This window comes from Burkholderia sp. SIMBA_051 (assembly GCF_046534915.1).
GTDB lineage: Bacteria > Pseudomonadota > Gammaproteobacteria > Burkholderiales > Burkholderiaceae > Burkholderia > Burkholderia ambifaria.
On sequence record NZ_JAWRXS010000002.1, the window covers coordinates 397442 to 454022 of the forward strand.

53 protein-coding genes (2 of these 53 cut by a window edge) are annotated in these 56581 nt (G+C 68.2%); 22 read left to right on the top strand and 31 right to left on the bottom strand.

Annotation, left to right across the window (positions count from 1 at the left end; genetic code table 11):
• From SB771_RS05805 to SB771_RS05840, 8 genes are all read right to left on the bottom strand, one after another.
• Positions 1–56, bottom strand: the 5' end (the start) of a protein-coding gene (locus SB771_RS05805) for an ABC transporter ATP-binding protein (protein WP_175660332.1). 1054 nt of this gene lie to the left of the window's left edge; only the first 56 of its 1110 coding nucleotides appear in the window; its start codon is at positions 54–56; its stop codon lies beyond the left edge, outside the window.
• Between the two features lie 74 nt (positions 57–130).
• Complete coding sequence (locus tag SB771_RS05810) at positions 131–844, bottom strand: HAD family hydrolase (protein WP_175660333.1); 714 nt, start codon at positions 842–844, stop codon at positions 131–133.
• The gene (locus SB771_RS05815) at positions 841–1692 is read right to left on the bottom strand and encodes a carbohydrate ABC transporter permease (protein ID WP_175660334.1); all 852 of its coding nucleotides are present in this window, start codon (positions 1690–1692) and stop codon (positions 841–843) included. Before SB771_RS05815 ends, SB771_RS05810 begins: the two co-directional genes overlap by 4 nt.
• A complete protein-coding gene (locus SB771_RS05820; protein ID WP_006759345.1) occupies positions 1689–2636 on the bottom strand; it encodes a carbohydrate ABC transporter permease in 948 nt (315 codons plus the stop codon). Before SB771_RS05820 ends, SB771_RS05815 begins: the two co-directional genes overlap by 4 nt.
• Positions 2637–2738: 102 nt before the next feature.
• On the bottom strand, positions 2739–4064 hold the full coding sequence (locus SB771_RS05825) for an ABC transporter substrate-binding protein (RefSeq protein WP_011657786.1): 1326 nt from the start codon (positions 4062–4064) through the stop codon (positions 2739–2741).
• A gap of 111 nt (positions 4065–4175) precedes the next feature.
• Complete coding sequence (locus SB771_RS05830) at positions 4176–5534, bottom strand: D-tagatose-bisphosphate aldolase, class II, non-catalytic subunit (RefSeq protein WP_175660335.1); 1359 nt, start codon at positions 5532–5534, stop codon at positions 4176–4178.
• Positions 5522–6478 (bottom strand): sugar kinase, encoded by a 957-nt coding sequence (locus SB771_RS05835; RefSeq protein ID WP_175660437.1) that lies wholly within the window; start codon positions 6476–6478, stop codon positions 5522–5524. Before SB771_RS05835 ends, SB771_RS05830 begins: the two co-directional genes overlap by 13 nt.
• A 72-nt stretch (positions 6479–6550) precedes the next feature.
• Positions 6551–7327 (bottom strand): L-iditol 2-dehydrogenase, encoded by a 777-nt coding sequence (locus SB771_RS05840; protein WP_012364583.1) that lies wholly within the window; start codon positions 7325–7327, stop codon positions 6551–6553.
• 329 nt (positions 7328–7656) lie between these two features.
• Between SB771_RS05840 and SB771_RS05845 the strand changes: the two genes are divergently transcribed.
• From SB771_RS05845 to SB771_RS05860, 4 genes are read left to right on the top strand one after another with little or no spacing between them, the layout of a single operon-like run.
• Positions 7657–8118 carry a Fur family transcriptional regulator gene (locus tag SB771_RS05845; protein ID WP_011657790.1) on the top strand — a complete coding sequence of 154 codons (462 nt, stop codon included), beginning with the start codon at positions 7657–7659 and terminating at the stop codon, positions 8116–8118.
• A gap of 49 nt (positions 8119–8167) precedes the next feature.
• Positions 8168–9082 (top strand): metal ABC transporter solute-binding protein, Zn/Mn family, encoded by a 915-nt coding sequence (locus SB771_RS05850; RefSeq protein ID WP_410721767.1) that lies wholly within the window; start codon positions 8168–8170, stop codon positions 9080–9082.
• A 13-nt stretch (positions 9083–9095) separates the two neighbouring features.
• The gene (locus SB771_RS05855) at positions 9096–9986 is read left to right on the top strand and encodes an ABC transporter ATP-binding protein (protein WP_012364586.1); all 891 of its coding nucleotides are present in this window, start codon (positions 9096–9098) and stop codon (positions 9984–9986) included.
• Positions 9979–10761: a metal ABC transporter permease gene (locus tag SB771_RS05860; RefSeq protein ID WP_175660337.1), complete on the top strand. Its 783-nt coding sequence runs from the start codon at positions 9979–9981 to the stop codon at positions 10759–10761. The genes SB771_RS05855 and SB771_RS05860 overlap by 8 nt, the downstream gene beginning before the upstream one ends.
• A gap of 100 nt (positions 10762–10861) precedes the next feature.
• On the opposite strand, the gene fghA is transcribed toward SB771_RS05860, so the two are convergent.
• The 3 genes from fghA to SB771_RS05875 are packed head-to-tail and all read right to left on the bottom strand — an operon-like array spanning position 10862 to position 13418.
• Positions 10862–11710 (bottom strand): S-formylglutathione hydrolase, encoded by an 849-nt coding sequence (fghA, locus tag SB771_RS05865; RefSeq protein ID WP_175660338.1) that lies wholly within the window; start codon positions 11708–11710, stop codon positions 10862–10864.
• A gap of 15 nt (positions 11711–11725) precedes the next feature.
• The gene (locus SB771_RS05870; protein WP_175660339.1) at positions 11726–11941 is read right to left on the bottom strand and encodes a hypothetical protein; all 216 of its coding nucleotides are present in this window, start codon (positions 11939–11941) and stop codon (positions 11726–11728) included.
• 10 nt (positions 11942–11951) lie between these two features.
• Positions 11952–13418, bottom strand: a complete 1467-nt coding sequence (locus SB771_RS05875; protein ID WP_175660340.1) for a xylulokinase — start codon at positions 13416–13418, stop codon at positions 11952–11954.
• Between the two features lie 449 nt (positions 13419–13867).
• Between SB771_RS05875 and SB771_RS05880 the strand changes: the two genes are divergently transcribed.
• Positions 13868–15244, top strand: a complete 1377-nt coding sequence (locus tag SB771_RS05880) for a nucleobase:cation symporter-2 family protein (protein WP_175660341.1) — start codon at positions 13868–13870, stop codon at positions 15242–15244.
• 229 nt (positions 15245–15473) lie between these two features.
• On the opposite strand, the gene SB771_RS05885 is transcribed toward SB771_RS05880, so the two are convergent.
• Genes SB771_RS05885 through SB771_RS05895 form a run of 3 tightly spaced genes read right to left on the bottom strand, consistent with a single transcriptional unit; the run spans position 15474 to position 21514 of the window.
• On the bottom strand, positions 15474–16997 hold the full coding sequence (locus SB771_RS05885) for an efflux transporter outer membrane subunit (protein WP_105786283.1): 1524 nt from the start codon (positions 16995–16997) through the stop codon (positions 15474–15476).
• Entirely contained in the window at positions 16997–20197 is a 3201-nt protein-coding gene (bpeB, locus tag SB771_RS05890) for an efflux RND transporter permease BpeB (RefSeq protein WP_175656366.1), read from the bottom strand. Before bpeB ends, SB771_RS05885 begins: the two co-directional genes overlap by 1 nt.
• Before the next feature lie 15 nt (positions 20198–20212).
• Positions 20213–21514, bottom strand: coding sequence for an efflux RND transporter periplasmic adaptor subunit (locus SB771_RS05895; RefSeq protein ID WP_175660342.1), 1302 nt, complete (start codon positions 21512–21514; stop codon positions 20213–20215).
• Between the two features lie 397 nt (positions 21515–21911).
• Here SB771_RS05895 and SB771_RS05900 point away from each other — a divergent pair, with 397 nt between their 5' ends.
• Positions 21912–22553: a TetR family transcriptional regulator gene (locus tag SB771_RS05900; RefSeq protein ID WP_011657800.1), complete on the top strand. Its 642-nt coding sequence runs from the start codon at positions 21912–21914 to the stop codon at positions 22551–22553.
• Between the two features lie 120 nt (positions 22554–22673).
• Here SB771_RS05900 and SB771_RS05905 read toward each other — a convergent pair whose 3' ends face one another.
• Entirely contained in the window at positions 22674–23327 is a 654-nt protein-coding gene (locus tag SB771_RS05905) for a cysteine hydrolase family protein (protein WP_175660343.1), read from the bottom strand.
• Positions 23328–23479: 152 nt separating this feature from the next.
• Between SB771_RS05905 and SB771_RS05910 the strand changes: the two genes are divergently transcribed.
• The gene (locus SB771_RS05910) at positions 23480–24481 is read left to right on the top strand and encodes a helix-turn-helix domain-containing protein (protein ID WP_175660344.1); all 1002 of its coding nucleotides are present in this window, start codon (positions 23480–23482) and stop codon (positions 24479–24481) included.
• 54 nt (positions 24482–24535) lie between these two features.
• Here the strand turns inward: SB771_RS05910 and SB771_RS05915 are convergent, their stop codons facing one another.
• The 6 genes from SB771_RS05915 to SB771_RS05940 all read right to left on the bottom strand — a co-directional run bounded on the left by SB771_RS05915 (position 24536) and on the right by SB771_RS05940 (position 29941).
• Positions 24536–25243 (bottom strand): CoxG family protein, encoded by a 708-nt coding sequence (locus SB771_RS05915; RefSeq protein ID WP_175660345.1) that lies wholly within the window; start codon positions 25241–25243, stop codon positions 24536–24538.
• A gap of 29 nt (positions 25244–25272) precedes the next feature.
• On the bottom strand, positions 25273–25632 hold the full coding sequence (locus SB771_RS05920; protein ID WP_175660346.1) for a DUF427 domain-containing protein: 360 nt from the start codon (positions 25630–25632) through the stop codon (positions 25273–25275).
• A 136-nt stretch (positions 25633–25768) separates the two neighbouring features.
• The gene (locus tag SB771_RS05925) at positions 25769–26215 is read right to left on the bottom strand and encodes a carboxypeptidase-like regulatory domain-containing protein (RefSeq protein WP_175660347.1); all 447 of its coding nucleotides are present in this window, start codon (positions 26213–26215) and stop codon (positions 25769–25771) included.
• Positions 26216–26309: 94 nt separating this feature from the next.
• The gene (locus SB771_RS05930) at positions 26310–27794 is read right to left on the bottom strand and encodes a DegQ family serine endoprotease (RefSeq protein WP_011657805.1); all 1485 of its coding nucleotides are present in this window, start codon (positions 27792–27794) and stop codon (positions 26310–26312) included.
• Between the two features lie 143 nt (positions 27795–27937).
• Positions 27938–29275 carry an ATP-binding protein gene (locus SB771_RS05935; RefSeq protein ID WP_138847224.1) on the bottom strand — a complete coding sequence of 446 codons (1338 nt, stop codon included), beginning with the start codon at positions 29273–29275 and terminating at the stop codon, positions 27938–27940.
• A gap of 3 nt (positions 29276–29278) precedes the next feature.
• Entirely contained in the window at positions 29279–29941 is a 663-nt protein-coding gene (locus SB771_RS05940; RefSeq protein ID WP_034177105.1) for a response regulator, read from the bottom strand.
• 181 nt (positions 29942–30122) lie between these two features.
• On the opposite strand from SB771_RS05940, the gene dacB reads away from it, so the two are divergent.
• From dacB to SB771_RS05955, 3 genes are all read left to right on the top strand, one after another.
• Positions 30123–31655 carry a D-alanyl-D-alanine carboxypeptidase/D-alanyl-D-alanine-endopeptidase gene (dacB, locus tag SB771_RS05945; RefSeq protein ID WP_175660348.1) on the top strand — a complete coding sequence of 511 codons (1533 nt, stop codon included), beginning with the start codon at positions 30123–30125 and terminating at the stop codon, positions 31653–31655.
• A 246-nt stretch (positions 31656–31901) separates the two neighbouring features.
• Positions 31902–32816 (top strand): sterol desaturase family protein, encoded by a 915-nt coding sequence (locus SB771_RS05950; RefSeq protein WP_175660349.1) that lies wholly within the window; start codon positions 31902–31904, stop codon positions 32814–32816.
• 95 nt (positions 32817–32911) lie between these two features.
• Entirely contained in the window at positions 32912–34048 is a 1137-nt protein-coding gene (locus SB771_RS05955; protein WP_175705150.1) for an SGNH/GDSL hydrolase family protein, read from the top strand.
• Positions 34049–34137: 89 nt separating this feature from the next.
• Here the strand turns inward: SB771_RS05955 and SB771_RS05960 are convergent, their stop codons facing one another.
• The 6 genes from SB771_RS05960 to pyk form a co-directional block, all read right to left on the bottom strand.
• Complete coding sequence (locus SB771_RS05960; protein ID WP_175660351.1) at positions 34138–35166, bottom strand: L-threonylcarbamoyladenylate synthase; 1029 nt, start codon at positions 35164–35166, stop codon at positions 34138–34140.
• Between the two features lie 11 nt (positions 35167–35177).
• Positions 35178–36374 (bottom strand): 5-(carboxyamino)imidazole ribonucleotide synthase, encoded by a 1197-nt coding sequence (locus tag SB771_RS05965; protein ID WP_011657811.1) that lies wholly within the window; start codon positions 36372–36374, stop codon positions 35178–35180.
• A gap of 88 nt (positions 36375–36462) precedes the next feature.
• A complete protein-coding gene (purE, locus tag SB771_RS05970; RefSeq protein ID WP_011657812.1) occupies positions 36463–36984 on the bottom strand; it encodes a 5-(carboxyamino)imidazole ribonucleotide mutase in 522 nt (173 codons plus the stop codon).
• A 66-nt stretch (positions 36985–37050) separates the two neighbouring features.
• On the bottom strand, positions 37051–37941 hold the full coding sequence (locus tag SB771_RS05975; RefSeq protein WP_006749977.1) for a phosphoribosylaminoimidazolesuccinocarboxamide synthase: 891 nt from the start codon (positions 37939–37941) through the stop codon (positions 37051–37053).
• A 222-nt stretch (positions 37942–38163) separates the two neighbouring features.
• Positions 38164–39228 carry a class II fructose-bisphosphate aldolase gene (gene fba / locus SB771_RS05980; RefSeq protein ID WP_011657813.1) on the bottom strand — a complete coding sequence of 355 codons (1065 nt, stop codon included), beginning with the start codon at positions 39226–39228 and terminating at the stop codon, positions 38164–38166.
• Positions 39229–39500: 272 nt separating this feature from the next.
• Positions 39501–40937, bottom strand: a complete 1437-nt coding sequence (gene pyk, locus SB771_RS05985) for a pyruvate kinase (RefSeq protein WP_006749975.1) — start codon at positions 40935–40937, stop codon at positions 39501–39503.
• Here pyk and SB771_RS05990 point away from each other — a divergent pair.
• On the top strand, positions 40936–41064 hold the full coding sequence (locus tag SB771_RS05990) for a hypothetical protein (protein WP_279607333.1): 129 nt from the start codon (positions 40936–40938) through the stop codon (positions 41062–41064). The two genes, pyk and SB771_RS05990, sit on opposite strands and share 2 nt — an antisense overlap.
• 157 nt (positions 41065–41221) lie before the next feature.
• Here the strand turns inward: SB771_RS05990 and SB771_RS05995 are convergent, their stop codons facing one another.
• From SB771_RS05995 to SB771_RS06005, 3 genes are all read right to left on the bottom strand, one after another.
• Positions 41222–42418, bottom strand: a complete 1197-nt coding sequence (locus SB771_RS05995) for a phosphoglycerate kinase (RefSeq protein WP_105832455.1) — start codon at positions 42416–42418, stop codon at positions 41222–41224.
• Positions 42419–42698: 280 nt separating this feature from the next.
• Complete coding sequence (locus SB771_RS06000) at positions 42699–43022, bottom strand: AzlD domain-containing protein (protein ID WP_175660352.1); 324 nt, start codon at positions 43020–43022, stop codon at positions 42699–42701.
• A complete protein-coding gene (locus SB771_RS06005; protein WP_105786297.1) occupies positions 43019–43774 on the bottom strand; it encodes an AzlC family ABC transporter permease in 756 nt (251 codons plus the stop codon). Before SB771_RS06005 ends, SB771_RS06000 begins: the two co-directional genes overlap by 4 nt.
• A gap of 207 nt (positions 43775–43981) precedes the next feature.
• On the opposite strand from SB771_RS06005, the gene SB771_RS06010 reads away from it, so the two are divergent.
• The 6 genes from SB771_RS06010 (at position 43982) to SB771_RS06035 (ending at position 48567) form a co-directional block, all read left to right on the top strand.
• Positions 43982–44905, top strand: a complete 924-nt coding sequence (locus SB771_RS06010; RefSeq protein ID WP_006749971.1) for a branched-chain amino acid transaminase — start codon at positions 43982–43984, stop codon at positions 44903–44905.
• Positions 44906–44955: 50 nt separating this feature from the next.
• On the top strand, positions 44956–45150 hold the full coding sequence (locus SB771_RS06015) for a zinc-finger domain-containing protein (RefSeq protein WP_006749970.1): 195 nt from the start codon (positions 44956–44958) through the stop codon (positions 45148–45150).
• 136 nt (positions 45151–45286) lie between these two features.
• The gene (gene waaF, locus SB771_RS06020; RefSeq protein WP_041491262.1) at positions 45287–46324 is read left to right on the top strand and encodes a lipopolysaccharide heptosyltransferase II; all 1038 of its coding nucleotides are present in this window, start codon (positions 45287–45289) and stop codon (positions 46322–46324) included.
• Positions 46325–46439: 115 nt separating this feature from the next.
• Positions 46440–46886 (top strand): nuclear transport factor 2 family protein, encoded by a 447-nt coding sequence (locus SB771_RS06025; protein ID WP_006749968.1) that lies wholly within the window; start codon positions 46440–46442, stop codon positions 46884–46886.
• A 33-nt stretch (positions 46887–46919) separates the two neighbouring features.
• Complete coding sequence (locus SB771_RS06030; protein ID WP_126228433.1) at positions 46920–47957, top strand: hydrolase; 1038 nt, start codon at positions 46920–46922, stop codon at positions 47955–47957.
• The gene (locus tag SB771_RS06035) at positions 47950–48567 is read left to right on the top strand and encodes a DUF2946 family protein (protein ID WP_175660353.1); all 618 of its coding nucleotides are present in this window, start codon (positions 47950–47952) and stop codon (positions 48565–48567) included. The genes SB771_RS06030 and SB771_RS06035 overlap by 8 nt, the downstream gene beginning before the upstream one ends.
• Before the next feature lie 30 nt (positions 48568–48597).
• Here the strand turns inward: SB771_RS06035 and SB771_RS06040 are convergent, their stop codons facing one another.
• Entirely contained in the window at positions 48598–50292 is a 1695-nt protein-coding gene (locus tag SB771_RS06040; protein ID WP_175660354.1) for a M48 family metalloprotease, read from the bottom strand.
• A 240-nt stretch (positions 50293–50532) separates the two neighbouring features.
• Here SB771_RS06040 and moaC point away from each other — a divergent pair, with 240 nt between their 5' ends.
• The 5 genes from moaC to SB771_RS06065 all read left to right on the top strand — a co-directional run.
• Positions 50533–51021 carry a cyclic pyranopterin monophosphate synthase MoaC gene (gene moaC, locus SB771_RS06045; protein WP_011657821.1) on the top strand — a complete coding sequence of 163 codons (489 nt, stop codon included), beginning with the start codon at positions 50533–50535 and terminating at the stop codon, positions 51019–51021.
• A gap of 115 nt (positions 51022–51136) precedes the next feature.
• Positions 51137–53824, top strand: a complete 2688-nt coding sequence (locus SB771_RS06050; protein WP_175660355.1) for a type VI secretion system Vgr family protein — start codon at positions 51137–51139, stop codon at positions 53822–53824.
• The gene (locus SB771_RS06055; protein ID WP_175660356.1) at positions 53817–54764 is read left to right on the top strand and encodes a hypothetical protein; all 948 of its coding nucleotides are present in this window, start codon (positions 53817–53819) and stop codon (positions 54762–54764) included. The genes SB771_RS06050 and SB771_RS06055 overlap by 8 nt, the downstream gene beginning before the upstream one ends.
• A gap of 79 nt (positions 54765–54843) precedes the next feature.
• Positions 54844–56019, top strand: coding sequence for a WD40/YVTN/BNR-like repeat-containing protein (locus SB771_RS06060; RefSeq protein WP_175660438.1), 1176 nt, complete (start codon positions 54844–54846; stop codon positions 56017–56019).
• Positions 56020–56228: 209 nt separating this feature from the next.
• A protein-coding gene (locus SB771_RS06065; protein WP_175660357.1) for a hypothetical protein crosses the window boundary here: on the top strand, positions 56229–56581 show its start. Its footprint extends 874 nt past the window's final position; only the first 353 of its 1227 coding nucleotides appear in the window; it begins with the start codon at positions 56229–56231; its stop codon lies beyond the right edge, outside the window.

A 56581-nucleotide genomic window follows, 5' to 3' on the forward strand; every position in this document is an offset into this window, starting at 1 on the left:
AGCACTTCGGTGTCGTCGTAGCGCTTCGCGATGTTGCGCAGGAGCACGCTTGCCATGGTCTGTCTCCGTTCGTTCGTGATGCGCCGCGTTCGACGCGGCGCGCAATCGTTCGTGGTGAGGGTCTGTTGCGCTAGCCCGGCAGCACCGCGCCCGTCGCCTGCCAGCGCGCGACGTAGCCGGGCAGCTCGTGCATGTCGTCGAATACGTGACGCGCGCCGATCCCGCGCAGCGCGTCGATCTGCGCGGCCGACGCATGCCCGCCGCCGACGAAGCCGAGCACGGTCATGCCGGCCGCGGCGGCCGCGGTGATGCCCGTCACGCTGTCCTCGACGACGAGGCATTGCGCGGGCACCGCGCCGAGCGCGCGCGCGGCCGCGAGATACACGTCGGGCGCGGGCTTCGGCCGTGCGACGGCGTCCGCGCAGAACAGCCGGTCGCCGAAGAAGCGCGCGAGGCCGGTGCGCGCGAGCGCCGTCTCGACATACGCGCGGTAGCTGTTGCTCGCGCACGCCGTCGGCAGGCTGATCGCCGCGAGTGCCGCCTCGATGCCGTCGACCATCGGCGCGTTGACGGCCGCCGCCTCGACCGCACGACGGATCGCGTCGACGTCGTCGGCCGACAGCGTGCGCCCGACGGCCTCGCTCGCGCCCGCCAGCACGCGCTCGATGCGCAGCCCCAGCAGCGGCATCACGGCCGGCCGCGCGTCGACGCCCGGCCAGCGCGCGTCGAGCTCGCGCACGATCACGTCGGCGGCGACGGCCTCGCTGTCGATCAGCACGCCGTCGCAATCGCAGATCAGCACGTTCAACCCGTGGCCGACCACGCCTTCGCCGGCCGCCGTCATTTGACCGCCCCGAACGTGAGCCCGCGCACGAGCTGCTTCTGCGACAGCCAGCCGACGATCAGGATCGGCGCGACCGCGAGCAGGGAGGCGGCGGACAGCTTCGCCCAGAACAAGCCCTCCGGGCTCGAGTACGACGCGATGAACACGGTGAGCGGCGCGGCGTTCGAGCTCGACAGGTTGATGCTCCAGAACGCCTCGTTCCACGACAGGATCACGAGCAGCAGCGCCGTGGACGCGAGGCCCGGCAGCGCCATCGGCATCAGCAGGTAGACGATCTCCTGCCACGTCGACGCGCCGTCGATGCGCCCCGCTTCGAGGATGTCCTTCGGAATCTCGTTGAAGTACGTGAAGGTCATCCATACCGCGATCGGCAGGTTGATCAGCGTGTACACGATCACGAGGCCCGACACGGTATCGAGCAGCCCCGCGTTCTTCCACAGCAGGTAGATCGGCACGAGCACGCCGACCGACGGCATCATCTTGGTCGACAGCATCCACAGCAGCACCTTCTGCGTGCGGCGGTTCGGGAAGAACGCCATCGCGTAGGCCGCCGGCACCGCGAGCAGCAGCGAGATCAGCGTGACGCCCGCCGAGATCAGCACCGAGTTCCACGCGAAGCCGAAGTAGTTGCTGCGCGCGAACACCTCGCGGAAGCTGTCGAACGTCGGCACGAAGAACAGCGTCGACGCGTAGGCCTGCTGCTCGGTCTTGAACGCGGTGATCGCCATCCAGAAGATCGGGAAGAACAGCAGCAGCGCGATCAGCCACGCCAGCGCGCCGGGCAGCGCGCGCCGCACGAGGTCGAACGGGGCCGGCGCGCGCCGGCCTTCCAGAGTCAGGTCGCTCATTTCTCGTACTCTCCCTTCAGGTTGCGCGCGAGCATCCGCACCAGGAAGAACGACACGACGTTCGCGACCACGACGGCGATGATCCCGCCCGCGGACGCGAGGCCGACGTCGAACTGCTGCAGGCCGAGCGCGTAGATCAGGTACGACAGGTTGGTCGTCGCATTGCCCGGGCCGCCGCCCGTCGTCGTGTAGATCTCCGCGAAGATCGACAGCAGGAAGATCGTCTCCATCATCACGACCACGGCGATCGCGCGCTTCAGGTGCGGCAGCGTGATGTAGAAGAACATCGCGATCGGGCCCGCGCCGTCGATGCGGGCGGCTTCCTTCTGCTCCTGGTCGAGCGACTGGATCGCAGTGAACAGGATTAGGAACGCGAACGGCAGCCACTGCCACGCGACGATCATGATCACGGCGGTGAGCGGGTAGTCGGCGAACCAGTCGACCGGCGTCATCCCGAGCGCGCGCATCGCGTTCGCGACGAGCCCGTACACCGGATGCAGGATCATGTTCTTCCAGATCAGCGCGGCGACCGTCGGCATCACGAAGAACGGCGCGATCGCGAGCAGCCGCGCGATGCCCTGCCCGTAGAACTTGCGGTCGAACAGCACGGCCATCAGCACGCCGCCGACCACCGTGATCGCGAGCACCGCGCCGATCAGCACGAGCGTGTGCCAGATCGCGGGCAGGAACGACGGATCGGTCGCGAGGAAGCGGTAGTTGTCGAGCCCCGCGAAGCCCTTCACGTCCGGGTTCAGCAGGTTGTAGCGCGAGAACGAATACCAGATCGTCATCGCGAGCGGGATCGACATCCACAGCAGCAGCACGGCGACGGACGGCGACACGAGCCAGCTCGGGCCGCCGCGCGCGCGGCGCGGCGCGCCCGGCGGCGACGACGCATCGCCGACCGACGGCGCGTGGCTCAGGGGAAGACGCAAATGACGCATGATCGGAGTCCCTCCGGTTGAGGCGCGGGCGCGAACGGCCGGCCCGCGTTGGTGCTTCGGCCACGTGCACCGTGCGCGGCGGCGCGCACGGTGTGGGCCGCGTTACTTCTTGTAGCCGGCCTGCCGGACCGCGCGGTCGGCGGCGGCCTGCCCGGCGGCGAGCGCCTGGTCGACCGTCGTCTGGCCGGCGACCGCCCCCGCGATCGCCTGGCCGACCACCGTGCCGAACGACTGGAATTCAGGAATCCCGACGTACTGCACGCCCGTGTACGGCACCTTCTTCAGCGACGGATCGTTCGGATCGGCCGTCTCGATTGCCTTCAGCACGAAATCCGAGAACGGCGCGGCGGCCTTGTACTCGGGACGCTGGTAGGTCGACGTGCGCGTGCCCGGCGGCACCGATGCCCAGCCTTCGTCCTTGCCGGCCATCTCGATGTACTGCTTCGACGTCGCCCACGCGATGAACTTGCGCGCGGCGTCCTGCTGCTTCGATGTCTTCGGCACGGCCAGCGCCCACGCCCACAGCCAATGCGAGCCCTTCGGCGTGGCGGCCACAGGCGCGGCCGCGAAACCGATCTTGTCGGCGACCTGCGACTGCTGTTTGTTATAGAGCATCCCCGCCGCGACCGTCGCGTCGATCCACATCGCGCACTTGCCCGATGCGGTCAGCGTCAGGTTCTCGTTGAAGCCGTTCGAGCTCGCTCCCGGCGGGCCGTCCTTCTTCAGCAGGTTCACGTAGAAGCCGATCGCCTTCTTCCATTCCGGTGACGTCAGCTGCGCGTTCCAGTTCTCGTCGAACCAGCGCCCGCCGAACGTGTTCACGACCGTCGACACGTACGCCATGTTCTCGCCCCACCCGGCCTTGCCGCGCAGGCAGATCCCGTAGGTGCCCTTCGCCTTGTCGGTGAGCTTGTCCGCGAATTCGGCGATCTGGTCGTAGGTCGGCTGGTCGGGCATCTTGAGCCCCTTCGCCGCGAACAGGTCCTTGCGGTAGAACGTCATCGAGCTCTCGACATAGAACGGCAGCGCGTACAGCTGGCCGTTGTACGACAGGCTGTCGCGCGCGGTCTTCACGATGTCGTTCAGGTCGTAGTCGGCGGGCAGCCCCGTCATCGGCGCGAGCCAGCCGCGCTTGCCCCACTGCGGCGTCTCGTAGGTGCCGATCGCCATCACGTCGAACTGGCCGCTGCCGGTCGTGATGTCGGTGGTCGCGCGCTGGCGCAGCACGTTCTCCTCGAGGATCACCCAGTTCAGCTTGATGTCGGGGTTCGCCTTTTCGAACGCCGGCGACAGCTTCTTCAACTCGATCATGTCCGGGTTGTTCAGCGTCGCGATCGTCAGCGTGCCGGCGGACGCCGCGCACGCGGCCGTCGCGAGCGCGGCTCCGGCGAAGCAGCGTGCGGCGGCATCGAGCATCTTTCGTTGCATGGCATGTCTCCTGTGATTGTTCGAACTGTCGTCGGTGTTGCGTATTGTGTTGCGTGCGTATTACTGATTACGTATTGCGTGTGTCGCGTTGCTGCGTTCCCTTCTCGCCCGTTACGCCGGCCGCTGCATGCCGCACGCGCGCGCATAGTGCGCGATCACCTCGCGGATCCGGTGGCGCACCCACGCGCGCGGTTCCTTCGCGAGGCCGCCCGCGCGGCACGCCGCGTACACGTCAGGCAGCCACTGCGCGACGAGCGTCTCCGGCACCGGCTGCCGCGCGAGGTTGTCGAACAGCTGCTCGACCGCCGCCGCGACGGCCGGCTGCAGCCAGTAGTAGCGGATCCGGTCGCTGTAGCTGAACTGGCGCGCGAGCCGCTGCTCGGTTTCGTCGCCGCGGTAGTACGGCGCCCAGTGCTCGGGCTGCGCGCGCATCGCGGCGTCGACCACGTCGCGCAGGCGCGAGCGCTGCGCGACGTCGCCGATCAGCGCGTCCTCGATGAAGGTGAGCGCGAACAGCGCCTCGCGCAGCGCGAAGGTCAGCGCGGGGCCGACCTTCAGCACCGCGAAGTGGTCGCGCACGAGCGCGGCGAGCGCGTCTTCTGTCTGGTAGTCGGTCGAATGCGCTTCGAACACGAGGCGCGGCGTGCGCAGGATGCTCGCGCCGAGCGACGCGGCCTTCGCGCTGTCGTAGTCGAGCACGTGGCGATCGTCGAAGTCGACGCCCGGCTGCGCGACGATCGCGACCACGCGGGTCCACGCATCGTCGAGCCCCGCCGCCGCGAATGCGCGGCGGTGCGCATCGAGCGTCGCGGCGATGCTGTCGCTGCGGGTGACCGCGATCCGCGCGATCGCATCGCCATCGCCATCGGCATCGCCGGCCACTTCGCCGCCCGGCGTCGGCACTTCGGTGCCGATCACGTAGACGGGCGCGACGCCGGCACGCGCCGCCGCGTCTTCGGCCGCGCGGCACAGCTCGGCCGCGCGCGCGGCGATCGTCCGGTCGTCGAGCCGCGGCGGATCGTCCGCGCACGCCATGCTCGCATCGAGGTGGATCTTCTCGAACCCGGCTTCGACATACGCGGCGACCATCGCGGCCGCTTCGCGCATCGCGTCGGCCGCGCGGCGGTGCCGCCACGGGTTCGGGCCGAGGTGGTCGCCGCCGAGCACGAGCGCCGATGGCGCAAGCCCGCAGCGCTGCGCGATCGCATCGACGTCGCGCCGGAAATCGGCCGGCGTCATGCCCGTATAGCCGCCGAGATGGTTCACCTGGTTGCAGGTCGCCTCGATCAGCAGCGGCGACCCGTCCGCGCGCGCGGCTTCGCACGCGGCCTCCAGCACGAGCCGGTGCGCGCTGCAGATCGAATAGATGCCGCGCTGCGCATCCGCGCGATTCGCGTCGAAGATCATCCGCAGCACGGCGTCGGCGTGCGCGTGGCGCGGGCGTTCGGCGGTGGAGGTCAGGCCGGACATGCGACACCTCGTTCGGTCAGGAAGCCATCGATCTCGGCCGCGCTGCTGTTGCCCTCCATCGGACCGCGCCGCGTGACGGCGATCGCACCGGCCGCATTCGCGCGGCGCAGCGCGACGTCGATCGGCAGGCCCGCGACGAGGCTCGCGACCAGCGTGCCGCCGAAGCAGTCGCCGGCGCCCGTGGGATCGAGTTCGTCGACCGGCCAGGCCGGCGCATCGACGCGGCTCGCACGATCGAATGCGGCGCTGCCGGCCGCGCCGCGCTTGAGCACGACGCGCTCGAGCAGCGGATGCGTCGCGAGCAGCCCCGCGATCGCACGCTCGGCCGGCTGCGGCCCGCAGAAGAACGGCAGGTCGGCCTCGCTCGGCAGGAACAGGTGACAGGCGGCGAGCATCGCGTCGAGTGCCGCGCGCATCGGCCGGAAGCTCAGCATCTCCGGCCGAACGTTCGGGTCGAACGACACCTTCGCGCCGACGCGCGCCGCTTCGATCACGCCGCGCTGCACCGCCGCGATCGCCGATTCGCTCGTCAGCGACGAGCCCATCACGTGGAAGTAGCGGCAGCCGTCGAATATCGCGGTGTCGACGTCGGATGCGTCGACGCACGCGGCCGCGCTGGTGGACAGGCTGAAGACGAAGCTGCGCGAGCCGTCGTCGCGATACGCGACGAACGCGGTGCCGGTCGGACGGGCGACGCGACGGATGCGCGCGACGTCGACGCCGTCGCGCTCGAGCCTCGCGACGATCGCGTCGCCGAACGCATCGCGGCCGACGCAGCCCGCATACGCGACGCGCGCGCCGAGCCGCGCGGCCTGGTCGGCGAAGATCGCCGGCGCGCCGCTCGGAAACGGGCCCGCGAACAAACCCGGCGTGTCGAAACCCTGGCCGCGCTCGGCGGCGACGAATTCGGCCAGCAGTTCGCCGGCGACCACGATCTCGGCCATCATGCGGGCCCTCGTGCCGCGGCGGCCGCGTTTAGCGACCCCGCCTGAGTTGCGCGTGCGAGCATCGCCACGTCAGCTCATCCAGTTGCCGCCGTCGACGTTCAGCGTCTGGGCGGTGATGTAGTCGGCGTCGGCCGACGCGAGGAACAGCGCGGCGCCCGTCAGGTCGCCCGGCACGCCCATCCGGCCGAGCGGCACGGCCTCGCCGACGAGCCGCTTCTTCTCGCCGGGCGGGCGATGCTCGTAGCGCGCGAACAGCGCATCGACCTGCTCCCACATCGGCGTGTCGACCACGCCCGGCGCGATGCCGTTCACGTTGATCCGGTGCGGCGCGAGCGCGAGCGCGGCCGACTGCGTGTAGCTGATCACCGCGGCCTTGGTCGCGCAGTAGTGCGAAACGAGCGCCTCGCCGCGACGCCCCGCCTGCGACGACATGTTGACGATCTTGCCGCCGCGGCCCTGCTCGACCATCCGCTGCGCCACGGCCTGCATCAGGAAGAACAGCCCTTTCACGTTGACCGCGAACAGCCGGTCGAACACGTCCCAAGATTCGTCGAGGAGCGGGCGCATGTCGAACAGCGCCGCGTTGTTGAACAGGATGTCGACGCCGCCGAAGCGCTCGACCGCGGTGGCGACGATCCGCTCGATGTCGTCGCGGCGCGTGACGTCCGCAGTGACGGCCACCGCGCGGCCGGGGCTCGCCTCGATCAGCCGTGCGAGCGAGCCGCTCGCCGGCTTCACGTCGACCAGCACGCAGCGCGCGCCTTCGTCCAGATAGCGTTGCGCGACCGCCTCGCCGATGCCGCTTGCCGCGCCCGTCAGGATCGCGACCTTCTGTTCCAGTCTCACTGGTTGTCTCCGGTTCGTTCTGCTGCTCGAAGGCCGCGAGGTGAGCGAACGCTCGCTGACCGATCAATTGCTCTGTTAGTGATCGAATGATCGGATACGCGATTCGCGCTGTCAAGGCGACGCGGCGGCTTTCGATGATGCGCTGCGGCAAGGCGCAGCGCGGCGCCGGCTTGTGACCCGCGTCCCGCAAGGCGCCGCGCACCGGGTGCGGCGCGGCTGAAACGGCGATGAAGGGGACGGAGCGTGTGCGCGGGACGGAATTCGGGCTGCACGCCAGGGAGATACGTTATATCATCGCCATACTTCGTTTTTCATGCCTGCTTCACGCCATGGCCACCTCATCGCCCATCGACGCCCGGCTGTCCCGGGCCGACGCATTCGCCGCCGAGCACGGGCTCGCGTGGACGCCGCTGCGCCGCCAGGTCTACGAACGCGTGCTGGCCGCGCAGCGCCCGATCGGTGCGTACGACCTGCTCGCCGAGCTCGAGCCGCAGCGCGGCCGCGTGCCGCCCACGACCGTCTATCGCGCGCTGGATTTCCTCGTCGAGCACGGCTTCATCCACCGGATCGAATCGAAGAACGCGTTCTTCGCGTGCTGCGAGATCGGCGTGCCGCACGAAGGCCAGTTCCTGATCTGCGATTCGTGCGGCGAGACCGTCGAGATCCCGGGCAGCGACCTCGCGAAGCAGCTGTCCGCGAGCGCGCCCGCGCACGGGTTCGAAGTCCACCACCAGGTCGTCGAGCTGAACGGCCTGTGCGGGCACTGCAAGGGCAAGCCCGCGCACCGCTGACGCCGCACCGCGCGGCGCTCGCCGCCGCCCCCTTCCAACGAGGAGTTCCATGTCCATTGCCCTGAAGCGCGCGCCACGACGCGCCCTGCCGCTTGTTCGCCTGCTGGCCGCATCGGCTGCCGCGCTGTCGATCGCGGCGCCCGCCTTCGCGCAGGCCGCGACCGCCAACGTCGTCGCCGCCGAGAATTTCTATGGCGACGTCGCGTCGCAGATCGGCGGCCGCCATGTCGCGGTGACCAGCATCCTCAGCAATCCCGACCAGGATCCGCACCTGTTCGAAGCCAGCCCGAAGACCGCGCGCGCGCTGCAGCATGCGCAGGTCGTGATCTACAACGGCGCGAACTACGATCCGTGGATGAGCAAGCTGCTCGGCGCGTCGAAGCAGGCGAAGCGCGCGACGATCGTCGTCGCGGATCTCGTCGGCAAGAAGGCCGGCGACAATCCGCACGTCTGGTACGACCCGGCGACCATGCCGGCCGCCGCGCGCGCGATCGCGGCCGAGCTGGGCCGTGCCGATCCGGCGAACAAGGCCGACTACGACGCGAACCTGCAGAAGTTCGTCGCGTCGCTGAAACCCGTCGACGACAAGGTCGCCGCGCTGCGCGCGCAGTACAAGGGCGTGCCGGTGACGGCCACGGAACCTGTGTTCGGCTACATGTCCGACGCGATCGGGCTCGACATGCGCAACCAGCGCTTCCAGCTCGCGACGATGAACGACACGGAAGCCAGCGCGCAGGATGTCGCCGCGTTCGAGAACGACCTGCGCAAGAAGCAGGTGCGCGTGCTGATCTACAACAGCCAGGCCGAAGCGCCGATGACCAAGCGCCTGCTGAAGGTCGCGCGCGACGGCGGCGTGCCGAGCGTGAGCGTCACCGAGACGCAGCCGGCCAGCAAGACCTTCCAGCAATGGATGACCGGCCAGCTCGACGCGCTCGCGGCCGCGCTTTCCGCCAGCAAGAAATGATCGACGCAACGACATGAGCCCCACTCCCCACGCACTCGCACTCGATCGCGTCACGCTCGAACTGGGCGGCCGCACGATCCTGCGCGACGTCAGCTTCTCGATCGAACCCGGCGAATTCGTCGGCGTGCTCGGACCGAACGGCGCGGGCAAGACGACGCTGATGCGCGCGGTGCTCGGCCTCGTGCCCGTCTCCGGCGGCACGCTGTCGGTCGGCGGCGTGCCGGTCGTGCGCGGCAACGCGTCGATCGGCTACATGCCGCAGATCCGAAGCGGCCTCGCGAATCGCCGGATGCGCGGCTATGACTTCGTCGCGATGGCCGCCGACGGCCATCGCTGGGGGCTGCCGCACCCGAACGCGGCGACGCGGCGCGACGTCGAGCGCGTGCTCGAGCTCGTCGGCGGCGCGGCGCTCGCGCGCCGGCCGCTGTCGGAACTGTCCGGCGGCGAGCGGCAGCGGCTGCTGCTCGCGCAGTGCCTGCTCGGCAGCCCGAAGCTGCTGCTGCTCGACGAGCCGCTGATCAGCCTCGACCCGAACCATCAGCGCGGCGTCGTCGAGCTCGTGCGCAACGTGCAGCGCGAGCTCGGCATCACCGTGCTGTTTTCCGCGCACGAACTGAACCCGCTGTTGAACGCGCTCGATCGCGTGCTGTATCTCGGCAACGGCGTCGCCGCGCTCGGTACCGTCGACGAGGTGATCACCAAGCCGGTGCTGTCGCGACTCTACGGTTCGCCGATCGACGTGATGCGCGTGAACGGCAAGATCTTCGTGATGTCGGGCGACGTCGAAGTCGAGAAGCACGATCACGAACACGAGGACGACGACGGCCACTCGCACGGCGGTGGCGGCGGCCACGGCCATCACCACCACGGACACGCTCATCCCGGGCATTCGCACGATGTTTGAATACGACTTCATGATCAACGCGTTCGCCGCGTCGGGGATCGTCGCGGTGCTCGCGGGCATCGTCGGCTACTTCCTGGTGCTGCGCGGACAAACCTTCGCCGGCCACGCGCTGTCGCACGTCGGCTTCACCGGCGCGACCGGCGCGGTGCTGCTCGGCATCTCGCCGATGTGGGGGATGGTCGGCTTCACGCTCGCGGCCGGAATCGGGATGGGCGCGCTCGGCGAACGGCTCGCGGGCCGCGACGTCGCGATCGGCGTGGTGCTGTCCGGCGCGCTCGGCTTCGGGCTGCTGTTCCTGCACTTCTACACGTCGTTCGCGACGCAGGTCACCGCGCTGCTGTTCGGCAACGTGCTCGCGGTCAGCCGCGACACGCTCGCGGTGCTGGCCGGCATCGGCGCGGTGAGCCTCGTCGCGCTCGCACTGATCGCGCGGCCGCTGCTGTTTGCGTCGCTGCAGCCCGAACTGGCCGAAGCCAAGGGCGTGTCGCTGCGCACGGTGTCGATGCTGTTCCTCGCGGTATGCGCGCTCGCGGTGGCCGCGGCGACGCAGATCGTCGGCGTGCTGCTGGTGTTCACGCTGCTGGTCGGGCCGGCCGCGGCCGCGCAGAACGTGTCGACGCGGCTGTCGACCGGCGTGCTGCTCGCCGCGTTGTTCGCGCTGTTCGAAGCGTGGCTCGGGATCACGCTCGCGTATCACACCGACTGGCCGACGAGCTTCTGGATTACCGCGCTGTCCGCGCTTGTGTACGGCGCGAGCCTGTTGCGGCGCCATTGAGCGTCGGGTGGCACAAATGAAAAAACGCCGGCTCAGCCGGCGTTTTTTCATGCTTCACGCGAGCGCGCCGCGCGCGGCGATTACAGGTTTCGTGCGCGGTTCATCGCGCCAGCACGCGCGCATGATGCGCGATGTGATCGGCGATGAACGTCGAGATGAAGTAGTAGCCGTGGTCGTAGCCCGCGTGTCGGCGCAGCGTCAGCGGCTGGCCGGCCTTCGCGCATGCGGCTTCGAACACGTCGGGGTTCAGCTGGTTCGCGAGAAACTGGTCGGCGAGGCCCTGGTCGACGAGGATGCCGTCCGCGAACTTCGGCGCATCCGCACGCGCGACGAGTTCGCTCGCGTCGTGCTCCTTCCACGCGTCTCGATCAGCGCCGAGGTAGCCCGAGAATGCCTTCTCGCCCCACGGGCAGCGCGTCGGCGCGGCGATCGGCGCGAACGCCGACACCGAGCGGTACAGGTCGGGATGGCGCAGCGCGAGCGTCAGCGCACCATGCCCGCCCATCGAGTGGCCGAAGATCCCGAGCCGCGCGCCGTCGATCGGCAGCTCGGCCGCGACGAGTTCGCGCAGCTCGCCCGTCACGTACGATTCCATCCGGTAATGCGTCGACCACGGCGCTTGCGTCGCGTCGACATAGAAGCCCGCGCCGACGCCAAAATCCCACGCATCGGACTCGCCCGGCACGTCCGCGCCGCGCGGGCTCGTATCGGGCATCACGAGCGCGAGGCCGTGCTGCGCCGCATACTGCTGCGCGCCGCCCTTGATCGCGAACGTTTCCTCCGTGCACGTGAGCCCCGCGAGGTAGAACAGCGCCGGCACGCGGCCGTGCGCCGCTTGCGGCGGCAGGTACACCGAGAACTTCATCGGCAGGCCGATCGCCTTCGAATCGTGGCGATAGAAGCGTTGCTCGCCACCGTGGCAAGCATGCGAAGAAACGAGTTCGAGCATGGGGTTCCCTTCCGTTCAATACAGCACGATCGGGCGAATCGATTCGCCCGTCTTCATCGAGTCGAAGCCGTCGTCGAGCTTCGCGGGCGGCAGCGCGTGCGTGTCAGGCCGGGCCGTGCCGCGCGACACGGCGAAACCGTGCCCGCCATGATCGCCGATCCCGCCGCCGATCGCGTGCGCGAAACAGTCGCCGGCTTGCCGCGATGCGTCACCGCCGTCGCGACAGGACAAGTGCCCGAGTTTAAACGCCGGTCGTGAACCACGCATCCGTTCGCGTATACAGATCGACGAAACGCGCATGGCGGGCGGCCAGCGCGCGATCGTCGCGCGGCGCGGCGACCGGCGACGCAGCCGGCGCCAGCGTGCGCAGCGCATCTTCACGCCAGTGCCCGATCGCGACGCCCGCGAGCAGCGCGGCGCCCCGCGTCGCGGCGTTCGGGCAATCGACTGCGTCGAGCGAAGCGCCGAGCGCATCGGCGAGCAACTGGCGCCAGCGCGGATCGACCGAGCCGCCGCCGGCAAGGCGCAGCGTCGTCACCGGATCGGCCGGATTCGCGTCGCGGATCGCATCGAGCCCCGCGCGCAACGCGAACGCGACGCCTTCGAAGGCGGCGCGCATCATCGCGCCGCGCGTGTCACCGAGCCCGAGTCCGAGCCAGCCGCCGCGCGCATCGGGATTCATCCACGGCGAGCGCTCGCCCGTGAGGTACGGCAGGAAGCACAGCCGCTCGGACGGCGGCTGCGCGAACGCGTCGTCGTACGCCGCCGGCCAGCCGTCATAGCCGAGCCAGCCGCGCACCGCCTCGAGCGCGATGCCGACGTTCTGCATCGCGGCCATTGTGTAATAGCCGCCGCCGGCCGCCGTGCGATAGCGATGCAGCCCGCGCCGCGCGGGCGGCAAGCGATCCGCGAGCACGACGATCTGGCCGCCGCTGCCGGTGGTCAGCAGCGCGTCGCCGGCCGCGACGAGCCCGCTGCCGAGCGCCGCGCACGCGGTATCGGCCGCCCCCGTCGCGAGCGGCACGCCGGCCGGCAGCCCGAGCGCCGTCGCGGCCGTCGCGGCGAGCACGCCGCAGCGCGCGCTCGACGGCTGCACCGGTGCGAAGCGGTCGGCCGACAGGCCCAGCGCGTCGATCAGCGCCGTATCCCACGCGCCGTCCGGCGTCGCGAGCGCGGTCGCGCACGCATCGCTCGGATCGGCCGCGACGTCACCGCCCAGCGCGATGCGCAGCCAGTCCTTCGGCTGCACGGCCCGGCGCGCGGCCTGCAGCGCCTGCGGCTCGTGTGCGGCGAGCCAGCGCAACAGCGGGCCCGCCATGCCGGGCGCGACGGGATTCGGTGCGACGGGCAATCCGGCGACGGGCACACCGGCGGCCGGCCAGTCGGCCGCGTCCGCTTCGCGCACCGCGCGCGTGTCGGGCCACAACAGCGCGGGCCGCACCGGCTGCCCGGCCGCGTCGATCAGCACGACGCCATGCATCTGGCCGGAGAAGCCGATCGCGGCGACCTGCTCGCGCTCGGCGGCCGGCAGCCGTGCCGCGGCGCGCACGAGTGCCTGCCACCACACGTCGGGCGCGATTTCGGCCCAGCCGGGCTGCGGCGAAGACAGTGCATAGGGTTCGCTCGCAACCGCGCGCTCGATGCCGTCGGCATCGAGCGTGACGAGTTTGATGGAGCCGGTACCGAGGTCGATTCCGAGCAGGCGCATGGCTGGGTGGCGTAGTCGAGTAAACGGATGTCGATGATAGCGGGATCGCGGCACGCGGCCCCGATTTGCGCGGCGTATTTGCCGCCCCGGCAATGCGAAAACGCGGCCGCGCGCGGCGGGCTTCACGAGGCTGCATCTTGCGCGTGAAAACAGCCGCTCGCGGGTTAACCCGGCGCGATTTTTCGCAGGTCGTTTTTGCCACTATGCCGACGCGCCGATACAGACCATAAAGCCGACGATATTTGACATGGGGGCCCGCACTATTTTGAAGGGCTATAAAACCGGGGAACCTCACTCCAGCGGTGTTTCCCGATGATCTTCCCCCTGTTGCATGCCGAACCGGCATATCGAACCTGCAAAGAGCGGAATAGAACCCAGTGCTCTTGTTGCGATGGTGCATTCCGCATAACTTCGTACCACCCCGAAAACAAGATCATGGAGTGAGACAGATGCAATCGAACACGGTCCATCCGTGCGATGAGGTGCTGCCGACCGGCAAGCTTGTAACGCTTGGTCTGCAGCACGTCCTCGTCATGTACGCCGGCGCCGTCGCCGTGCCGCTTATCGTCGGCGGCGCGCTGAAGCTGCCGAAAGACCAGATCGCGTTCCTGATCAGCGCCGATCTGTTTTCGTGCGGCATCGCGACGCTGATCCAGACGCTCGGCCTGTGGATCTTCGGAATCCGCCTGCCCGTCATCATGGGCTGCACGTTCGCCGCGGTCGGCCCGATGATCGCGATCGGCACCAACCCCGGCCTCGGCATTCTCGATATCTTCGGCTCGACCATCGCGGCCGGCATCATCGGCATCGTGCTCGCGCCGACGATCGGCAAGCTGCTGCGGTTCTTCCCGCCGGTCGTGGTCGGCACCGTGATCGCGGTGATCGGGCTGTCGCTGATGGAAGTCGGGATCAACTGGGCCGCCGGCGGCGTCGGCAACCCCGAATACGGCAGCCCCGTCTATCTCGGCCTGTCGCTGCTCGTGCTCACGCTGATCCTGCTGATCAACAAGTTCGGCCGCGGCTTCCTCGCGAACATCTCGGTGCTGCTCGGCATCGTCGCCGGCTTCGTGATCGCGTTCGCGGTCGGCCGCGTGAATACCGACGGCGTGGCGCTCGCACCTTGGGTCGGCTTCGTGATGCCGTTCCACTTCGGCATGCCGCACTTCGACCCGCTGTCGATCGCGACGATGGTCACGGTGATGTTCGTCACGTTCATCGAATCGACCGGCATGTTCCTCGCGGTCGGCGACATGGTCGATCGTCCGGTCAACCAGGACCGTCTGGTGCGCGGCCTGCGCGTCGATGGCCTCGGCACGCTGATCGGCGGCATCTTCAACTCGTTCCCGCACACGTCGTTCTCGCAGAACGTCGGCCTGATCGGCGTGACGGGCGTGAAGAGCCGGTACGTCTGCGCGACGGGCGGCGTGATCCTGGTGCTGCTCGGCCTGTTCCCGAAGATGGCGCAAGTTGTCGCGTCGGTGCCGCCGTTCGTGCTCGGCGGCGCGGGCATCGTGATGTTCGGGATGGTGGCGGCAAACGGCATCAAGGTGCTGTCGAAAGTCGACTTCGTGAACAACACGCACAACCTGTTCATCGTCGCGGTGAGCGTCGGCATGGGCCTCGTGCCGGTCGTGTCGCCGCACTTCTTCTCGAAGCTGCCGCCCGCGCTCGCACCGATCCTGCACAGCGGCATCCTGCTCGCTTCGGCCTCCGCCGTGATCCTGAACATCGTGTTCAACGGCGTGAAGGGCGAGAAGGATGCGAAGTGCGAGATCCGTCGCGCGGGACATGACTTCGACGGGCGCCCGGCCGACGTGCATCACTGATCGGTCCGCGCCGGATGCACGGCGCGACACGGCAAACGAAAAACGCCACGGCAAGCCGTGGCGTTTTGCTTTGCGGCGGAGGACCGCAGCGGGGATAGCGATGCGCAGTCGCGACAAACCGGCCGCCCAAAAAGAAACGCCACGGACTTTCGTCCGTGGCGTTGTCGCATCCCGGGGGCCGCGACTTCAGCGAACCGGAGCGGTCGCCCGCCCCTGCCCGCCGTCGTGCTTACCCGTTGGTCGCCGCCGCCGACGCAGGCGCCGGTGCGGCCGCCTTGTCGTAGTCGACCGTCTGGTCCGGCGCGCGCGGCGTCTCGCCGGCTTGCTGGATCCATCCGCCGCCCAGTGCGCGGTACAGGTCGACCAGGTTCGTCCAGCGGGCCAGACGCGCGTTGATCAGCGACTGCTGCGCGGTGTACAGATCGGTTTGCGCGGTCAGCACCGACAGGTAGCTGTCGACCCCGTTCTTGTAGCGCAGGTCCGACAGATCGAAACGACGCTGCTGCGCGTGCTCGTTGCGCTGGAGCGCGGCGATCTGCTGGTCGTACGTGCCGCGTGCCGCCAGCCCGTCCGACACTTCGCGGAACGCCGACTGGATCGCCTTCTCGTAGTTGGCGATCTCGATGCGCTTCTGCACGTTCGCGAGGTTCAGGTTCGCGATGTTCTGTCCACCTTCGAAGATCGGCATCGTGATCTGCGGCGCGAACGACCACGCCGCCGTGCCGGCCTTGAACAGTCCGCCGAGCGTGGGGCTCCCGGTGCCGAACGCGCCCGTCAGCGAGATGCGCGGGAAGAACGCCGCGCGTGCCGCGCCGATGTTCGCGTTCGCGGCCAGCAGCGTCTGCTCAGCCTGCATCACGTCGGGGCGACGCGTCAGCAGGTCCGACGGCAGGCCGGCCGGCACGTCCGTCAGCAGGTTCTGCGCGTCGAGCGGCATGCCTGCGGGCAGATCGTCCGGCAGCGGCTCGCCGACCAGCAGCACCAGTGCATTCAATGCCTGCGCACGCGCGCGCGCCTGGGCCTGCTGGTTCGACAGCGCCTGCTCGACCACCGTCTGCGCCTGACGCAGCTCGAGCTCGGAGCCCGTGCCGTTGTCGAACTGCAGCTTGGTCAGGTCGTACGACGCCTGCGCGGTCTTCAGCGTGTTTTCCGTGACCTTCAGCAGGTCGTCGGTCGACAGCAGCGTCAGGTACTGATCCGCGACCTGCGACACCAGCGAGATCTCGGTGGCCTGCCGTGCATACGACGTCGACAGGTACTGCGCGAGCGCCTGGTCCTTCAGGCTCTGCACGCGGCCGAACAGGTCGAGCTCCCACGACGCGGACAGGCCGACGTTGTAGGCGCGCGAGATGTACGGCGCACCGGTCTGCGACAGGCCCTGCGGCACGCGCTGGATGTTGCCGGTGCCCGTGCCGTCGAGCGTCGGGAACAGGCCGGCGCGCGTGATCTGGTACTGCGCGCGCGCCGCCTCGATGTTCAGCACCGCGACGCGCAGGTCGCGGTTGTTCTTCAGCGCGATCTCGATCAGCCGCTGCAGGCGCGGATCGACGAAGAATTCGCGCCAGCCGATGGCGGTCGCCGCCTGGCCGTTCGCGCTGCGCGCGCCGGCAGCACCCGGCTGCGTCGCATAGACGCCGTCGGCCGGGTACGCCTGCGCGACGGGTGCGTCGGGCCGCTTGTAATGCGGCGCCATCGTGCAGCCCGTGGCAAGGAGCGCGACCGCGATTGCAGTCAAAGCGTGTTTTTGCATCATCACTGTCCCTTGTTGCCTTCGTCGCCGTTGCCCGGCTTCTCTTCGTGGTGCGAGTGCTCCTGAGCCAGGCGCAGCGCCTCGTCGACGTCTTCCTTCTCGCCGCTGAAGATCGCGCGAATCTTCACGAAGAACATCGGGATCATGAAGATCGCGAGGAACGTCGCCGTGATCATACCGCCGATCACGCCGGTGCCGATCGCGTGCTGGCTCGCCGAACCCGCGCCGTTACTGATCGCGAGCGGCATCACACCGAGAATGAACGCGAGCGACGTCATCAGGATCGGACGCAGCCGCAGGCGCGCCGCTTCCAGCGCGGCCTCGATCGGCCCCATCTTCTCCGTCATCTGCAGTTCGCGCGCGAACTCGACGATCAGAATCGCGTTCTTCGCGGACAAGCCCACCGTGGTCAACAGGCCGACCTGGAAGAACACGTCGTTCTCGAGGCCGCGCATCGTCGCCGCGAGCAGTGCGCCCACGACGCCGAGCGGCACCACCATGATCACCGAGAACGGGATCGACCAGCTTTCATACAGCGCCGCGAGACACAGGAACACGACCAGGATCGAGATCGCGTACAGCACCGGCGCCTGCGAGCCGGACTGGATTTCCTGGAACGACAGGCCGGTCCACGAATAGCCGATACCGACCGGCAGCTTCTTCGCGAGCCCTTCCATCGCGGTCATCGCCTGACCGGTCGACTTGCCCGGTGCGGCCTGACCCTGGATTTCCATCGCCGACACGCCGTTGTAGCGCTCGAGCTTCGGCGAACCGTACGTCCAGTGACCGCTCGCGAACGCGCCGAACGGCACCATCCCGCCCGCCCCGTTGCGCACGTACCAGATGTTCAGGTCTTCCGGCGTCATCCGGAACGGCGCGTCGGACTGCACGTACACCTTCTTGATCCGGCCGTCGGTGTCGAGGAAGTTGTTCACGTACTTCGACGCCCACGCGATCGAGAACGTCTGGTCGATCGCCTCCGCAGTCACGCCGAGCGCGTTCGCCTTCTCGCGATCGATGTCGACCTTGTACTGCGGCGTATCGTTCAGCCCGTTCGGACGCACGCCCTGCAGCGTCGGATCCTTCGCGGCCATCCCGAGCAGCTGGTTACGCGCGGCCATCAGCGCGTTGTGGCCGAGACCGGCGTTGTCCGTCAGCTCGAAGTCGAAGCCGGCGGCCGTGCCGAGTTCCGGAATCGACGGCGGGTTGAACGGGATCACCATCGCGTCCTTGTAGCCCGCGTAGCGGCCGAACATCCGGCCGATCAGCGCCTGGACCTTCTGGTTCGCGTGCTGACGCTGCGAGTAGTCCTTCAGTCGCACGAACACCAGACCGGAGTTCTGGCCGCGGCCGGCGAAGCTGAAGCCGTTGACCGTGAACGCCGATTCGACGATTTCCTTCTCGTCCTTCAGCAGGTAGTCGGAAATGTTCGCGAGCGTGCGCGCGGTCGTTTCCTGCGTCGAACCCGACGGCGTCTGCACGATCACGAACATCAGGCCCTGGTCTTCATCGGGCAGGAACGACTTCGGCAGGCGCACGAACAGCAGCCCGACCGCGACGATCACGACCAGATAGATGATGAGCCAGCGACCCGAGCGCTTGATCACGTGGTGCACGCCGACGTGGTACTTCTCGCGGCTGTTGTTGAACGTGCGGTTGAACCAGCCGAAGAAGCCCTTCTTCTCTTCGTGATGGCCCTGCGGGATCGGCTTGAGGATCGTCGCGCACAGGGCGGGCGTCAGAATCAACGCGACCAGCACCGACAGCACCATCGCCGACACGATCGTCAGCGAGAACTGACGATAGATCGCGCCGACCGAACCGCCGGAGAACGCGACCGGCACGAACACCGCGGACAGCACGAGCGCCACGCCGACGAGTGCGCCGGTGATCTGGCCCATCGCCTTGCGGGTCGCCTCCTTCGGTGACAGCCCCTCTTCCGCCATCACGCGCTCGACGTTCTCCACCACCACGATCGCATCGTCAACCAGCAGGCCGATTGCTAGCACGAGGCCGAACATCGACAGCGTGTTGATCGAGAAGCCCACCATCGACATGATCGCGAACGTGCCGAGCAGCACCACCGGCACCGCGATCGTCGGGATGATCGTCGCCCGCAGGTTCTGCAGGAACAGATACATCACGAGGAACACGAGCACGATGCCTTCGAGCAGCGTCTTGACCACTTCCTCGATCGACAGCTTCACGAACGGCGTCGTGTCGTACGGATACTTCACGACGAGGCCGTGCGGGAAGAACGGTGCGAGCTCGTCGATCTTCGCGCGCACGGCCTTCGCGGTTGCGAGCGCGTTCGCGTTGGTCGCGAGCTGGATACCGAGTGCCGCGGTCGGCTGACCGTTGTACTTCGTGTCGAAGTTGTAGTTTTCGCCGCCGAGCTCGATCTTCGAGACGTCCTTCAGGCGAACCTGCGAGCCGTCCTGGTTGACCTTCAGCAGGATGTTGCCGAACTGCTCGGGCGTCTGCAGCAGCGTCGATTCGGTGATGGTCGCCTGCAGCACGGTGCCCGGCTTGGCCGGCGTGCCGCCGATCTGGCCGCCCGCGATCTGCACGTTCTGCGCGGCGATCGCGCTCGACACGTCGACCGGCGTGAGGCCGTAGTTCGTCAGGCGAGTCGGGTCGAGCCAGATCCGCATCGCGTACTGCGAGCCGAACAGCGTGACGGTACCGACGCCGTTCAACCGGCTGATCGGATCCTTCACGTGCGACGCCACGAAGTTCGCGAGGTCGTACTTGTTCATGCTGCCGTCTTCGGAGTTGAAGGCGAGCACCAGCAGGAAGCTGCTGCTCGACTTCGTCACCGACAGACCGAGCTGCTGCACGACCTGCGGCAGAACCGGCGTCGCGAGCGACAGCTTGTTCTGCACCTGGACCTGCGCGATGTCGGCGTTGGTGCCCGGCGCGAAGGTCAGCGTGATCGTCGCGTTGCCCGAGTCGTCACTCGTCGACGACATGTACAGGAAGTTGTCGAGACCGCTCATCTGCTGCTCGATCACCTGCGTCACCGTGTCTTCCACGGTCTTCGCGGAAGCGCCCGGGTAGTTCGCGGTGATCTGGATCGATGGCGGCGCGATCGTCGGATACTGCGAGATCGGCAGCGTGAAGATCGCCGCGACCCCGGCCAGCATCAGGATGATGGCGATCACCCACGCGAAGATCGGGCGATCGATAAAAAACTTTGCCATGAAACAGGCTCCCTGTTATTTCGCGCTCGAAGCAGCGGCGGCGCTCGCCGGCGCTGCACCCGATGCGGCGGCGCCCGATGCTGCGGCACCCGAGGCAGCAGCGCCCGAGGCGGCGGCGCCCGAGGCAGCGGCGGCGGCCGGCGCGGCGGATGCGGCCGCACCCGATGCGGCGTCGGCGGCCGGCAACTGCGCGGCGACCGACTTCACCGTCGCGCCCGGACGAACCTTCTCGACGCCCTGCACGATCACGCGGTCGCCCGCTTGCAGGCCACCTTCGACGATCCAGTTCTGACCTTGCATGCCGGTCGTCTTCAGCGGACGCGGCTCGACCTTGTTGCTCGCGTTCACGACGAGCGCGACCGCCTGGCCCTTCGCGTCATGCGTGACGCCGATCTGCGGCACCAGGTACGCGTTCTCGTTCACGCCTTCCTCGATCCGTGCGCGCACGAACATCCCCGGCAGCAGCACGCGGCCCGGGTTCGGGAACACCGCGCGGATCGTCACCGAGCCCGTCGTCTGGTCGACCGTGACGTCGGAGAACTGCAGCTTGCCGGCGTCCGAATAGGTCTTGCCGTCCTCCAGGATCAGCGACACCTTCGCCGCGCCCGGGCCGCTCGTCTTCAGGCGACCGCTTTGCACGTCCTGGCGCAGCTTCAGCCCCTCGAGGCTCGACTGCGTCAGGTCGACATAGACCGGATCGAGCTGCTGCACCGTCGACATCAGCGTCGCCTGGCTCGCCTGCACGTAGGCGCCCGGCGTGACTTGCGAAATGCCGACGCGGCCGGTGATCGGCGACACGACGTCCGTATAGCCGAGGTTGATCTGCGCGGTATCGACCGCTGCCTTGCCGGCCGCGACGTCCGCCGCGGCCTGGCCTTGCGTGGCCACCGCGTTGTCGTATTCCTGCTTGCTGACCGCGTTCGCGGCCACCAGCACCTTGTAGCGCGCGACGAGCGCGTTCTGCGTGACGAGGTTCGCCTGCGCCTTCGCGAGCGTCGCCTTCGCGCTGTTCAGCTGAGCGATGTACGGTGCCGGGTCGATCTTGTAGAGGCGCTGGCCGGCCTTGACGTCGCCGCCTTCGGTGAATTCACGGCGCAGCACGATGCCGTCGACCCGTGCGCGCACTTGCGCGACGAGGAAGGCGCTGGTGCGGCCCGGCAGTTCGGTGAAGACCGGGACGGCTTGCGGCTGGACGGTGACGACACCGACTTCCGGCGTTTGCGGCGGCGGTGCCGATTCTTTTTTTCCGCAGGCAGCCAGGAAAACCGCGGCTGCCGCGACAGTGATCAAGCGGTATGGAACCCGTTCGACGCGCATGGAGCGACCTCTGTTTGTAACCAATGGAATGAGTGCAGCGCCCCGCGGGAGCGCAACACGGATGCGCCTCGCGGCGCAGATCGAACACCTGAATTACGGGACTGCTGGATACAGCAAGTCGGCACGAGACCTCCATGCCGACGAGATGCCGCGAACTGCGGATGGTGCTTTGGCGGGAATCAGCAGAGTGGGATATTAACTGATTGCCACTTGGGTCATTCGATCGTAGGGTGGTATTGTATATACATTCACGAATGTATGTAAAAAGCCCGATCGCCCGTCGCGACCCGCCCAATCTTACGAATTATTTCCAATCGAGAGCATAGAGGCTCCCGGAGACGGCGACGAGGGTTGCAGACCCTATATTCACCTACGATCGTTCCATTCAGGCCTGCACATGGTCAGACGTACCAAGGAGGAGGCGCTCGAGACGCGCAACCGCATTCTCGATGCCGCCGAGCACGTGTTCTTCGAGAAGGGCGTGTCGCACACGTCGCTCGCGGACATCGCCCAGCACGCCGGCGTGACGCGCGGCGCGATCTACTGGCATTTCGCGAACAAGAGCGAGCTGTTCGATGCGATGTTCGACCGCGTGTTCCTGCCGATCGACGAGCTCAAGCGGATGCCGCACGACGCGCCCGGCGGCAATCCGCTCGACACGATTCGCAAGATTCTGATCTGGTGCCTGCTCGGCGTGCAGCGCGACTCGCAGTTGCGACGCGTGTTCAGCATCCTGTTCATGAAGTGCGAATACGTCGCGGACATGGAGCCGCTGCTGCAGCGCAACCGCGCGGGGATGAGCGAGGCGCTGCACGCGATCGATGCCGATCTCGCGGTCGCCGTCCGGCTCAAGCTGCTGCCCGAGCGGCTCGACACGTGGCGCGCGACGCTGATGCTGCACACGCTCGTCAGCGGTTTCGTGCGCGACATGCTGATGCTGCCCGACGAAATCGACGCCGAGCAGCATGCGGAAAAACTCGTCGACGGCTGCTTCGACATGCTGCGCTACAGCCCGGCGATGCTGAAGACGGGCGACTGACGGGCGCCCCGCCGACGGCGCGACGTGCGCCGTTTCATCGTGCTCGGCCGGGCGATCCGGCCAAGCGCGGGCGGCAGTCCCGCGCCGCCCGAGCGATTCCTCTACTTTCCCCCGCGCTTGTCAGGCCGCCTTCGCGCGTTGCGCGCGGGCCCGCCGGTTCGACGCGGCCACCGAATCGCGCGTCGGCATCGCCGCGCCGCCGAGTCCCGCGATCCATGCATCGGTCGACATCACGGCCGCGAAATTCGACTGGAACACCACCGTGTACGCGCGGTGAATCTCCTCGGCGCTCACCGCGCCCGCTTCGTTCTCGTACGGCAACGCGCCGGTCGCGTCCGTCAGGTACTCGACGGCGAGCCCCGCATGCGCCGCGTGATAGACCGTCGCCGCATTGCAGTTGTGCGTCATGTAGCCGGTGACCGACAGCGTGTCGATGCCGTGCGCGTCGAGCCACGCGGCGAGATCGGTGCCGGCGAACGCGCTGGCCTGCGCCTTCACGATCAGGTGCGCATGCGGGCGGTCGGCGACGACCGGATGCAGCGCGACGCCGTCCGTGCCGGGCGCGAAGATCGGCGCCCCCGCCGGCGCGACGTGCTGGACGACAATCACGGGCACGCCGGCCGCATGCGCGGCGTCGATCGCGCGGCCGATGTTCGCGAGCGATGTGTCGATGCGCGGATACTCGATCGGCAGGTTGCCCGTCACGTATTCGTTCTGGACATCGATCACGATCAGGGCACGGCGGGAAGCGGAAGGCGATACGGCGTTCGACATGGCAGGCTCCGGGTTCGGCCGCGCCGCCCCGCTCCGGAACGGGGCGGACAGCAGCGCGATGCGATGCATTGTCGGATCGCATCGCGCTTGCCGACAGTGGCCCGATAGCCATTCTTCGATAGAATCGGGCCATCGCCATTCCGGAGCCCGTCATGCGCGCCGCTGCGTCGTCCGTTGCCCCCGCCCCGACCATCGTCGCCGTGATCGCGTACGACGGCATCAGCCCGTTCCACCTGTCGGTGCCGTCCGTCGTGTTCGGCAGGGAGCGCGATGCGGCCGCGGCGCCCGCGTTCGAGTTCCGCGTGTGCTCGGCCGAGCGCGGCCCGCTGTCGACGACGGGCGGCTTCACGATCACCGCGCCGCACGGGCTCGACGCACTCGACGACGCGGACATCGTCATCGTGCCCGCATGGCGCGACCCGGCCGAAGCGCCGCCGGACGTGCTGGTCGCCGCAGTACGCGCGGCGGCCGCGCGCGGCGCGCAGGTCGTCGGCCTGTGCCTCGGCGCGTACGTGCTCGCCGCGGCCGGGCTGCTCGACGGGCGCCCGGCCACCACGCACTGGGCGTGGGCCGACGACTTCGCGCAGCGCTTTCCGCGCGTGAAGCTCGACCCCGACGTGCTGTACGTCGACGACGGCAACCTGATGACGTCGGCCGGCACGGCCGCGGGGCTCGACTGCTGCCTGCACGTGGTGCGGCGGCGCTTCGGCTCGGACGCCGCGAACCAGATCGCGCGCCGCCTCGTGATCCCGCCGCACCGCCAGGGCGGACAGGCGCAGTACGTGCCGCAGCCGGTCGCCGCGCATCCGCGCGACGCGCGGCTCGCCGGCCTGCTCGACTGGGTGCGCGCGCATCTCGACGTCGCGCACAATGTGGATTCGCTCGCCGAACGCGTGCTGATGAGCCGGCGCACGTTCACGCGCCACTTCCGCCAGGCGACGGGCATGACCGTCACCGCGTGGCTGCAGGCCGAGCGGCTCACGCGTGCGCAGCATCTGCTGGAAACCACCGGACAATCGATCGACGCGATCGCGCAGGCAGCCGGCTACGGGTCGAGCGTGTCGCTGCGCCAGCATTTCGCGGGCGCGCTCGGCACGTCGCCGTCGGCCTATCGGAGGGAATTTCGCGGCGCGGGGCCCGACGCGCGACGCTAGCCTAGGCGCCGCTGCCGGTGCTCGGCCGGGCGACTGGCTAGCGGACGCGGCCGCTCACGCGCCGTTGATCCAGCGCGCCGCATACAGCAGCAACGCGACGAACACGATGATCGCCGCCCACGCCCAGACGGGCAGCGGGCCGGATTCGCGATGATGAATGGCGCTCGCCGCGCGGCCGCTCAGCGCGCCGCCGAGGTGCGACGGCAGCGGACGCTTCGCCGCGGCCATCAGCGACGCAGGCCGCAGGAACACATGCTGGCGACGCGCCGGGCTCGAGCGCGCGCGGTTCGGCACGAGGCCGTGCTTCGCCTGCACGACCGCGCAGAATTCGCGGAAGAAATCGTCGGTCCACTCGTGCAGCGCATTCTCGATCTGCCGCGCCGGCAGCTCGGCGAGCGGCCCGCTCGCCGTCGCCCACACCACGTATTCGATGCGCGTCGCGGCCTCGTCGTCGTCCGGCAGCAGCACGAGCTCGACCTGCCCGCGCAGCGCGCCGAGGCCATCGGCCCGCGCCTTGAAGTTCAGCACGCGGCGCGGCTGCCCTTCCGCGTCGCCCTGCTCGCTCGCCGAATGCGCACGCACGTCGTAGCGCGCACGCAGCGGGCCGAGCGGGACCGTGATCGTCAGCGCGAACTCGCCATGCGCGAGCTTCACGAACGATTCGCAATGATCGAAGCTCGCCCGCAGCAACGCGAGATCCTCGAGCGCCTCCCGCACGACACCCGGCGCGAGCGGTACGCGTAACGTGTCGGTCAGTTCCATGATGCCTCCCCCGATGAACCCACGCCGTCTCAGGACGTCTCGATGAGATTGTCGACCCGTGCGACATCGAAGGCGACGTAGTGCGCGAGCGCGGACGCGGCCTCCCCCGGTTCCTCGTAACTCCACGCGGCGTTCTCGATCACGCCGTCTTCGGTCTGCAGGTGGAAATACACGGCCTGGCCCCGCAGCGGACACGCCGTCGTGACGCTCGACTTCACGAGCCGGTGCATGTTGACGTCGCCGCGCGGCAGGTAATGGATGTCCGGGAGGCCCGTTTCGCGCACGGTCAGTGCGCCCTGCGAGTCGGCGTACGTGATCCCGCGATGGATCACGCGCACGCGATGGCGGTTCGGCACGATTTCTAGGCGAGGGTCGGCGGCATCGGACATCGTTTCTTCTCCGGGCGGCGGCCCCGGCGGGCAAGCCGGGTGCAGGAAACGAAAAAGCCACGGCACAGGGGCCGTGGCTCTCATTATGGGCGAAACTGCACCCGATTGCGCGACCGGACCGGGCCCGCGCAATCCGCTATTGCGTATTCCACCGGAACGCGGCCTTCGCGCCGCCCTTCGCCCCGACCGTGACCGCGCGCGATTCGTCGCTGCCCTGGTACGACGCGTGAACGGTGTAGCGGCCCGGCGGCACTTTCACGAGCATGTACGGCCCGCGTGCGTCCGTCTTCAGCACTTCGGTGCCCTTGGCATCGACGATCCGCACATGGACGTCGGCCAGGAATTCGCCGCCCTGGCCGGTGAAACGCAGTGCCAGCGGCCACGCCGCTTCGCTTCGCTCGAATGCCGTCGATTGATCCTTGCCGATGCCGCCCGATACGTAGCTGACATCGCCCTGCTGGCTCGCTGCGGGCAAGCCGTCCGAGGCCTCCGATTGCGCGTAGGCGCCGGGCGCGGCGCCGACGAGGCCGGCGGCCAGTGCCGCGGCGGCGGCAATTCGGGACACGTTGCGTAGATATTGCATGGCTCTCTCCTTTCGGGTCGGAACACAGCACCACGGGGCCGAACGCCGGCAGCGCCCGCGAGGGCCGGCGAAGCCGGCCCGCAACGGCCGCCGGTCAGCTCAGGTCGACCGGCACGAAGATCTGTGCATTATCGCGCTGAATCAGGAGAGCAAGACTGTTGCCCGCTCCCTTGACCGCCTCGCGCAATTGCTCGGCGCTCGTGACCGGGCGGCCGTTGACCGCGAGGATCACGTCGCCGGGCTGGATGCCCGCGGTCGCAGCCGGCCCGCCGGCCTGCTGGACGATCAGCCCGTGCGACAGGTTGGTGGCGCTGCGCTCCTGCGGCGTGAGCGGCCGCACCGCGACGCCGAGGCGCCCTTGCTCGACCGGGCCGCCGTCGTTCGACGCCAGCTTCGCGTCGGTCATCGCGCCGAGCGTCACGCTGATCGTCTTCTTCGACTTGTCGCGCCACACCTGCAGGTCGGCCTTCGAGCCCGGCTTCAGATTCGCGATCTGCGCGGGCAGCGACGTGGAGTCGGCCACCGGCGAGCCGTTCACCCCGAGGATCACGTCCCCCGGCTGCAGGCCGGCCTTCGCGGCCGGGCCGTTCGGGTCGACCGAGCTGACGAGCGCGCCGTCCGGCTTCTGCAGTCCGAACGAGCTCGCGAGCGTCTGGTTCAGCCCCTGCACGGCGACGCCGAGGCGGCCGCGGCTCACGTGGCCGGTCTTCACGAGTTCGTCCTTGACCTTGATCGCCTCGTTGATCGGGATTGCGAACGACAGGCCCTGGAAGCCGCCCGTCTGCGAGTAGATCATCGAGTTGATGCCGATTACCTCGCCCTGCAGGTTGAACAGCGGACCGCCCGAGTTGCCGGGGTTCACCGGCACGTCGGTCTGGATGAACGGCGTGTAGTTCTCGTCGGGCAGCGCGCGCGATTTCGCGCTGATGATGCCGGACGTGACCGTGTTGTCGAAGCCGTACGGCGAGCCGATCGCGACGACCCACTGGCCGACCTTGCTCTGGCCCGGGTCGCCGATCTTCACGGTCGGCAGGCCGCTCGCGTCGATCTTCAGCACCGCGACGTCGGACTGCTTGTCGGAGCCGACGACCTTCGCCTTGTACTCGCGCTTGTCGGTCAGCTTGACCGTGACGACGTTCGCGCCGTCGATCACGTGCGCGTTCGTGAGGATGTACCCGTCGGCGCTGACGATGAAGCCCGAACCGAGGCTCGCGCTCGGCTGGTCGTCCGGCTGCGCGTCGCCGCCCATGCCCGGCACCTGGCCGTAGAAGTGCTTGAAGAACTGGTAGAACGGATCGCTCGGATCCATCGGCAGTTGCGGCTGCTGCACGCGTCGCGACACCTGCTTCACGACGTGCTTCGCGCTGATGTTCACGACCGCCGGGCCGTAGGTTTCGACGAGCCCGGAGAAATCGGGAATGCCCGTCTTCGCCGCGGCCTCGGCCGGCATCAGCGCAGCGGCCTGCGCGGGCGTGATGATCTGCGGATCGGCGTGGCGGGTGCCCGCGACATAGCCGGCGGACAGGGCGGCCGCCACGGCGACCGCGACGGCGCCGCGCGCAAGGAATCGAGTGTTCATCGTAGGACCTCCTCTTTGTTAGGACGCAGCGTAACGACCCTGACTTAAAGGAGGCTTAATCGACCTCGAGCGAGGCCTAGACCCGGTTCACGCGGATGACGGACTCGCGCCGCCCACCGCCGGCGCCCGCGCGGCGCCTTGCATCATGCGGATTCGGAAGCCTGCGCCGGCATCTCGGCGTCGCCGAACACGACGCTCACGAGCAGGCCGCCCGCGGCCGCGTCGCCGAGCGACACCGTCGCGCCCTGCTGCGCCGCCACGCGCTTGACGATCGCGAGCCCGAGCCCGCTGCCCGACACGTCGGCGCGCGCCCGCGCGGAGCTGTCGCGGTAGAAGCGGTCGAACACGCGCTCGCGCTCGTCGGCCGGGATGCCGGGCCCGCTGTCGCCGATCTGCACGCACGCGCGGCCGGCCGCGTCGCGCGTCAGCGACACGTCGATGCGGCCGCCGTCGGGCGTGTACTTCACCGCGTTGTCGAGCAGGTTGCCGAACATCACGCGCAGCGCGCCGACGTCCGCGACGACGGTCGCCGCGGAACTCTCCTCGAAGCCGAGATCGATGTGATGCCGCTGCGCGAGCGGCGCATGCGCGGCCACGCATTCGACGAGCAGCGCCTGCAGATCGACCGGCTCGCGCATCGTCGCGCCGTCCGGTTCGGCACGCGCGAGCGCGAGCAACTGCTCGGTGAGACGCGTCGCGCGCGACACGCCGTCCTGGAGATCTGCAATCGCCTCGCGACGCGAGGTATCGTCCTTCGCGCGGGCGACGAGCTGCGCCTGGATCTGCACAGCCGCGAGCGGCGTGCGCAGTTCGTGCGCGGCATCGGCGACGAAGGCCTTCTGCGTGTCGAGCGCCGCCGACAGCCGCGCGAGCAGCCCGTTCAGCGCGCGCACGAGCGGCTGCACCTCGAGCGGCAGGCCCGCATCGTGCAAGGGATCGAGCGCTTCCGGCCGACGCGCCTCGACCGCGCGCGTCACGCGGGCGAGCGGCGCGAGCCCGCGCCCGACGATCATCCAGACCGCCGCGCCGAGGAACGGCAGCAGCACGATCAGCGGCCACAGCGTGCGCAGCGCGACGTTCGCCGCGAGCCGGTTGCGCACCGACAGCGGCTGCGCGAGCTGCACGACGTTGTCGCCGACGATCGCGCCATACACGCGCCATTCGCCGCGATCGGTGCGCTCGGTCGAGAAGCCGAGCTCCGCGCGCGGCGCGATCGGCGCGCGCGGATGCGAGAAGTACATCAGCACGCCGTTGCGATTCCAGATCTGGATCACGATGCCTTCGTCGCCGTTGGTGCGCGAGCCGAACACCTGCGAGAACGGCTCGGACGGCAGCGCCGCGGCGATTTCCTGCAGCTGGTAGTCGAACAGCTCGTTCGCTTCGGCGAGCGCCTGGCGGTAGATCAGCCAGCCCGCGAGGCCCACGCCCGCGACGACGATCGCGAGCAGCCAGATCAGCAATTGATGACGAATCGACCTCACGCGTCAGCTTTCCTTGACGACCATGTAGCCGAGCCCGCGCACGTTGCGGATCAGGTCCGAACCGAGCTTCTTGCGCAGCGCGTGGATGTAGACCTCGACCGTGTTGCTGCCGATCTCCTCGCCCCAGCCGTACATCTTCTCCTCGAGCTGGCTCTTCGACAGCACCGCGCCGGGCCGCGCCAGCAGCGCCTGGAGCAGCGCGAACTCGCGCGCGGACAGCGCGACGGGCGCGCCGTCGAGCGTCACCTGATGCGACGCGGGATCGAGCGTCAGCGCGCCGTGGCGGATCAGCGACTCGCTGCGCCCGGCCTGGCGGCGGATCAGCGCGCGCATCCGCGCACCCAGTTCGTCGAGGTCGAACGGCTTGACGAGGTAGTCGTCGGCACCCGCGTCGAGCCCTTTCACGCGATCGGCGACCGCATCGCGCGCGGTGACGATCAGCACCGGCAGCGACTGCCCGCGCGCGCGCAGCGTGCGCAGCACGTCGATGCCGTCGCGCTTCGGCAGGCCGAGATCGAGCAGCAGCAGGTCGTACGCCTCGCCGCCGAGCGCCGTGAGCGCGGCGTCGCCGTCCTGCACCCAGTCGACCGCGAAGCCGTCGGCGCGCAAGGCCTTGCGTACGCCTTCGGCAATCATTCGATCGTCTTCAACGAGGAGAATCCGCATCGGAACCGGAACCCATGGGGCGAGTCAACATGGCGACCATTGTAGCGCCGCGAATCGCGTGCGCCGCCTGCAATGCAACAGAAAGGCGGATTGCAAGGAGCGTGTGCGCACTTGTCTCTACAATGTGCGCTCCGGCGCGCCGCGCGCCCTGCCCGAACCCCTGCATTTCCCGTATTCGCCCATGCCGATTTCCGATCTCTCCGCCCGGTTCGCACCCCGCGCCCGCGTCTGCCTGCGTACGGCCGCCGTCGTCGCCACCTGCACGGCCCTTGCGTTCGCACCTTCCGCGCAGGCCCGCAAGAAGCTCCACAAGGAAGCCCGCAAGACCGCCGTCGTGTCGCCCGCCGCGCGCGCGGCCGGCCTGCCGGCGTCCGTGCTCGTCGCGCTGCAGCGCGCGAAGGTGCCGGCATCGGCGATGAGCGTCGTCGTCGAGCGCGTCGGCGATCCCGAGCCGCTGATCGAATGGAACGCGAACCGGCCGATGCTGCCGGCGTCGACGATGAAGCTCGTCACGACCTTCTCGGGCCTGTCGATCCTCGGCCCCGACTTCCGCTGGCGCACCACCGCGTATGCGGACGGCCCGGTCGATCCGGACGGCACGCTGCAAGGCAACCTGTACATCAAGGGCACCGGCGATCCGAAGCTCGTGCCCGAGGAGCTGATCGACCTCGTCGACAAGCTCCGCAAGGCGGGCGTCAAGCGCGTGGCCGGCAGCCTCGTGCTCGACAAGAGCTATTTCGCCGCGTCGACGCGCGACCTGCCGTCGTTCGACGACGACGTGAGCGCACCGTACAACGTCGGCCCCGATCCGCTGCTGTACGCGTTCAAGGCCGTGTCGTTCACGGTGACGCCGGGCGACGACGGCAAGATCGCCGTCGATGTGCTGCCGCCGCTCGCGAACCTGTCGATCGACAACCAGCTGTACGAAGGCAGCGGATCGTGCGGCGCGGCGGCCGCGGCCGCGCGTCCGACGCTGACGGCCGGCAGCGGGATCATGACCGCGTCGTTCGCCGGCGACTATCCGCTGCGCTGCGGCGCGCGCACGACCAATCTCGCGATCCTCGATCACACGACGTTCTTCTCGCGCGGCTTCCTCGCGCTGTGGCAGCAGGACGGCGGCACGATCGCGGGCCCGGTCAGCGAAGGCAAGGTGCCCACCACCGCGCGCCCGCTCGCCGTCCATCACAGCCCGGTGCTCGGCAGCATCGTCTACGACATCAACAAGTTCAGCAACAACGTGATGGCGCGCAACCTGTTCCTGACGATCGGCGCGGTCGCCGGCAAGCCGCCCGCGACACCCGAGCAGTCGAGCCGCGCGATTCAGGCATTCCTGCGCAAGAGCGGGATCGCGATGCCCGACCTCGCGCTCGAGAACGGCTCGGGCCTGTCGCGCGACGAGCACGTGAGCGCGCTGTCGCTCGCCGCGCTGCTGCAGGCCGCGAACGCGAGCCCGGTCGCGCAGGCGTTCGTCGATTCGCTGCCGGTCGCCGGCATCGACGGCACGATGAAGAACCGCCTGACCAACGCCGGCGTGCTCGGCAACGCGCACATCAAGACGGGCACGCTGCGCGACGTGCGCGCGATCGCGGGCTACGTCGCGGGCGCGGATGGCCAGAGCTACGTCGTCGTCAGTTTCATCAACGACGATCACGCGGAAGCCGCGCGCGCCGCGCACGACACGCTGCTCGAATGGATCTACGCGGGCGCGCACTGACGGGACGACGCGCGCCGCGACGCGGCCCACCCACGCACCGCCGGCACATCGCGCCACAAAACGGGGCCGCACCGCGCGGCCCCGTTGCACATGGATTTCCGTAGAAACCCTGTCCTCAGAGGGAACCCTCTACGCTGCCCCCTCGCCTAGCGCGTGGCGATTGCGTAGGCTGTTGGCCTGACCGATATCTAGAACGGGCCATAGGCCCGGCCTCACGGCTTGCAGGGGAAAGGAGGAGACACGTCCATGCGATTCGACGTCGAATTGCTTCTGCTCGCGCTGGCGCCCGTCTTCCTGCTCTGCATCGCGTGGGAGGCCTGGCACCTCGCCCGCACGCGTGCGCAGGACCGTGTCTATGCGTGGCGCGACACGCTGTGCAACGCGGCGCTCGCGCTGATGCACCAGGGCGCCGACAAGCTCGCGTGGCTGTTCGTGATCCCCGTTTATGCGTACTGCTACGCACATTTCCGGCTGTTCACGTGGCACGACGGCTGGCTGTCGTTCGCCGTGCTGTTCATCGGCCAGGACTTCCTCTACTACGTGTTCCATCGCGCGAGCCATCGCGTGCGCTGGCTGTGGGCCGCGCACGTCGTGCACCACTCGTCCGAGCGGATGAATTTCTCGACCGCGTTCCGGCAGAGCCTGATGTATCCCGTCGCGGGCATGTGGGTGTTCTGGCTGCCGCTCGCGTTCGTCGGCTTTCCGCCGCAGCAGATCGTCGGCGTCGTGCTGATCAACCTCGCGTTCCAGTTCTTCGTGCACACGCAGGCGATCGGCAAGCTCGGCTGGCTCGAATACGTGCTCAACACGCCGTCGATCCATCGCGCGCACCATGCCCGCAACCCGCGCTACATCGACCGCAACTACGCAGGTGTGCTCGTGATCTGGGATCGCCTGTTCGGCAGCTACGTCGAGGAGTCGCCCGACGATCCGCCGCGCTATGGAATCGTCGAGCCGCTCGGCTCGAACAACCCGCTCGTCGCGACGTTCCACGAGTGGGTGTCGATGGCCGCCGACGCGTTGCGCATCGACGGCTGGCGCAACAAGCTGCGCGCGATTTTCGGCCCGCCCGAATGGGCGAGCGCTTATCATGCGCAGATTGCAGAGGCCGCGAACCAGGATCCGCGCGCCGTGCCGCTTGCGGCTGCGCGTGACCAATAAACCGTTTCAGCCAACGGCCGCCGCGCAGCCCGGAACCGGGCAGGCACGCGGCAGATGAGAAATACATCAGGCCATATCTACGAGGAGATAGAACGATGCAATCACGACAACACGCACCTTCCCGCATTCGGCGGCGCATGCTGCGCACCGCACAGGTCGCGATCGCGGGCGCCGCGCTCGCCCTGCTCGCCGCATGCGGCGGCGGTGACGACAACAACAACAGCGCGTCGACCACGCCGCCGTCCGGCGTGAAAATGCAGATCGTGTCGTTCGGCGACAGCCTGTCGGACGCCGGCACCTACTCGCAGATCAAGCTCGGCTTCGGCGGCGGCCGCTTCACGACCAACCCCGGCCAGGTGTGGACGCAGAACGTCGCGCAGTACTACGGCGACACGCTGCAGCCCGCGAACCAGGGCGGCTTCGGCATCCCGCTGCAGGCGACCGGCGGCCTCGGCTATGCACAGGGCGGCTCGCGCGTGACGCTGCAGCCGGGCATCGGCCATGCGGACGCCAGCGTGCCGAACGCCGACTACGCGCAGGCCACGACGACGCCGATCGCCGATCAGGTCAAGCAGTACCTGACGCAGCACGGCAGCTTCAACTCAGGGCAGATCGTGCTGGTCAACGGCGGCGCGAACGACATCTTCTACCAGGCGCAGGTCGCGCAGGCGCAAGGCAACACGCCGGCCGCCCAGCTTGCGGCGGCGCAGGCGATCGGCCTGGCCGCGCAGCAGCTCGGCGGCATCGTCCAGCAGATCGTCGCGGCAGGCGCGACGCACGTATTCGTGTCGAACGTGCCGGACATCGGCGGCACGCCGCTCGCGCTGCAAGGCGGCACGCAGGCCGTGTTCACGCAACTGTCGGGGCTGTTCAACCAGACGCTCGCCGGCACGCTGGCAGCGCTGAAGGTCGACAAGACCAAGTACGCGCTGCTCGACACGTTCACGTGGCAGGACGGCGTCGCGGCCAACTACCAGGCGAACGGCTTCGCGGTGTCGAACACCGACACCGGGTGCAACCTGAAGGCGATGGTCGCGGCGGCCACCCAGTTCGGCGTCGCGAACGCGACCGCATTCGGCTCGTCGCTGTTCTGCTCGCCGCAGACCTACACGGTCGCGAACGCGGACCAGACCTACATGTTCGCCGACCTGGTCCACCCGACGACGCGCCTGCACCTGCTGTTCTCGCAATTCGTCGAGAAGCAGATCGCGGCATCGGGCGTCGGCAAGTAAGCCGCCCGCCACGCGCTGAAACGCAAACGCCCGACCGGTTTTTCGCCGGTCGGGCGTTTTTTATTCCGCATCGGATGCGCGACGCTGCGTCAGTCGCGCGCTTCGAATGCCGCGGCCGCGCGACCGAGACGATCGTTGACCGCAATCCATTCGACGGTATCCGGCAGCTTCTCGACGAGAATCCGCGCGACGTCCGCACGATCGAGCGCGCGCAGCATGCCGTACAGGTCGCGCGCATACGCCTGCGGATCTTCCGGCGCCGCGACGAAATGCACGCCGTCGGCCTGCGCCCAGCGTCCCGCGCGCGACGCGCGTGCGACGAGCGCGACGCGTTCGCCGTCGGTCTGCGCGGCCGCGAGCAGCGGCTCGAGCGCGTCGAACGGCATGAGCGCGAGCGGCGTGCGCGGCGCGTAATGCGCCTTCAGCGTGCCGGACGCGCGCGGCGCGGTCGCGTCGCCGCCGTCGGGCAGGCGCGGCGCGCGGCCGAGCACGTCGGCGATCTGCTGCGGCGTCACGTGGCCCGGACGCAGCAGCGCCGGGAAGCCGCGCGACAGGTCGAGAATCGTCGATTCGATGCCGACTTCGGATGCGCCGCCGTCGAGCACGTGCACGGTGTCGCCGAATTCGTCGCGCACGTGCTGAGCGGTCGTCGGGCTCACATGGCCGAAGCGGTTCGCGGACGGCGCGGCGACGCCGCCGTGGCCGCCGCGCCGCGCGCTGAACGCGGCCAGCAGCGCCTGCGCGACCGGATGCGACGGGCAGCGCAGGCCGACCGAATCCTGCCCGCCGCTCACGGCGTCGGGAATGCGCGCATGGCGCTTCAGGATCAGCGTGAGCGGGCCCGGCCAGAATGCATCGATCAGCGCCTGTGCATCGGCCGGCAGGTCGTCGGCCCAGTAGCCCGGATCGCCGCCGGGCGGCAGATGCACGATCACCGGATGGTTCGCCGGGCGCCCTTTCGCCGCGTAGATGCGCGCGACGGCTTCGGGATTCGCCGCGTCGCCGCCGAGCCCGTACACGGTTTCGGTCGGGAACGCGACGAGCTGCCCCGCGTCGAGCAGCGCGGCGGCCGCGTCGATCTGCGCGCGCGTCACGGAGTTCGGGAGATCGATGGACATCGGCTGGCGCCTCAGTCGAGCGGCACGCGCAGCAGCTGCGCACACGCGGTGGCGGCGGCGACGGCGTCGTCGCGCGTCTCGGCCGTGAAGTTCACGTGGCCCATCTTGCGGCCGACGCGCGCTTCTTCCTTGCCGTACAGGTGCAGGTGCGCGGCCGGCATCGCGGCGACCGTGTCCCACGGCGGCGTGACGGCCCCGGCCGCCGCACCATTGGGGAACCACACGTCGCCGAGGATGTTCAGCATCGCGGCCGGCGAATGCTGGCGCGGGTTGCCGAGCGGCATGCGCGTCATCGCGCGCACCTGCTGCTCGAACTGGCTCGTTGCGCACGCATCGACCGTGTAGTGGCCGGAGTTGTGCGGCCGCGGCGCCATTTCGTTCGCGACGAACGAGCCGTCTTCCAGCACGAAGAATTCGACGCACAGCACGCCGACGTAGCCGAGCGTATCGGCGATCCGGACGGCCGCCTGCTGCGCCTCTTCGACACGCGCGGCGTCAGCCGCCGGCGCGGGCACGATGGTCAGCGCGAGGATGCCGTTGTGATGCACGTTCTGCGCGAGCGGGAAGGCGGCCGAGCGGCCGTCCGCGCCGCGCGCGATCAGCGCGGACACTTCGTATTTCAGCGGCAGGCGTTTTTCGAGCACGCACGGCACGCCGCCGAGCGCCGCGTGCGCATCGCGTGCTTCCCGCGCGGTGCTCACGCGCACCTGGCCCTTGCCGTCGTAGCCGAGGCGCGCCGTCTTCAGGATGCCCGGCAGCACCGCGTCGAGCGCGGCATCGTCGAGCGCGGCCAGGGCCGCCGCCGATTCGATCACGACGTGCGGCGCGACCGGCACGCCGGACGCCTCGATGAAACGCTTCTCCGCGATCCGGTCCTGCGCGACCGCGACGCAGCGGCCGGCCGGCGCGACGAACGTCGTGCGCGCGAGGAAGTCGAGGCTCGCGGCCGGCACGTTCTCGAATTCCGTCGACACGGCCTCGCACAGCCCGGCCAGCTCGGCGAGCGCGGCTTCGTCATCGTAGGCCGCGCGCAGGTGGCGATCGGCGACCGCGCCGGCAGGGCTCGCCGGATCGGGATCGAGCACGGCGACGCGATAGCCCATCGACTGGGCGGCAAAGCAGAACATGCGGCCGAGCTGGCCGCCGCCGACCATGCCCAGCCACGCGCCGGGCAGGATCGGGGAAACGGAATCAGGAGTTGCGGTCATGTCAGTGGTCGGTCGCGGCGGGCGCTGCCCGCCGCAGTGAGGAAAGTCAGGCGGCCGCCGGAATGACAGTGCGGCCGCCGGTGCGCCGTCATGCCAGCGGCGGCAGCACCATGGCGTGCGCGGCTTCGTTCTGGCGCACGCGGAACGCGGCGAGCCGGTTCGCGTAGTCGGCCGACGTGCCGGACAGGATCGACACCGCGAATAGCGCGGCGTTCGCGGCGCCGGCCTCGCCGATCGCGAACGTCGCGACCGGCACGCCCTTCGGCATCTGCACGATCGAGTGCAGCGAATCGACGCCCTTCAGGTACTTGCTCGCGACCGGCACGCCGAGCACCGGCACCGTGGTTTTCGCGGCCAGCATGCCGGGCAGGTGCGCGGCGCCGCCGGCGCCCGCGATGATCGCGCGCAGCCCGCGCTCGCGCGCCTTCTCCGCATAGTCGAACATCTCGTCGGGCATCCGGTGCGCGGACACGACCTTCGCTTCGTACGGCACGCCGAATTCCTGCAGGATCGCGACCGCGTTCTTCATCACGTCCCAGTCGGAACTCGAACCCATCAGCACGCCGATGAGCGGCGCGCTGTGCGTGTGGGCGGTCTGGACTTCACTCATTTTCGTATGTCCTTGTCGACCCGAGTTAGCGCTTCAGCGCTTACTCGGGTCCCATGCAAAGCTCGCTCAGGCGAGCGGCTGGCCGGTGATGCGCTCGAGCGCTTCCTGGTACTTCGCGGCCGTCTTCTCGACGACGTCGGCCGGCAGCGCCGGCGCCGGCGCGGTCTTGCCCCACGGCTGCGTCTCGAGCCAGTCGCGCACGAACTGCTTGTCGAACGACGGCGGGTTGGTGCCGACCTGGTACTGGTCGGCCGGCCAGAAGCGCGACGAATCGGCCGTCAGCACTTCGTCCATCAGGTACAGCTTGCCGTGATTGTCGAGGCCGAATTCGAACTTCGTGTCGGCGATGATGATGCCGCGCGTCGCCGCGTAGTCGGCCGCTTCCTTGTACAGGCGGATCGAGATGTCGCGAATCGTCGCGGCCAGCTCGGTGCCGATGCGGCGCTCGGTTTCCTCGAACGTGATGTTCTCGTCGTGCTCGCCCAGCTCGGCCTTCGCGGCCGGCGTGAAGATCGGCTCGGGCAGTTTCTGCGCGTTCTGCAGGCCTTCCGGCAACTGCACGCCGCACACGGCGCCCGACGCCTGGTATTCCTTCCAGCCGCTGCCGGCCAGGTAGCCGCGCACGACCGCTTCGATCATGATCGGCTCGAGGCGCTTGACGACCACGCCGCGGCCCTTGACCTGCTCGACCTCGTCGGCCGCGACGACCGCTTCCGGCGCGTCGCCCGTCAGGTGGTTCGGCACGATGTGCGCGAGCTTGTCGAACCAGAAGTTCGCCATCTGGTTCAGCACGCGGCCCTTGTTCGGAATCGGCTCGCCCATGATCACGTCGAATGCCGACAGGCGATCGGTCGTGACGATCAGGAGCTTGTCGTTGCCGACCGCGTAGTTATCGCGGACCTTGCCGCGACCGAGGAGCGGCAGCGAGCGGAGCGTGGATTCGTAAAGGGTAGACATCGTCTTTTCGCAGATAAGGAGCCAAACAAAAAGGGAAACGCCGTTCCCCGCGGCAGGCGGGAACGGCGGTCTTGCAATGCGTCGGCGAACCGGCGGGCGATCGTGCCCGCCAGTTGCCGGCCGGCCCTCGTTCGGCCGGACGGAACGGCTGCCGGGGCCGGATCAAATCCGGCAGCGGGCAGCCGGCCCCAGCCTTTCGGCGGGGGCAATCGTACTACAGTCTCAGCGCACGACCTGCGCGAGCGCGCCGGACTTGTACTGTTCGGCGATCTTGTCGAGCGACACCGGCTTGATCTTCGCGGCCTGGCCTTCGCAGCCGAACGCGAGGTAGCGGTCGACGCACACCTTCTTCGCCGCTTCACGCGCCGGCTTCAGGTAGTCGCGCGGATCGAACTTGCCCGGGTTCTCGAACAGGTAGCGGCGGATCGCGCCGGTGATCGCGAGACGCAGGTCGGTGTCGATGTTGATCTTGCGCACGCCGTGCTTGATGCCTTCCTGGATTTCCTCGACCGGCACGCCGTAGGTTTCCTTCATGTCGCCGCCGAACTGGCGGATTTCTTCCAGCAGTTCCTGCGGCACCGACGACGAACCGTGCATCACCAGGTGCGTGTTCGGGATGCGTGCGTGGATTTCCTTGATGCGCTGGATCGACAGGATGTCGCCCGTCGGCTTCTTCGAGAACTTGTACGCGCCGTGCGACGTGCCGATCGCGATCGCGAGCGCGTCACACTGCGTGAGCTTCACGAAGTCGGCCGCCTGCTCCGGATCGGTCAGCAGCTGCTCGCGGGTCATCGTGCCTTCCGCGCCGTGGCCGTCTTCCTTGTCGCCCTTCATCGTCTCGAGCGAGCCGAGCACGCCGAGCTCGGCCTCGACCGTCACGCCGATCGAGTGCGCCATCTCGACGACCTTGCGCGACACGTCGACGTTGTACTCGTACGAGGCGACCGTCTTGCCGTCGGCTTCGAGCGAACCGTCCATCATCACGCTGGTGAAGCCGCTGCGGATCGCGCCCATGCAGACTGCCGGCGACTGGCCGTGGTCCTGGTGCATCACGACCGGGATGTGCGGATACGACTCGACCGCCGCTTCGATCAGGTGGCGCAGGAACGGCTCGCCCGCGTACTTACGCGCGCCGGCCGATGCCTGCATGATCACGGGCGCGCCGACCTGATCCGCCGCCGCCATGATCGCCTGGACCTGCTCCAGGTTGTTCACGTTGAAGGCCGGCAGGCCGTAACCGTGCTCTGCCGCGTGGTCCAGCAATTGACGCATTGATACGAGAGGCATTGTGGAACTCCTTGGAATGAAAACCGGTGCGCCCTGACGCCGGCGCGGCGCTCGCTCCCGTTCGAACGGGGGGCACGGCGCGGCTGAGCGTCGAATAGCGGCATTTTATCGCGAAGCGCCTCCGATTCCGACCGCCCGGTGGCGCCTGCTCGCAATTTGTTACCTTCGCACGGCACAATGCGGGCAAAAAACAGAAAAAAAGCCGCGCGGGGTATCGGACCCCGCGCGGCTTTTCGTCAATAAACGGTGCCGGATCGGCTCGGACGCTCAGCTCAATAATGCTCGCCGACCCGCACGATCTTCAGCGTGTTGGTGCCGCCCGCCTGCCCCATCGGCTCGCCGACGGTCAGCACGACCATGTCGCCGTGCTGCACGTAGCCCTGCTTCACGACGATCTCGAGCGCCGCCTGCAGCGCCGAGTCGCGGTCGCTGTTGAAGTCGACGTGCAGCGGCGTCACGTTGCGGTACAGCGCCATCGTGCGCTCGCTGCCGACGCGCGGCGTCAGCGCGAAGATCGGCACGTGCGTGTAGTGACGCGACATCCACAGCGCGGTCGCGCCCGATTCGGTCAGCGCGATGATCGCCTTGGCACCGAGGTGATAGGCGGTAAACAGCGCGCCCATCGCGATCGACTGGTCGATCCGCGTGAACGTGCGGTCGAGGAAATCCTTGTCCAGCTCGACGTGCTCGGACTTTTCCGCCTCGACGCACACGGCCGCCATCGTCTCGATCGTGACGACCGGATACTTGCCGGCGGCCGTCTCGGCCGACAGCATCACCGCGTCGGTGCCGTCGAGCACCGCATTCGCGACGTCCGACACTTCCGCGCGGGTCGGCACGGGCGCGAGGATCATCGACTCCATCATCTGCGTCGCGGTGATCACGAGCTTGTTCGACTCGCGCGCCATCCGGATCATCCGCTTCTGCAGCGCCGGCACGGCCGCGTTGCCGACTTCCACCGCGAGGTCGCCGCGCGCGACCATGATGCCGTCGGACGCGTCGAGGATGCTCTGCAGCGCCGGAATCGCCTCCGCGCGCTCGATCTTCGCGATCATCTTCGGCTTGATGCCGTAAGGCGCGCCCGCGATATTCGCGAGCTGGCGCGCCATTTCCATGTCGGTCGCGTTCTTCGGGAACGACACCGCGACGAGATCCGCGCCGAGCGACATCGCCGTGCGGATGTCCTCCATGTCCTTCGCGGTCAGCGCGGGCGCCGACAGGCCGCCGCCCTGCCGGTTGATCCCCTTGTTGTTCGACAGCTCGCCGCCCACCTTGACGACCGTGTGGATCTCGTCGCCGAGCACGCGCTCGACGGTCAGCACGATCAGGCCGTCGTTCAGCAGCAGCAGGTCGCCCGGCTTCAGGTCACGCGGCAGTTCCTTGTAGTCGAGGCCGACGCGCTCGTCGTTGCCGAGCTCGCAGCCCGCGTCGAGGATGAAGGCCTGGCCCGGCACAAGCATCGTCTTGCCGTTCTCGAACTTGCCGACGCGGATCTTCGGGCCCTGGAGGTCGGCCATGATCGCGATCTCGCGGCCGACCTTGCGGGCGGCCTCTCGCACCATCTCGGCGCGCTGGCGGTGATCGTCGGCCGTACCGTGCGAAAAATTGAGCCGCACGACGTCGAGGCCCGCCTGCATCATCTGCAGCAGAATCTCCGGCGAACTGGAAGCCGGGCCGATCGTGGCGACTATCTTGGTGGCGCGCTGCATGAAACTCCTCATCTGGATCAAGGTGGATGCGCTGGGTGAAACGCTGCGAGAGCCGGAATCGGCAGGCCCAGCGGCCGCCGTTCCGGGGGGCGTGCCGGTGCTTGTGCCCGGCATCGCTTTGTTCTGAATCTCGTGGTGCTGCACGGCCGCGTCGCCGGCGGCCGCCGGTGCGCGCGGGGCTGAGTTCGCCCGCGCGGGCGCGCGTTTGCGCTTGCCCGCGCCGGCCGGCTGCTCCGCTTTAGCGGAGCGCGCGGCCCTGGTCACCCCTGCGCGCGCCGCCACGCTCAGGCCGCCCGCGTTTCGAGCACTTCCACCGCCGGCAGCTTCTTCCCTTCGAGGAACTCGAGGAAGGCGCCGCCGCCGGTCGAGATATAGCTGACCTGGTCGTGGATGCCGTACTTCGCGATGGCCGCGAGCGTGTCGCCGCCGCCCGCGATCGAGAACGCGGACGATTTGGCGATCGCTTCGGCGAGCGTCTTGGTGCCGTTGCCGAACTGGTCGAACTCGAACACGCCGACCGGACCGTTCCACACGATCGTGCCGGCCTTCTCGAGCTGGCTGGCGAGCGCCTTGGCCGTATCCGGGCCGATGTCGAGGATCATGTCGTCCGCTTCGATATCGGCGACCTGCTTCACCGTGGCCACGGCCGTCGGCGAGAATTCCTTGGCCGTCACGACGTCGGACGGGATCGGCACCGACGCGCCGCGCTCGCGCGCTTCGTCGATGATCGCCTTCGCCTCGGCGACGAGATCGGCTTCCGCGAGCGACTTGCCGATCGACAGGCCGGCCGCGAGCATGAACGTGTTCGCGATGCCGCCGCCGACGATCAGCTGGTCGACCTTGCCGGCGAGCGACTTGAGAATGGTCAGCTTGGTCGACACCTTCGAACCGGCGACGATCGCCACCAGCGGGCGGGCCGGGTTGCCGAGCGCCTTGCCGAGCGCGTCGAGTTCGGCGGCCAGCAGCGGGCCCGCGCACGCGACCGGCGCGTACTTCGCGATGCCGTGGGTGGTCGCTTCCGCGCGGTGCGCGGTGCCGAACGCGTCGTTCACGTACACGTCGCAGAGCTTCGCCATCTTCTGCGCGAGCTCGTCCGAGTTCTTCTTCTCGCCCTTGTTCACGCGGCAGTTCTCGAGGAGCACGACCTGGCCCGGCGCGACGTTCACGCCGTTCTCGACCCAGTTCGCGACCAGCGGCACGTCGCGGCCGAGCAGTTCGGCGAGGCGCTTCGCGACCGGCGCGAGCGAGTCTTCGGGCTTGAATTCGCCTTCGGTCGGACGACCGAGGTGCGACGTGACCATCACGGCCGCGCCGGCGTCGAGCGCGGCCTGGATGGCCGGCACGGACGCGCGCACGCGCGTGTCTTCGGTGATGTTGCCGTGATCGTCCTGCGGGACGTTCAGGTCGGCGCGGATGAACACCCGCTTGCCGGCGAGCTGGCCGGCGGCGATCAGGTCGGTAAGACGCTTGACTTGGCTCATGTTGAACAGATTGAAGTAGTGGATGGGGAAAGGGGGTTCACGCTGGACGTGCGCGGGCAGCCGCGAAAGGGCGCCGGATGCGGCCGTGGCTGGCGGTTCGCATGGCGCGCACGGGTAAAAAATCTTGAACGGGCATTCTAGCCGATCCATCCGGCAGACTGACCCGTGCGGCGGCGAATTCCGCCTATTTGGGATCGCGAGCGGCCGCCGACACATTGCCGCAATGCAGCAATGCACAGGCGCAAGCGGCCGATGCCCGGCCGGCCGGCGCGGCGATTCGTCAGAAGATCAGGCGCAGCACGGTGAAGACGAGCATCCCGATCACGATGGTGCCGAGCATGCTGCGCCGCCACAAAAACCAGCCGAGGCCGGCGAGCGCCGCGTACAACGGATGGTTGGACAGCGCGAACGACAGCCCGGCCGGGGTTTCGAGCACGTCGGGCAGCACGACCGCGACGAGCGCGGCGGCCGGCGCATAGCGCAGCGCACGCTGCGCGCGCTCGGGCAGCACGGTGCGCTCGCCGCCGAGCAGGAACAGCGCGCGCGTGACGGCCGTGACGATCGTCATCCCGACGATCACGATCCAGATGTCCGTCGCGCTCATTCGATTTCCTTCTCGTGCACGGTTTCGGTGCGGATGCGGCGCCAGTCGGCGCGTTCGACGAAGAAATCGGCCGTGCAGCCGGCCGCGAGCGCGGCCAGCACCGCGATCGGCAGCGCGAGCCGGTACGGCAGGTCGAACGCGATCAGCGACACGATGCCCGCGACCGCGACGGCGGCGAGCGTCGAGCGGTTCGCGACCGCCGACACCATGATCGGGATCAGCGCGAGCGTGCCGGCCAGCTCCAGCCCCCAGCTCGCGGGAAAGACGCTCGCGAGCAGGATGCCGGCGAGCGACGACACCTGCCACGACAGCCAGCTCGCGAGCGCCATCCCCCAGAAGTAGGCTTCCTTGCCCGGCACGTGACCATAGGCGAAGCCCTGTTTCTGGAACAGCAGGTAGATCACGTCGCCGTTGAAATAGCCGATCGCGAGGCGCCGCCACAGTGGCAGGTAGGAAAAATGGGGAGCAAGCCCGGCGCTGAAGATCACGAAGCGCAGGTTGACCATCGCGGCGGTGAGCAGGATCGTCCAGACCGGCAGCTTCGCGACGAGGAGCGGCAGCACCGCGAGCTGCGACGAGCCCGCGTAGACGAGGATCGACATCGCGCTCGCCTGCCCGAGCGTCATCACCGACTTGCTCATCGCGACGCCGGTCACGAGCCCCCAGGAGAGGATGGCCATCAGTGTCGGGGAATAGTCACGCGCGCCCTGGATCAGCGCGAAGCGGTCGGTGGCGGACAATCGAGCGAGCATCGGAAAGCGGGCCGCGGCGGGCGGTTCGTGCGGGCTCCGGCGTCTCCTGCCGGGACGGCCCGTCGTTATTGGAATCGGTACCGGACGATTATAGCGCCGGCCCTGCGCCGACCGACCGGCTCGACACCAAATGACGCTAAAATAAGCGTCTTTCCGGCTCAATGCTGCACACAAGCCGCTGTACCAATTGCTTCACAGGAGAACCCCATGTCAATGGCCGACCGCGACGGCAAGATCTGGATGGACGGCAAGCTGATCGACTGGCGCGACGCCACGATTCACGTCCTGACCCACACGCTGCACTACGGCATGGGCGTCTTCGAAGGCGTGCGCGCGTACCGGACGGCCGATGGCAGCACCGCGATCTTCCGCCTGCACGAGCACACCAAACGTCTGCTGAATTCGGCGAAGATCTTCCAGATGGACGTGCCGTTCGACCGGGAAACCCTCGAAGCCGCGCAGCTCGACGTCGTGCGCGAGAACAAGCTCGAGTCGGGCTACCTGCGCCCGATCATCTGGGTCGGCTCGGAAAAGCTCGGCGTGTCCGCGAAGGGCAACACGATCCACGTCGCGATCGCCGCGTGGCCGTGGGGCGCGTACCTCGGCGAGGAAGGCCTCGCGAAGGGCATCCGCGTGAAGACGTCGTCGTTCACGCGCCACCACGTGAACGTGTCGATGGTGCGCGCGAAGGCGTCGGGCTGGTACGTGAACTCGATCCTCGCGAACCAGGAAGCGACCGCCGACGGCTACGACGAAGCGCTGCTGCTCGACGTCGACGGCTACGTGTCGGAAGGCTCCGGCGAGAACTTCTTCCTGGTGAACAACGGCAAGCTGTACACGCCCGACCTGTCGTCGTGCCTCGACGGCATCACGCGCGACACGATCATCACGCTCGCGCGGGACGCAGGCATCCAGGTGATCGAGAAGCGCATCACGCGCGACGAGGTCTACACGGCCGACGAAGCGTTCTTCACGGGCACGGCCGCCGAAGTCACGCCGATCCGCGAACTCGACAACCGCACGATCGGCAGCGGCGCGCGCGGCCCCGTGACGGAAAAGCTCCAGTCGGCGTTTTTCGATATCGTGTCCGGCAAGAACGCGAAGTACGCGCACTGGCTGACGAAGGTCTGAGCGCGCCGCGCGACCGACCGCCCCACCACAGAGTGATAAGAGAAAGTCTCATGAGTGAAATCAAGGAAATGCCGCTGGTCGAACTGACGGCCAAGGATCTCCCCGCCTACTGCCCGAACCCGGCCATGGCGCGCTGGAGCGCGCACCCGCGCGTGTTCATCGACGTCTCGCACGGCGAGGCGCGCTGCCCGTACTGCGGCACGCGCTACAAGCTGCGCGACGGCGAGGTGGTCAAGGGCCATTGAGCCCGACCGGGCCCGCGGGCCCGCCGCACGCGAGGCGGCGCAGCCGGAACTCCGGCGCGCCGCCCTTTTCCTGTTCTGACAACCCGAACGCGGTGCATGCGCGCCGTGCTTCATTACGACATCGGAAGTCGACCTGATGCGTCGAGCGCTGGTTATCGCACCGAATTGGATCGGTGACGCATTGATGGCGCAGCCGCTTTTTGCGCTGCTGAAAAAAATCCATCCCCGCATCGTGATCGATGCCGTCGCACCCACCTGGGTCGCGCCGGTACTCGAGCGGATGCCCGAGATCCACGATGTCTACGCGACCGACCTCGCGCACGGCAAGCTGCAGCTGCTGCGCCGCTGGCAGCTCGCGAGCGACCTGCGCGACGTCGGCTACGACGCGGCGTACGTGCTGCCGAATTCGCTGAAGTCCGCGGTGATTCCGTGGCTCGCGAACATTCCGCTGCGGATTGGCTATACGGGCGAGCACCGCTACGGCCTGCTCAACGTGCGGCACGCGAACCCCGACAAATCGGCCGAGCGGCCGCCGATGACGACCCACTACGCGGCGCTCGCGTATGCGCCGGGCGCGAAGCTGCCCGAGTCGATGAAGATGCTGCCGCCGCCGCGCCTCGACGCCGACCTGAACGAGACGGCGCGCGTCTCCGCGCGTTTCAATCTCGATACGCGCAAGCCGCTCGTCGTGTTCTGCCCCGGCGCGGAATACGGCCCGGCCAAGCGCTGGCCGCCCGAGCACTTCGCGACGCTCGCGACGATCGTCCATCAGTCTTTCCCGTATACGCAGATCGTCGCGCTCGGCTCGCAGAAGGACGCCGCCGCCGCGCAGGCGATCGCCGACCACGCGCCGAACGTGCGCAACCTGTGCGGGCAGACGTCGCTGTCCGAGGCGTGCGCGCTGATCGCGCGCGCGAACGCGGTCGTGACCAACGATTCCGGGCTGATGCACGTCGCCGCCGCGCTGCGGCGGCCGCTCGTCGCGTTGTACGGATCGACTGATCCGCGCCACACCCCTCCGCTGTCGGACCTGGCGAAGGTACAATGGCTTCATCTCGAATGCAGTCCCTGCTTCGAACGCGAGTGCCCGCTCGGCCATCTGAAATGCCTGCGCGAACTCGGTCCCGAGCAGGTATTCGGCGATTTGCGCGGCATGCTCGTCGGGCAGCGCTGACCCTGACCGGCAGCGTCGCACGACGCGCCGGGCAATCCGATTCACCGGTGCAAGGCGGCCCCACCCGGGCCGCCGTGCTGAATACGGCGCGCGACGCGCGCGAGAGATAACCCCGATGCCACGTTTTGCCCGCCTGTTCGAAGCCGCTGCCGATACGCTGAACGCCTACTACCAGGCCGTCGCCGATGCCAATCTCGACGCGCTGCTGGGGTTGTGGATCGACGAGGACTTCGCCAGCTGCGTCTGGGCCGACGGCGAGCATCTGCACGGCCTCGACCAGATCCGCAGCGGGCTGGCCAACCGGCTCGCGACGCGCCCGGTCACGATCGAACCGCTCGACATCCGTGTTTACGACAGTCTCGGCACGGTCGTCTATACGATCGCCGAAGCGCATCAGCAGGCCGACCTGACGGCCGAACCCGACATGGTTTTCGCGACGTACGTGATGATCCACGAACGCGGCGAGTGGCGCATCGCGCATATTCACGCGAGCCCGATTCCTGAACAAGCGGCCGGACAATTCGCCGCGAAGATCCGTCACGGGCAGGGTCCGCTGCACTGACGAACAACGAAGCAACGCATTAGCGGGGCGATCATGAGTACGGCTTCTCCGCCCACCTCGCCGCTGACCGGGGCCCCGGCCCCCGACGACGATTCATTGCGCTATCGCGCACCGCGCTGGCTGCCGAACAGCCATGTGCAAACCATCGTGCCCGCGCTGTTCGCACGGCGTCCGGCTGTCGCCTACCGACGAGAGCGATGGGAAACCCCCGACCACGACTTCATCGATCTCGACTGGGTCGCGCACCTCGACAGTGCCGCGCCGCCGCCCGACGCACCGCTGTTCGTGCTGTTCCACGGCCTCGAAGGCAGTTCCGGCTCGCACTACGCGCTGGCGATGATGGCCGCCGCGCGCGCGAAGGGCTGGCACGCGGTCGTCCCGCACTTTCGCAGCTGCAGCGGCGAGTTGAACCGCCAGCCGCGCTTCTACCATCTCGCCGACAGCGCCGAAGTCGACTGGATCCTGCAGCGGCTCGCCACGCAGCATCGCGGGCCGATCGTCGCGGCCGGCGTGTCGCTCGGCGGCAACGTGCTGCTGCGCTGGCTCGGCGAACACCGCAGCGACACGTCGATCGTGCATGCAGCCGCCGCGATCTCGACGCCGATCGACGTGCATGCGGGCGGCCGCGCGCTGTCGCAGGGCTTCGCGATGGTCTATACGCGCAGCTTCCTGAAGACGCTCAAGCGCAAGGCGCTCGCGAAGCTCGACCAGTATCCGGGCCTGTTCGACCGCGACGCGATGCTGCGCGCCGTGACGATGCGCGACTTCGACGAGGTCGTGACCGCGCCGCTGCACGGCTTCGCCGACGCCGACGACTACTGGACCCAGGCCACCACGCGCCCGCTGTTGCCGGCCATCGACGTGCCCACGCTGATCCTCAACGCCCGCAACGATCCGTTCCTGCCGGAATCCGCGCTGCCGAGCGCCGCCGACGTGTCGCCGGCCGTCGAGCTCGACCAGCCCATGGACGGCGGCCATGCGGGATTCATGACCGGCCCGTTCCCCGGCCGCCTCGACTGGCTGTCGGCGCGGGTGTTCGGCTATTGCTCGAAATTCGTCGACCATGGATGACATCGTCAGGCAGGCTCTCGCCAAGTGGCCGAACGTGCCGCACTGCACCGGCTGGCTGCTGCTCGACCGGCGCGGCGAGTGGCGGCTGCGCGACGACGCCGCGCAGGCCGCCGGCGAGCTCGGCTCGCCGATCCGGCACGCGGCGCTCAACGCGTTCATCGCACGCAACTACGAATGCGACGCGCACGGCCAGTGGTTCTTCCAGAACGGGCCGCAGCGCGTGTACGTCGAGCTCGCGTACACACCGTGGGTCGTGCGCCTGGCCGAACGCGACGGGCAGCTCACGCTGGCCGACCAGACCGGCGCGCCGTTCGAGCCCGACGCCGCATGGCTCGACGATGCGGGCGGTGTGCTGTTCCGCGCGGCGGGCACGCCGCCGCGCATCGCGGCGCTGCACGACCACGACCTCGGCCTGTTCGCCGATCATGCGGACTTCGACGCGACGCCGCCCGTGCTGCGCTGGCGTGACGGGCGCACGCTGGCGCTCGGCAACCTGGCGTGTGCCGATGTGCCGGCAACGTTCGGCTTCGTCGCGAGCCCCGCGCAGCGGGCGCGGCGCGACACGCCGGAGGGTGGCAACGGCAACAGCAACGGCAGCGCCGCAAGCTGAAGCGCCCACGCCCTGCCCGCCTCGCGGCCGTTATCCGCGGCCGTTCTTCTCGTCCTCGCGCTCTTCCTTGTAGCGCGCCTCGAATTCCAGCAGCCGCGCGCCGATGATCGACTGGTCGTAGAACGACACATCCTTCGCGTCGCGCGCCTCCTTCAGCTGGCGAATCGCCGACGGCCACGCGCCGTCGAGCGCCAGCTTCTCCGCGAGCGCACGGCGCCGCGCGAGCACGTCGCCCTTGCCGTCGCTCGCCTTTGCTAGGTAGTCCCACCAGTCCGGCTGCTCGGGGTCCGCTTTCGCCTGCTGGCGTGCGAGCAACTGCGCTTCGTCGAAGCGGCGTGCGGCGATCAGCGCCTGCAGGTGCGCGACGATCGCCGCGTGCGACGCCGGCCAGCGCCGCTGCGCGAGCGCCGCGAGCCGCACCGCGTCGTCGGTCCGGCCCGCGCGGCGGGCAAGGTCGGCGGCGAGCACGTCGAGGCTCGGCGAACTCGTCTGCGGATCGTCCGCGCGCCGCTCGCGCGCGTCGAAGGCGGCGCGGGCCGCCGCCAGCGCCTTGTCGGCCGCGTCGTACTGGCCGAGCAGCGTGTTCGCGAGCGCGATCCCGTACTCGTTCGCCGCGACGTTCGGCGCCGTGCGATCGTCGATCTCGAGCTGCATCCGGCGCGCCTCGGCCGCGATGTCATTCGGCGCACGGTTCTGCAGGACGCGCAGCCGCGCACGCACGAAGCCGTATTCGGCCGACTGGCGCGGCTGCCGGTACGGCGCGCGGCGCGCGCGATCCTCCATGTCGGCAATCCGTTCACCCGTCAGCGGGTGCGTGCGCGCATAGGCCGGCACGCCCGCATCGCCCATCGACGCGCGCTCGAGCCGCTCGAAGAAGCCCGGCATCCCGTACGGGTCGTAGCCGGCGCCCGCGAGCAGCTGGAAACCGACGCGATCGGCCTCGCGCTCGGCCGAGCGCGAGAAGCGCAGCTGGTTGTCGACCGCAAACGCCTGCCCGCCCATCGCGATCGCGCTGCCAAGATCGCCGCTGCGCGCGAGCACGCCCGCCAGCACCCCGAGCAGCATCGTCGCGAGCGCGGTGTAGCCGGTCTTTTCATTCGCGCCGATCATCCGCGCGATGTGCCGCTGCAGCACGTGGCCCATCTCGTGGCCGACCACCGATGCGAGTTCGGATTCCGTCTGCGTCGTGACCACCAGCCCGCTGTTGATCCCGATGAAACCGCCCGGCATCGAGAATGCGTTGATCTGCGGATCGCGCACCGGGAACAGCTCGAAGTCCGGCGTGTAGCCGCCGATGTAGCGCGCCGCGGCGGCAGCCGCGAGCCGCTTCGCGATCGCGTTCAGGTAATCGCGCGCGAGCCAGTCGTCGAGGTAGTCCGGGTCGCGCCGCACCTCGCGCATCACGCGCTCGCCGAGACGGCGCTCGGCCTGCGGCGTGAGCGAACCGCCGGAGCCGTCGCCGAGGTCGGGGAGTTCCAGCGCGCGCAGCGGTGCGCGCAGGCTCGCGACCGGCGCGGACGCGCCGTCGCCGCCGGAAAACCGGCTTTCCGCGCCGCCGTAGGTGCCGAATACACCGGTCGCGATGCCGGACGGCACCGTGGAAATCGACGGCGACGCGCCGGCCGCTGGCTCGAGCGGCAGCGCGGACAAGCGCTGTGCATGGCCGCTCGGCGGCAGCACGAGCGCCGTCGACAGCAACACGGCAAGCAACTGTTTGACACGCATGGCAGGATGAAGACGACGCGTCCCGCGCGCCGGGCGCGCATCGCGGCGTTTGGTCTGAAGATCCCGGTCATTGTACCGGCGGGATCGCGACTGTTCGCTGCGGCGGATGCGCCGTCTGCACGCCCGGCGTCGCGCGGGCCGCTGCTATGATAGGCGCCCGTTGAAACGTTGCAGATGGTTGCGGCACGGTGCCCGACGCGGTGGATCGACCGGCCGCGACACAAGAGATCGGAGCAGGACATGTCAGGACTTACCCATTTCGACGCCGCCGGCCACGCGCACATGGTCGACGTCGGCGGCAAGCAGGAAACGCAGCGCATCGCGATCGCACGCGGCACGATCCGGATGCTGCCGGCGACGTTCGCGCTGATCCGCGACGGCAAGGCGAAGAAAGGCGACGTGCTCGGCGTCGCGCGCATCGCCGCGATCCAGGGTGCCAAGCGCACCGCCGACCTCATTCCGCTGTGTCATCCGCTCGCGCTGACGCGCGTGGCCGTCGACTTCGAACTCGACGACGCGCTGCCGGGCGTGCACTGCGTCGCGCAGGTGGAGACGTTCGGGCGCACCGGTGTCGAGATGGAAGCGCTGACCGCCGTGCAGGTCGGGCTGCTGACCGTGTACGACATGTGCAAGGCGGTCGATCGGGGGATGGTGATCACCGAGGTGAGCGTGAGAGAAAAGCGTGGCGGGAAGTCGGGGGACTGGAAGGCCGAGGACACCGCCGGCTGACCGGTCGGAACCCTGTCGGCCGGTAAATTCGGGATACCGGCCGTTTATCTCATACAATTACCGGATTCCGCACGGGAGAGCGTGCGACCCAGCACAAAAAAAGCGAGCACGGGTGATGAATTCGCAAATGTTAAGAAGCGCATTGCTGGCCGGACCGGTTCAGCACGAGCGCCTTGTCAAACTGGATACGCCGCTGGGCCCCAACGTCCTGCTGCCGCATCGCGTCATCGGCCGATCGCGGCTCGGGCGTCACTTCGAGTTCACGGTCGATACCGTGTCGGTGTCCGATAACCTCGAGCTCAAGAAGCTCATCGCGCAGCCGGTGACGCTGTGGATCCTGCAGGCCGACCAGTCTTATGCGCCGCACCACGGCTACGTGCATTGCGCCCGCCGGCTCGGCTCGGACAGCGGCGTCACGCACTACCAGATCGTCTTCGCTTCGTTGCTGCACTTCCTGAAGTTCCGCCGCGACCAGCGAATCTGGCAGGACCAGTCCGCGGACGACATCATTGCCGACGTGCTGAACCAGCATCCGCAGGCCAAGGGTCGCTTCACCTTCAAGCTCCACCAGCCGCTGCCGCTCCGCTCGTTCTGCATGCAGTACGAGGATGACTGGAATTTCGTGCATCGCCTGATGGAATCGGAAGGCCTGTACGGCTTCTGGGAACAGGACCAGGACGGCAAGTCGCACCGGCTCGTCGTCGTCGACCGCGTCGACGCGTTGCCCGCGCTATCGCCGCGAACGGTGCGCTTTCATCATGCGGGCACGGGTGACGAGGCCGACACGTTCGTCCAGTTCTCGGGCACGCGCACACTGCGAAGTGTCGCCCGCGCCACCCGCACGTTCGACTACAAGCAGCCGCCGAGCGCGGCGAACCCGAAGGCGACCCATACGCCGACGATCGCCAATCAGGGTGACCTGCCGCCGCAGCTCGAGGTCTACGAATACACCGGTGCGTACACGTATCCCGAACAGTCCCGCGGTGACCATCTGTCGAAGATATGGATGGAGGAACAGGAGTCGCGCGCGAAACGCTTTCATGGCGTCGGCGGCGTGCGGCGCATGGATGCCGGGCGGACCTTCGAGCTGGCGGATCACCCCGAACACGACAAGGACGATGCCGGGCAGCGCGAATTCGCCGTGATCGAGACGGCGTGGGTCATCGTCAACAACCTGCCCGTGGCGGACGAACAGGCGGTTTTCCCGCACAGCCTGCACGCCGAGGTCGACAGCATCGTGCAGGCAACCGATACGGCCCGGTCGCGCGTGCGTCATCCCGACGGCAGCGAAGGCTTCTTTCAGATCCGCGTCGAAGCCCAGCGCACGACCGTACCATTCCGCAGCCCGCTCGAGCATGCGAAACCCGCGATGCATTTGCAAACGGCGATTGTCGTCGCGCCGCAGGGCGAAGAAGTCCATACCGACGCGCTCAACCGGGTCAAGGTTCGCTTCCATTGGGACCGCCTGAACGACGGCGACGAAAAGGCGTCGTGCTGGCTGCGTGCCACCGCATCGGATTCGGGCAATGGTTATGGGGCCGTTCACCCGCACCGCAGCGGCGAGGAGGTGCTGGTCGATTTCCTCGGCGGCGACTGCGATCGCCCGATCATCGTCGGCAAGGTCTACAACGGCGCGACCAGTCCGCAATGGCACAGCAACGGCATCCTGTCCGGATACCGGTCGAAAGAATACGCGGGCGCCGGCTACAACCAGCTCGTGCTCGACGACGCGACCTCGCAGAACCGCGTGCATCTGTACAGCAGCCAGACCAACGCGCACCTGCATCTCGGCTACCTGATCGACCACACGGGCAACAACCGCGGCAGCTATCTCGGCAGTGGTTTCGACCTGCGGTCCGACGCATACGGTGCCGTGCGCGCGAACCGCGGCCTGTACGTCACCACGCATCCGAAACAGCCGGCGAGCCAGCCGCTCGACGTCGGCGAGACACAGCAGCAGCTCGTTCGCGCGGAAGGCCTGCTGGAGGCCATGTCGGATGTCAGCGCCCAGCATCAGGCCGAGTCGCTCGACCCCGGCCACTCGGCGCTGAAGCAGTTCACCGACGCAACGCAGAACAGCGTGAGCGGCGGCACGTCGGGCGGCAGGACCGCGGGCGGCGGAACCGGCACGGCCAACGCGTTCAAGGAACCCGTGATGCTATTCGGCAGCCCGGCCGGTATCGGGATGTCCACGCAACAGTCCGTGCAGCTTGCCGCGGACCAGCACGTCAACCTCGTCAGCGGGCAAAGCACGCACGTGGCCGCCGGAAAGTCGCTGATCGCGAGCGTCCTCGACCGGATCAGCCTGTTCGCGCAGAACTCCGGGATCAAGCTATTCGCCGGCAAGGGCAAGGTCGAAGTGCAGGCGCACGCGGACAACATCGAGCTGACCGCGCAGAAGGCGCTGAAGCTGATGGCGGTCACCGAGTCGATCGAAGGCGCCGCGGCGAAGGAAATCCTGCTGACTTCCGGCGGCGCGTACATCCGCATCGCGAACGGCAACATCGAAGTGCACGCACCCGGCAAGATCGACATCAAGGGTGCGCAGCACGTGTTCAGCGGCCCCACGCACCTGTCGCAAGCGATGCCGACCCTGCCGAACTCGACCGGCAACTACGATCAGGCGTTCATCGCGCACTGGGCCGGCACCGACATTCCGGTTGCGAACACGCGGTACCAGATGTTCTCGAACGGCAAGCTGCTCTCGGAAGGCGTCACCAATGCGGCAGGTGAGACGGGGCTCACGCAGAGCCACGTGCCGCACGACGTCGTCGTCAAGTTTCTAGGGAAATCGAATGGCTGACGGACAACAGGACAACAACGTACTGGGCAGCGGCTCGGGGATGCTGACGCCGACGGGGTACAAGGATCGGCCGAAGGTGGCGATCAATATCTGCGACAAGCATGTGACGCCGGCCGCGGATTCCATCATTGGTACTTGCCCGTTCTACTACCTGCCGCTTCACGGCGAGTACTGGGAAACGGTCGAGAAGGTCAGCGTGTCGAGCACATGGGAGACCGTCAAGAAATTCGCAACATCATGGGATCCGTGGAAAGACAAGAAAGTCGTCCATGAACTGCTGCATCGGCGAGAGGATCTGATCAAACCGAAAAGCATCGATTCGGACTGGTCCCGCCACGGCAATTTCATGATGCGTCATATCGGGTGCGGGCATAAGCCGCCCGATTACTACGTGAGTTACGGCTACTACTATTGCTCGGATTACGGCACCAATCTCTATCCCACCCTCACGATAAAAGGAAAGAAATGGCTGGATAGCGCGCGGTGGTGGCTTCAGAAATACATCGAGATCGGGCTGTACCAGAACATGCAGGGAAACCAGATCGCATTCAAAAGCGCGAAACCGGGAAACGGCAAGCTCTCGATGCAGGTAAAGCGATACGAACTGGAACTGGACAAGGACGGAGAGACGTTCAAGACCTTCGCCTTTGTCACTCACCCATTGGCGTATCTGGATGGAGGGCTGGCCGGTCTGCCGGTCTCGGATCTTATCAAGATCGGCAGGCGGCCGAACATAGAGGAATGGGCCGACGGGCGCACGCGCAAACAGGCAATCGACGCGGGCATTCCCGTCGCCAAGGCAAAAGCGCGCGAGTGGAGCAAGGACGCGGTCGACAAGGCACGCGAGTGGGGCTCGGACGCCGCCGACAAGGCACGCGAGTGGGGTTCGGATGCGGCCGACGAAGTTAACCGCGCGCTCGAACGTTTGCTGAAAAAGTGACATGCGAAAACAGAAGCGCTGGAAATGGATCGCCGGTGGCCTCGTTGCCCTGGCCATTGCAACATACGGGTACGTAAATATGACGACGGGCTGGGAGACGATTTCGACAAACTTCATGCGGAACGACACGCCGTATGGCGGCGGCAACTTCCGCATCAAGGGCAATGACGTGATGAGCGTCAAGCTCGCCAATCCCGAAGTGACGTTCAAGCCCCAGGCCGAATCGAACGAGCCGCAGCGGCCCGAGCCGACCGAAGCATGGATGAACGACACCGGCGAGTTGCTGAACCGCACGACGATCAGTTTCTTCCGCGGCACCATCGACGGCGGGATGAAGCGGCATTTCCAGCAGGTCGGTCAGGATGCCGCCTGGTGGTACTCGCCTGACTGGACCGTTCAGTTCATCAGCACGTCATGGATGAACTACAAGGCTCCCGAAGCGCAAGGTGGCGACGCGCCGCAAACCACCAAGCTGTGGAAATCGGTCAATGGCGGCCAAACGTGGTCGCAACTGCAATGGCCCGAAAACCAGAACATCGGCCGATTGCTCTTCCTCGATCCGCAGCGCGGTTACGCGGTCGGCTGGGGGCCGCGCGTATGGCGAACTTCCGACGGCGGAAACACGTGGCAAGCGATCGACGTGCCGGCCGATGCACACGTCGGCAGCGAGACGCGCCAGGATTTCAATGCAATCAGCCTCGGCCCGGACGGTGTTCTGCGGATCGCCTACCATGTCGCACAGACTGCCGAAGCACCCGCTCACAGCGTGGTCGCCCGGCTCGACTGGGGGCAGCACGCATTCGTGACAGATACCGTGCTGCCAGGCCAGGTCGTCACTGCGCTCGACACCACGCCGGAATCGGGATCACGTTATTCGCTGTACGCGCTGACGCATCTCGACAAGCCGCAAAACGGCGAGGGTCACGACAACGGCCGCCGGACGGGCGCCATTTTCACGTGGACGAACGACCATCCCGAGGCCGTGCAGCAACTGCGCACGTTCGACGAGAAGCTCACACTCGACAGCATGAGCATCGGTCGCAACGGCCTCCTGCTCGTCTATGCAACCGATCCGAACTCCGGAAGCGGCGGCACCGGCGGCGGCGCACCGATCGACCTGACGTTCAGCAGCACCGACGCCGGCAAGTCGTGGAATAAAACGACCGACAAGACCGCACAAGGCGGCTACTTCGACGCGCAGACCAACACGCTGTACTGGCTGCACGCATTCACGCTGAAGAAGCGAACCTTCTGATCGCACGCCGGACGTATCGGAAACCGGCCACCGCTGCGGCCCGCGATCGCGACTGACGATCCCGGGCCACAGCAAGGTGCCGTGCCGCACCGGCTGACAGGCGATCCCGGTAGAATCGTCCGTTCAGCGCGCCGGGCGTCGATTCCGATTCGGTCTCCGGCCAACTGCTCGCCGTGATGAACGAAGAAAAGAACAAAAAAGATCTTTCGATGAAAAACTTGCTGAACCGCGTAACACTCGCGCTCTCCATCGCCTGCGCCATACCCACCACCGCCTCCGCCGCCAGCCCTTGCCCCGCCGCCGACACCGCCGCACGCGCGGCGCTCGACGCGCAGCACCGCGTACAGCAAGTCCGTAATCCGCAAGGCGACGGCGACGGCGGCGGCGGCGGCACCGTCGACGTCTCGCCGCCTTTGCGCGACGCGCTTCGCGCATACAAGCAGGCGCTCGTCGGCGCGATCGACGCGCGGCTTGCGTGCAGCGACGAACACGTCGAACCGGCTGCGCTGAAACGCACGCTTGCGGCCGCGCTCGGCGTACCCGCCCAATCCACCCAATCCGC

Coding starts and splice junctions, on each gene's coding strand:
- SB771_RS05810 (WP_175660333.1), bottom strand. CDS start 844: ATGACGGCGGCCGGCGAAGGCGTGGTCGGCCACGGGTTGAACGTGCTG.
- SB771_RS05815 (WP_175660334.1), bottom strand. CDS start 1,692: ATGAGCGACCTGACTCTGGAAGGCCGGCGCGCGCCGGCCCCGTTCGAC.
- SB771_RS05820 (WP_006759345.1), bottom strand. CDS start 2,636: ATGCGTCATTTGCGTCTTCCCCTGAGCCACGCGCCGTCGGTCGGCGAT.
- SB771_RS05825 (WP_011657786.1), bottom strand. CDS start 4,064: ATGCAACGAAAGATGCTCGATGCCGCCGCACGCTGCTTCGCCGGAGCC.
- SB771_RS05830 (WP_175660335.1), bottom strand. CDS start 5,534: ATGTCCGGCCTGACCTCCACCGCCGAACGCCCGCGCCACGCGCACGCC.
- SB771_RS05835 (WP_175660437.1), bottom strand. CDS start 6,478: ATGGCCGAGATCGTGGTCGCCGGCGAACTGCTGGCCGAATTCGTCGCC.
- SB771_RS05845 (WP_011657790.1), top strand. CDS start 7,657: ATGGCCACCTCATCGCCCATCGACGCCCGGCTGTCCCGGGCCGACGCA.
- SB771_RS05850 (WP_410721767.1), top strand. CDS start 8,168: ATGTCCATTGCCCTGAAGCGCGCGCCACGACGCGCCCTGCCGCTTGTT.
- SB771_RS05855 (WP_012364586.1), top strand. CDS start 9,096: ATGAGCCCCACTCCCCACGCACTCGCACTCGATCGCGTCACGCTCGAA.
- SB771_RS05860 (WP_175660337.1), top strand. CDS start 9,979: ATGTTTGAATACGACTTCATGATCAACGCGTTCGCCGCGTCGGGGATC.
- fghA (WP_175660338.1), bottom strand. CDS start 11,710: ATGCTCGAACTCGTTTCTTCGCATGCTTGCCACGGTGGCGAGCAACGC.
- SB771_RS05875 (WP_175660340.1), bottom strand. CDS start 13,418: ATGCGCCTGCTCGGAATCGACCTCGGTACCGGCTCCATCAAACTCGTC.
- SB771_RS05880 (WP_175660341.1), top strand. CDS start 13,868: ATGCAATCGAACACGGTCCATCCGTGCGATGAGGTGCTGCCGACCGGC.
- SB771_RS05885 (WP_105786283.1), bottom strand. CDS start 16,997: ATGATGCAAAAACACGCTTTGACTGCAATCGCGGTCGCGCTCCTTGCC.
- bpeB (WP_175656366.1), bottom strand. CDS start 20,197: ATGGCAAAGTTTTTTATCGATCGCCCGATCTTCGCGTGGGTGATCGCC.
- SB771_RS05895 (WP_175660342.1), bottom strand. CDS start 21,514: ATGCGCGTCGAACGGGTTCCATACCGCTTGATCACTGTCGCGGCAGCC.
- SB771_RS05900 (WP_011657800.1), top strand. CDS start 21,912: ATGGTCAGACGTACCAAGGAGGAGGCGCTCGAGACGCGCAACCGCATT.
- SB771_RS05905 (WP_175660343.1), bottom strand. CDS start 23,327: ATGTCGAACGCCGTATCGCCTTCCGCTTCCCGCCGTGCCCTGATCGTG.
- SB771_RS05910 (WP_175660344.1), top strand. CDS start 23,480: ATGCGCGCCGCTGCGTCGTCCGTTGCCCCCGCCCCGACCATCGTCGCC.
- SB771_RS05915 (WP_175660345.1), bottom strand. CDS start 25,243: ATGGAACTGACCGACACGTTACGCGTACCGCTCGCGCCGGGTGTCGTG.
- SB771_RS05920 (WP_175660346.1), bottom strand. CDS start 25,632: ATGTCCGATGCCGCCGACCCTCGCCTAGAAATCGTGCCGAACCGCCAT.
- SB771_RS05925 (WP_175660347.1), bottom strand. CDS start 26,215: ATGCAATATCTACGCAACGTGTCCCGAATTGCCGCCGCCGCGGCACTG.
- SB771_RS05930 (WP_011657805.1), bottom strand. CDS start 27,794: ATGAACACTCGATTCCTTGCGCGCGGCGCCGTCGCGGTCGCCGTGGCG.
- SB771_RS05940 (WP_034177105.1), bottom strand. CDS start 29,941: ATGCGGATTCTCCTCGTTGAAGACGATCGAATGATTGCCGAAGGCGTA.
- dacB (WP_175660348.1), top strand. CDS start 30,123: ATGCCGATTTCCGATCTCTCCGCCCGGTTCGCACCCCGCGCCCGCGTC.
- SB771_RS05950 (WP_175660349.1), top strand. CDS start 31,902: ATGCGATTCGACGTCGAATTGCTTCTGCTCGCGCTGGCGCCCGTCTTC.
- SB771_RS05955 (WP_175705150.1), top strand. CDS start 32,912: ATGCAATCACGACAACACGCACCTTCCCGCATTCGGCGGCGCATGCTG.
- SB771_RS05960 (WP_175660351.1), bottom strand. CDS start 35,166: ATGTCCATCGATCTCCCGAACTCCGTGACGCGCGCGCAGATCGACGCG.
- SB771_RS05965 (WP_011657811.1), bottom strand. CDS start 36,374: ATGACCGCAACTCCTGATTCCGTTTCCCCGATCCTGCCCGGCGCGTGG.
- purE (WP_011657812.1), bottom strand. CDS start 36,984: ATGAGTGAAGTCCAGACCGCCCACACGCACAGCGCGCCGCTCATCGGC.
- SB771_RS05975 (WP_006749977.1), bottom strand. CDS start 37,941: ATGTCTACCCTTTACGAATCCACGCTCCGCTCGCTGCCGCTCCTCGGT.
- fba (WP_011657813.1), bottom strand. CDS start 39,228: ATGCCTCTCGTATCAATGCGTCAATTGCTGGACCACGCGGCAGAGCAC.
- SB771_RS05990 (WP_279607333.1), top strand. CDS start 40,936: ATGAAACTCCTCATCTGGATCAAGGTGGATGCGCTGGGTGAAACGCTG.
- pyk (WP_006749975.1), bottom strand. CDS start 40,937: ATGCAGCGCGCCACCAAGATAGTCGCCACGATCGGCCCGGCTTCCAGT.
- SB771_RS05995 (WP_105832455.1), bottom strand. CDS start 42,418: ATGAGCCAAGTCAAGCGTCTTACCGACCTGATCGCCGCCGGCCAGCTC.
- SB771_RS06000 (WP_175660352.1), bottom strand. CDS start 43,022: ATGAGCGCGACGGACATCTGGATCGTGATCGTCGGGATGACGATCGTC.
- SB771_RS06005 (WP_105786297.1), bottom strand. CDS start 43,774: ATGCTCGCTCGATTGTCCGCCACCGACCGCTTCGCGCTGATCCAGGGC.
- SB771_RS06010 (WP_006749971.1), top strand. CDS start 43,982: ATGTCAATGGCCGACCGCGACGGCAAGATCTGGATGGACGGCAAGCTG.
- SB771_RS06015 (WP_006749970.1), top strand. CDS start 44,956: ATGAGTGAAATCAAGGAAATGCCGCTGGTCGAACTGACGGCCAAGGAT.
- waaF (WP_041491262.1), top strand. CDS start 45,287: ATGCGTCGAGCGCTGGTTATCGCACCGAATTGGATCGGTGACGCATTG.
- SB771_RS06025 (WP_006749968.1), top strand. CDS start 46,440: ATGCCACGTTTTGCCCGCCTGTTCGAAGCCGCTGCCGATACGCTGAAC.
- SB771_RS06030 (WP_126228433.1), top strand. CDS start 46,920: ATGAGTACGGCTTCTCCGCCCACCTCGCCGCTGACCGGGGCCCCGGCC.
- SB771_RS06035 (WP_175660353.1), top strand. CDS start 47,950: ATGGATGACATCGTCAGGCAGGCTCTCGCCAAGTGGCCGAACGTGCCG.
- SB771_RS06040 (WP_175660354.1), bottom strand. CDS start 50,292: ATGCGTGTCAAACAGTTGCTTGCCGTGTTGCTGTCGACGGCGCTCGTG.
- moaC (WP_011657821.1), top strand. CDS start 50,533: ATGTCAGGACTTACCCATTTCGACGCCGCCGGCCACGCGCACATGGTC.
- SB771_RS06050 (WP_175660355.1), top strand. CDS start 51,137: ATGAATTCGCAAATGTTAAGAAGCGCATTGCTGGCCGGACCGGTTCAG.
- SB771_RS06055 (WP_175660356.1), top strand. CDS start 53,817: ATGGCTGACGGACAACAGGACAACAACGTACTGGGCAGCGGCTCGGGG.
- SB771_RS06060 (WP_175660438.1), top strand. CDS start 54,844: ATGACGACGGGCTGGGAGACGATTTCGACAAACTTCATGCGGAACGAC.